57 protein-coding genes (1 of these 57 running past the window's edge) are annotated in these 55045 nt (G+C 60.7%); 32 read left to right on the plus strand and 25 right to left on the minus strand.

Going from position 1 to position 55045, the window contains the following annotated elements:
- The 3 genes from AC3WRD_RS05665 to AC3WRD_RS05675 all read left to right on the plus strand — a co-directional run.
- Positions 1-589, plus strand: partial view of an MFS transporter gene (locus AC3WRD_RS05665; protein ID WP_102619615.1) — the final stretch only. It extends 776 nt beyond the left edge of the window; the window shows 589 of its 1365 coding nt (coding positions 777-1365); its start codon lies beyond the left edge, outside the window; it ends in the stop codon at positions 587-589.
- Positions 590-600: 11 nt separating this feature from the next.
- Positions 601-2154, plus strand: coding sequence for a galactarate dehydratase (gene garD / locus AC3WRD_RS05670; protein WP_102619431.1), 1554 nt, complete (start codon positions 601-603; stop codon positions 2152-2154).
- 95 nt (positions 2155-2249) lie between these two features.
- Entirely contained in the window at positions 2250-3191 is a 942-nt protein-coding gene (locus AC3WRD_RS05675) for an AEC family transporter (RefSeq protein ID WP_096818922.1), read from the plus strand.
- A 10-nt stretch (positions 3192-3201) separates the two neighbouring features.
- On the opposite strand, the gene AC3WRD_RS05680 is transcribed toward AC3WRD_RS05675, so the two are convergent.
- From AC3WRD_RS05680 to gatC, 6 genes are all read right to left on the minus strand, one after another.
- Positions 3202-3582 (minus strand): carboxymuconolactone decarboxylase family protein, encoded by a 381-nt coding sequence (locus AC3WRD_RS05680; RefSeq protein WP_085685699.1) that lies wholly within the window; start codon positions 3580-3582, stop codon positions 3202-3204.
- Positions 3579-4640, minus strand: a complete 1062-nt coding sequence (locus AC3WRD_RS05685) for a calcium/sodium antiporter (RefSeq protein ID WP_096818926.1) — start codon at positions 4638-4640, stop codon at positions 3579-3581. The genes AC3WRD_RS05680 and AC3WRD_RS05685 overlap by 4 nt, the downstream gene beginning before the upstream one ends.
- Before the next feature lie 46 nt (positions 4641-4686).
- Entirely contained in the window at positions 4687-5061 is a 375-nt protein-coding gene (locus tag AC3WRD_RS05690; protein WP_102619432.1) for a septal ring lytic transglycosylase RlpA family protein, read from the minus strand.
- Between the two features lie 88 nt (positions 5062-5149).
- Positions 5150-6595, minus strand: a complete 1446-nt coding sequence (gene gatB, locus AC3WRD_RS05695) for an Asp-tRNA(Asn)/Glu-tRNA(Gln) amidotransferase subunit GatB (protein ID WP_102619433.1) — start codon at positions 6593-6595, stop codon at positions 5150-5152.
- 10 nt (positions 6596-6605) lie between these two features.
- The gene (gene gatA / locus AC3WRD_RS05700) at positions 6606-8057 is read right to left on the minus strand and encodes an Asp-tRNA(Asn)/Glu-tRNA(Gln) amidotransferase subunit GatA (protein WP_096818931.1); all 1452 of its coding nucleotides are present in this window, start codon (positions 8055-8057) and stop codon (positions 6606-6608) included.
- A 16-nt stretch (positions 8058-8073) separates the two neighbouring features.
- A complete protein-coding gene (gatC, locus tag AC3WRD_RS05705) occupies positions 8074-8361 on the minus strand; it encodes an Asp-tRNA(Asn)/Glu-tRNA(Gln) amidotransferase subunit GatC (RefSeq protein ID WP_096818932.1) in 288 nt (95 codons plus the stop codon).
- Between the two features lie 211 nt (positions 8362-8572).
- Here gatC and mreB point away from each other — a divergent pair, with 211 nt between their 5' ends.
- The 8 genes from mreB to tldD all read left to right on the plus strand — a co-directional run bounded on the left by mreB (position 8573) and on the right by tldD (position 19810).
- Complete coding sequence (mreB, locus tag AC3WRD_RS05710) at positions 8573-9610, plus strand: rod shape-determining protein MreB (protein WP_002555108.1); 1038 nt, start codon at positions 8573-8575, stop codon at positions 9608-9610.
- 141 nt (positions 9611-9751) lie between these two features.
- A complete protein-coding gene (gene mreC, locus AC3WRD_RS05715) occupies positions 9752-10897 on the plus strand; it encodes a rod shape-determining protein MreC (protein ID WP_096818934.1) in 1146 nt (381 codons plus the stop codon).
- Entirely contained in the window at positions 10897-11388 is a 492-nt protein-coding gene (gene mreD, locus AC3WRD_RS05720; protein WP_085711798.1) for a rod shape-determining protein MreD, read from the plus strand. The genes mreC and mreD overlap by 1 nt, the downstream gene beginning before the upstream one ends.
- A gap of 63 nt (positions 11389-11451) precedes the next feature.
- Positions 11452-12048, plus strand: a complete 597-nt coding sequence (locus AC3WRD_RS05725; RefSeq protein WP_102619434.1) for a Maf family protein — start codon at positions 11452-11454, stop codon at positions 12046-12048.
- 58 nt (positions 12049-12106) lie between these two features.
- The gene (rng, locus tag AC3WRD_RS05730) at positions 12107-13564 is read left to right on the plus strand and encodes a ribonuclease G (protein ID WP_096818937.1); all 1458 of its coding nucleotides are present in this window, start codon (positions 12107-12109) and stop codon (positions 13562-13564) included.
- A gap of 75 nt (positions 13565-13639) precedes the next feature.
- Positions 13640-17443: a YhdP family protein gene (locus AC3WRD_RS05735; RefSeq protein ID WP_102619435.1), complete on the plus strand. Its 3804-nt coding sequence runs from the start codon at positions 13640-13642 to the stop codon at positions 17441-17443.
- A gap of 58 nt (positions 17444-17501) precedes the next feature.
- Positions 17502-18362 carry a carbon-nitrogen hydrolase family protein gene (locus AC3WRD_RS05740; protein ID WP_102619436.1) on the plus strand — a complete coding sequence of 287 codons (861 nt, stop codon included), beginning with the start codon at positions 17502-17504 and terminating at the stop codon, positions 18360-18362.
- 5 nt (positions 18363-18367) lie between these two features.
- Entirely contained in the window at positions 18368-19810 is a 1443-nt protein-coding gene (tldD, locus tag AC3WRD_RS05745; RefSeq protein WP_085711794.1) for a metalloprotease TldD, read from the plus strand.
- Between the two features lie 51 nt (positions 19811-19861).
- Here the strand turns inward: tldD and yjgA are convergent, their stop codons facing one another.
- Positions 19862-20386 carry a ribosome biogenesis factor YjgA gene (gene yjgA, locus AC3WRD_RS05750; RefSeq protein ID WP_096818946.1) on the minus strand — a complete coding sequence of 175 codons (525 nt, stop codon included), beginning with the start codon at positions 20384-20386 and terminating at the stop codon, positions 19862-19864.
- 108 nt (positions 20387-20494) lie between these two features.
- Between yjgA and pmbA the strand changes: the two genes are divergently transcribed.
- The gene (gene pmbA, locus AC3WRD_RS05755; protein ID WP_102619437.1) at positions 20495-21841 is read left to right on the plus strand and encodes a metalloprotease PmbA; all 1347 of its coding nucleotides are present in this window, start codon (positions 20495-20497) and stop codon (positions 21839-21841) included.
- Between the two features lie 94 nt (positions 21842-21935).
- On the opposite strand, the gene AC3WRD_RS05760 is transcribed toward pmbA, so the two are convergent.
- Positions 21936-22193: a hypothetical protein gene (locus AC3WRD_RS05760; protein ID WP_102619438.1), complete on the minus strand. Its 258-nt coding sequence runs from the start codon at positions 22191-22193 to the stop codon at positions 21936-21938.
- Between the two features lie 117 nt (positions 22194-22310).
- Entirely contained in the window at positions 22311-22589 is a 279-nt protein-coding gene (locus AC3WRD_RS05765; protein ID WP_102619439.1) for a hypothetical protein, read from the minus strand.
- Positions 22590-22951: 362 nt separating this feature from the next.
- Here AC3WRD_RS05765 and AC3WRD_RS05770 point away from each other — a divergent pair, with 362 nt between their 5' ends.
- The 5 genes from AC3WRD_RS05770 to AC3WRD_RS05790 are packed head-to-tail and all read left to right on the plus strand — an operon-like array spanning position 22952 to position 26721.
- Positions 22952-23359, plus strand: coding sequence for a FagA protein (locus AC3WRD_RS05770; RefSeq protein WP_085608076.1), 408 nt, complete (start codon positions 22952-22954; stop codon positions 23357-23359).
- Positions 23340-24716, plus strand: coding sequence for a class II fumarate hydratase (locus tag AC3WRD_RS05775; protein ID WP_096818950.1), 1377 nt, complete (start codon positions 23340-23342; stop codon positions 24714-24716). The genes AC3WRD_RS05770 and AC3WRD_RS05775 overlap by 20 nt, the downstream gene beginning before the upstream one ends.
- Positions 24717-24743: 27 nt before the next feature.
- Positions 24744-25184 (plus strand): DUF2753 family protein, encoded by a 441-nt coding sequence (locus tag AC3WRD_RS05780; protein ID WP_096818952.1) that lies wholly within the window; start codon positions 24744-24746, stop codon positions 25182-25184.
- A gap of 1 nt (position 25185) precedes the next feature.
- Entirely contained in the window at positions 25186-25797 is a 612-nt protein-coding gene (locus tag AC3WRD_RS05785) for a superoxide dismutase (RefSeq protein WP_096818954.1), read from the plus strand.
- 30 nt (positions 25798-25827) lie between these two features.
- A complete protein-coding gene (locus tag AC3WRD_RS05790; protein ID WP_102619440.1) occupies positions 25828-26721 on the plus strand; it encodes a ZIP family metal transporter in 894 nt (297 codons plus the stop codon).
- A 40-nt stretch (positions 26722-26761) separates the two neighbouring features.
- On the opposite strand, the gene AC3WRD_RS05795 is transcribed toward AC3WRD_RS05790, so the two are convergent.
- The 10 genes from AC3WRD_RS05795 to AC3WRD_RS05840 all read right to left on the minus strand — a co-directional run bounded on the left by AC3WRD_RS05795 (position 26762) and on the right by AC3WRD_RS05840 (position 33788).
- Positions 26762-27037: an HPr family phosphocarrier protein gene (locus tag AC3WRD_RS05795; RefSeq protein ID WP_096818959.1), complete on the minus strand. Its 276-nt coding sequence runs from the start codon at positions 27035-27037 to the stop codon at positions 26762-26764.
- Positions 27038-27052: 15 nt separating this feature from the next.
- Positions 27053-27910: an RNase adapter RapZ gene (gene rapZ, locus AC3WRD_RS05800; RefSeq protein ID WP_096818961.1), complete on the minus strand. Its 858-nt coding sequence runs from the start codon at positions 27908-27910 to the stop codon at positions 27053-27055.
- A 2-nt stretch (positions 27911-27912) separates the two neighbouring features.
- Positions 27913-28377 (minus strand): PTS IIA-like nitrogen regulatory protein PtsN, encoded by a 465-nt coding sequence (gene ptsN, locus AC3WRD_RS05805; RefSeq protein WP_096818963.1) that lies wholly within the window; start codon positions 28375-28377, stop codon positions 27913-27915.
- 11 nt (positions 28378-28388) lie between these two features.
- Entirely contained in the window at positions 28389-28697 is a 309-nt protein-coding gene (gene hpf / locus AC3WRD_RS05810; RefSeq protein WP_007953578.1) for a ribosome hibernation-promoting factor, HPF/YfiA family, read from the minus strand.
- Between the two features lie 73 nt (positions 28698-28770).
- Complete coding sequence (locus tag AC3WRD_RS05815; RefSeq protein ID WP_011332472.1) at positions 28771-30264, minus strand: RNA polymerase factor sigma-54; 1494 nt, start codon at positions 30262-30264, stop codon at positions 28771-28773.
- A 186-nt stretch (positions 30265-30450) separates the two neighbouring features.
- Positions 30451-31176 carry an LPS export ABC transporter ATP-binding protein gene (gene lptB, locus AC3WRD_RS05820; protein ID WP_007953572.1) on the minus strand — a complete coding sequence of 242 codons (726 nt, stop codon included), beginning with the start codon at positions 31174-31176 and terminating at the stop codon, positions 30451-30453.
- Positions 31176-31721, minus strand: coding sequence for a lipopolysaccharide transport periplasmic protein LptA (gene lptA / locus AC3WRD_RS05825; RefSeq protein WP_096818965.1), 546 nt, complete (start codon positions 31719-31721; stop codon positions 31176-31178). The genes lptB and lptA overlap by 1 nt, the downstream gene beginning before the upstream one ends.
- Positions 31708-32280, minus strand: a complete 573-nt coding sequence (gene lptC / locus AC3WRD_RS05830; protein WP_085711782.1) for an LPS export ABC transporter periplasmic protein LptC — start codon at positions 32278-32280, stop codon at positions 31708-31710. Before lptC ends, lptA begins: the two co-directional genes overlap by 14 nt.
- Before the next feature lie 8 nt (positions 32281-32288).
- Positions 32289-32813: a KdsC family phosphatase gene (locus tag AC3WRD_RS05835; RefSeq protein WP_102619441.1), complete on the minus strand. Its 525-nt coding sequence runs from the start codon at positions 32811-32813 to the stop codon at positions 32289-32291.
- A complete protein-coding gene (locus tag AC3WRD_RS05840; protein WP_085729618.1) occupies positions 32814-33788 on the minus strand; it encodes a KpsF/GutQ family sugar-phosphate isomerase in 975 nt (324 codons plus the stop codon). It abuts the gene before it with no gap.
- A gap of 275 nt (positions 33789-34063) precedes the next feature.
- Here AC3WRD_RS05840 and AC3WRD_RS05845 point away from each other — a divergent pair, with 275 nt between their 5' ends.
- The 10 genes from AC3WRD_RS05845 (at position 34064) to hisC (ending at position 42013) form a co-directional block, all read left to right on the plus strand.
- Positions 34064-34873: an ATP-binding cassette domain-containing protein gene (locus AC3WRD_RS05845; protein WP_096818967.1), complete on the plus strand. Its 810-nt coding sequence runs from the start codon at positions 34064-34066 to the stop codon at positions 34871-34873.
- Positions 34873-35670 (plus strand): lipid asymmetry maintenance ABC transporter permease subunit MlaE, encoded by a 798-nt coding sequence (gene mlaE / locus AC3WRD_RS05850; RefSeq protein ID WP_096818969.1) that lies wholly within the window; start codon positions 34873-34875, stop codon positions 35668-35670. Before AC3WRD_RS05845 ends, mlaE begins: the two co-directional genes overlap by 1 nt.
- Complete coding sequence (mlaD, locus tag AC3WRD_RS05855) at positions 35670-36137, plus strand: outer membrane lipid asymmetry maintenance protein MlaD (protein WP_096818971.1); 468 nt, start codon at positions 35670-35672, stop codon at positions 36135-36137. Before mlaE ends, mlaD begins: the two co-directional genes overlap by 1 nt.
- A gap of 11 nt (positions 36138-36148) precedes the next feature.
- Positions 36149-36799, plus strand: coding sequence for an MlaC/ttg2D family ABC transporter substrate-binding protein (locus tag AC3WRD_RS05860; protein ID WP_096818974.1), 651 nt, complete (start codon positions 36149-36151; stop codon positions 36797-36799).
- Positions 36796-37101 carry an STAS domain-containing protein gene (locus tag AC3WRD_RS05865; RefSeq protein ID WP_096818976.1) on the plus strand — a complete coding sequence of 102 codons (306 nt, stop codon included), beginning with the start codon at positions 36796-36798 and terminating at the stop codon, positions 37099-37101. Before AC3WRD_RS05860 ends, AC3WRD_RS05865 begins: the two co-directional genes overlap by 4 nt.
- Before the next feature lie 115 nt (positions 37102-37216).
- A complete protein-coding gene (locus AC3WRD_RS05870) occupies positions 37217-37456 on the plus strand; it encodes a BolA family protein (RefSeq protein WP_096818978.1) in 240 nt (79 codons plus the stop codon).
- Between the two features lie 22 nt (positions 37457-37478).
- The gene (gene murA / locus AC3WRD_RS05875) at positions 37479-38744 is read left to right on the plus strand and encodes a UDP-N-acetylglucosamine 1-carboxyvinyltransferase (protein ID WP_085729622.1); all 1266 of its coding nucleotides are present in this window, start codon (positions 37479-37481) and stop codon (positions 38742-38744) included.
- 127 nt (positions 38745-38871) lie between these two features.
- A complete protein-coding gene (gene hisG / locus AC3WRD_RS05880) occupies positions 38872-39507 on the plus strand; it encodes an ATP phosphoribosyltransferase (protein WP_096818980.1) in 636 nt (211 codons plus the stop codon).
- A gap of 125 nt (positions 39508-39632) precedes the next feature.
- Complete coding sequence (gene hisD / locus AC3WRD_RS05885; protein ID WP_096818982.1) at positions 39633-40958, plus strand: histidinol dehydrogenase; 1326 nt, start codon at positions 39633-39635, stop codon at positions 40956-40958.
- A gap of 2 nt (positions 40959-40960) precedes the next feature.
- A complete protein-coding gene (gene hisC, locus AC3WRD_RS05890) occupies positions 40961-42013 on the plus strand; it encodes a histidinol-phosphate transaminase (protein ID WP_102619442.1) in 1053 nt (350 codons plus the stop codon).
- Between the two features lie 48 nt (positions 42014-42061).
- Here hisC and AC3WRD_RS05895 read toward each other — a convergent pair whose 3' ends face one another.
- From AC3WRD_RS05895 to algW, 3 genes are all read right to left on the minus strand, one after another.
- Complete coding sequence (locus tag AC3WRD_RS05895; RefSeq protein ID WP_102619443.1) at positions 42062-42781, minus strand: DUF4198 domain-containing protein; 720 nt, start codon at positions 42779-42781, stop codon at positions 42062-42064.
- A gap of 12 nt (positions 42782-42793) precedes the next feature.
- Complete coding sequence (locus tag AC3WRD_RS05900; protein ID WP_102619444.1) at positions 42794-44899, minus strand: TonB-dependent siderophore receptor; 2106 nt, start codon at positions 44897-44899, stop codon at positions 42794-42796.
- Between the two features lie 87 nt (positions 44900-44986).
- Complete coding sequence (algW, locus tag AC3WRD_RS05905) at positions 44987-46144, minus strand: Do family serine endopeptidase AlgW (protein WP_096818989.1); 1158 nt, start codon at positions 46142-46144, stop codon at positions 44987-44989.
- Between the two features lie 103 nt (positions 46145-46247).
- Between algW and AC3WRD_RS05910 the strand changes: the two genes are divergently transcribed.
- The 3 genes from AC3WRD_RS05910 (at position 46248) to cysN (ending at position 49981) form a co-directional block, all read left to right on the plus strand.
- On the plus strand, positions 46248-47006 hold the full coding sequence (locus AC3WRD_RS05910) for a Nif3-like dinuclear metal center hexameric protein (RefSeq protein WP_102619445.1): 759 nt from the start codon (positions 46248-46250) through the stop codon (positions 47004-47006).
- Between the two features lie 149 nt (positions 47007-47155).
- Positions 47156-48073: a sulfate adenylyltransferase subunit CysD gene (cysD, locus tag AC3WRD_RS05915; protein ID WP_096818994.1), complete on the plus strand. Its 918-nt coding sequence runs from the start codon at positions 47156-47158 to the stop codon at positions 48071-48073.
- A 9-nt stretch (positions 48074-48082) separates the two neighbouring features.
- The gene (cysN, locus tag AC3WRD_RS05920; RefSeq protein WP_096818996.1) at positions 48083-49981 is read left to right on the plus strand and encodes a sulfate adenylyltransferase subunit CysN; all 1899 of its coding nucleotides are present in this window, start codon (positions 48083-48085) and stop codon (positions 49979-49981) included.
- Between the two features lie 463 nt (positions 49982-50444).
- Here cysN and yihG read toward each other — a convergent pair whose 3' ends face one another.
- The 3 genes from yihG to AC3WRD_RS05935 all read right to left on the minus strand — a co-directional run bounded on the left by yihG (position 50445) and on the right by AC3WRD_RS05935 (position 53842).
- A complete protein-coding gene (gene yihG / locus AC3WRD_RS05925) occupies positions 50445-51350 on the minus strand; it encodes a 1-acylglycerol-3-phosphate O-acyltransferase, YihG family (protein ID WP_102619446.1) in 906 nt (301 codons plus the stop codon).
- 4 nt (positions 51351-51354) lie between these two features.
- Positions 51355-53454 carry a phosphate acetyltransferase gene (pta, locus tag AC3WRD_RS05930; protein WP_096819000.1) on the minus strand — a complete coding sequence of 700 codons (2100 nt, stop codon included), beginning with the start codon at positions 53452-53454 and terminating at the stop codon, positions 51355-51357.
- A 61-nt stretch (positions 53455-53515) separates the two neighbouring features.
- Positions 53516-53842 (minus strand): DUF3565 domain-containing protein, encoded by a 327-nt coding sequence (locus tag AC3WRD_RS05935; protein ID WP_102619447.1) that lies wholly within the window; start codon positions 53840-53842, stop codon positions 53516-53518.
- Between AC3WRD_RS05935 and AC3WRD_RS05940 the strand changes: the two genes are divergently transcribed.
- Positions 53811-54296, plus strand: a complete 486-nt coding sequence (locus tag AC3WRD_RS05940; RefSeq protein ID WP_096819004.1) for an FKBP-type peptidyl-prolyl cis-trans isomerase — start codon at positions 53811-53813, stop codon at positions 54294-54296. The genes AC3WRD_RS05935 and AC3WRD_RS05940 overlap by 32 nt on opposite strands.
- 122 nt (positions 54297-54418) lie before the next feature.
- On the plus strand, positions 54419-54901 hold the full coding sequence (locus AC3WRD_RS05945; protein WP_007959082.1) for a glutathione peroxidase: 483 nt from the start codon (positions 54419-54421) through the stop codon (positions 54899-54901).
- Positions 54902-55045 lie beyond the last annotated feature (144 nt).

Below are 55045 nucleotides of genomic sequence, written 5' to 3' on the forward strand. Positions count from 1 at the left end.
TTTCTTCCTGACCTGGTTCCCGGTGTACCTGGTGCAGGAACGCGGCATGACCATTCTCAAGGCCGGTTTCATCGCCTCGTTGCCGGCGATCTGCGGCTTTATCGGTGGCGTCCTCGGCGGGGTGATTTCCGATTACCTGCTGCGCAAGGGCCATTCGCTGACCTTCGCTCGCAAGGCGCCGATCATCGCCGGCCTGCTGGTCTCCAGCAGCATCGTCGCGTGCAACTATGTTGAAGTGGAATGGATGGTGGTCGGTTTCATGGCCCTGGCCTTCTTCGGCAAAGGCGTGGGCGCGCTGGGCTGGGCGGTGGTCTCCGACACCTCGCCGAAACAGATCGCCGGTCTGAGCGGTGGCCTGTTCAACACCTTCGGCAACATCGCGTCGATCACCACGCCGATCGTCATCGGCTACATCATCAGCTCCACCGGTTCGTTCAAATGGGCGCTGGTGTTCGTTGGCGCCAACGCACTGGTGGCGGTGTTCAGCTACCTGGTGATCGTCGGCCCGATCAAACGTGTGGTACTCAAAGAGCCGCCAGCCAATGGCGGTTCCGAAGCCACCGGTAAATTGTCTCAAGCGCATTCCTGAGGAGCGGCGTCATGCAGTTGATTGAACATTCCGACTCGCCGCGCTACATCCGCCTGCACGAGCGGGACAACGTAGTGGTCGTGGTCAACGACCAGGGCGTTCCGGCCGGCACCGCATTCGCCGATGGCCTTGAGACGGTGGATTTCGTGCCGCAGAGCCACAAGGTCACCCTCGAGGACATTCCCGAGGGCGGTCAGGTGATTCGCTACGGCCAGATCATCGGCTATGCGTTGCAGCCGATTCCCCGTGGCAGTTGGGTCAAGGAAGATCAACTGCGCATGCCGACCGCGCCACCGCTGGACAGCCTGCCGCTGTCCACCGAAGTGCCGGCCGCGCAGGCACCGCTGGAGGGTTACACCTTCGAGGGTTATCGCAATGCCGACGGCACCGTCGGCACGCGCAACATCCTCGGGATCACCACCACCGTGCAATGCGTCACCGGGGTGCTGGATCACGCGGTAAAGCGGATCAAGGATGAACTGTTGCCGAAGTACCCGCACGTCGATGACGTGGTGGCGCTGACCCACAGTTACGGTTGCGGCGTGGCCATCACGGCCACCGATGCCTACATCCCGATCCGTACCGTGCGCAATCTGGCGCGCAACCCGAACCTCGGTGGCGAGGCGCTGGTGATCAGTCTGGGTTGCGAGAAATTGCAGGCCGGGCAGGTGATGCACGAGGACGATGCGTCGGTGGACCTGAGCGAGCCGTGGCTGTATCGCTTGCAGGATTCCAGTCACGGCTTCACCGAAATGATCGAGCAGATCATGGAACTGGCCGAAGTTCGCCTGAAGAAACTCGACCAGCGCCGCCGGGAAACCGTGCCGGCGTCCGAGCTGATCCTCGGCATGCAGTGCGGTGGCAGCGATGCGTTTTCCGGGATCACCGCGAACCCCGCGCTGGGTTATGCCTCGGATTTGCTGCTGCGGGCGGGGGCGACGGTGATGTTTTCCGAAGTCACCGAAGTGCGTGACGCGATTTACCTGCTGACCTCACGGGCCCAGACCAAAACCGTTGCCGAGGAACTGGTGCGCGAGATGGACTGGTACGACCGTTACCTGGCCAAGGGCGAGGCGGATCGCAGCGCCAACACCACGCCGGGTAACAAGAAGGGCGGGTTGTCGAACATTGTCGAGAAGTCGCTGGGGTCGATCGTCAAATCCGGCAGCAGTGCGATCAACGGCGTGCTCGGCCCTGGGGAGCGCTTCAAGCAGAAAGGTTTGATCTTCTGCGCGACGCCGGCGAGTGATTTTGTCTGCGGCACGTTGCAACTGGCGGCGGGGATGAACCTGCATGTGTTCACCACCGGGCGAGGTACGCCTTATGGTCTGGCCATGGCGCCGGTGGTGAAGGTTTCGACCCGTACCGAACTGGCGCAGCGCTGGCCGGATCTGATCGACATTGATGCCGGGCGCATTGCCACTGGGCGCGCGACCATCGAGGAGTTGGGTTGGGAGTTGTTCCACTACTATCTGGATGTGGCGAGCGGCAAGCAGCAGACGTGGGCGGAGAAGCACAAGCTGCATAACGACATTACGTTGTTCAATCCGGCGCCGATTACTTGATGGTTGATCGTTCCCACGCTCTGCGTGGGAACGATCGGGGTGAAAGTGGCTTATCATTAGCCCCCTAACGACGCTCACCTCCAAGGCTCCCCGGCATGCTGGCAATCTTCCTCGAAACCCTGAACATCACCGCGCCGGTGTTTGCCATGCTGTTTCTGGGGGTGTTGCTCAAGCGCATCGACTGGATCAACGACAACTTCATCCACACGGCGTCGTCGCTGGTGTTCAACGTCACCATGCCGGCGCTGCTGTTTCTCGGCATCCTGCATGCCGACCTGCACGCCGCGCTGCAACCGGCGCTGCTGATCTACTTCGCCCTTGCCACGCTGGCCAGTTTTGCCCTGGCCTGGGGCTGGGCGATTTTCCGCTGCCCGCGTGAGGATCGCGGCATCTACACCCAAGGTGCGTTTCGCGGCAACAACGGGGTGATCGGTCTGGCGCTGGCGGCGAGCATGTATGGCGACTACGGGATTTCCCTCGGGGCGATTCTCGCGGCGCTGGTGATCCTCTTCTACAACACGCTGTCGACCATTGTGCTGGCGGTCTACAGCCCGGTGATCAAGTCCGATCCGTGGAGCATCTGCAAAAGCGTCATCAGCAATCCGCTGATCATCAGCGTGATCGCGGCGGCGCCGTTTGCCTGGTTCAAGATCGGGTTGCCGGGATGGCTGGAAACGTCGGGTCAGTACCTGGCGCAAACCACGCTGCCGCTGGCGCTGATCTGCATTGGCGGCACACTGTCGCTGGCGGCGTTGCGCAAGAGCGGCAGCCTGGCGCTGAGTTCCAGTCTGGTGAAGATGATCGGCCTGCCGGTGCTCGCGACGTTGGGTGCGTGGCTGTGGGGCTTTCGTGGGGCGGAGCTGGGGATTCTGTTTCTGTACTTCGGCAGCCCGACGGCGGCCGCGAGTTTTGTCATGGCCCGTGCAGCCCAGGGCAATCATGAACTGGCGGCGGCGATCATCGTGTTGACCACGTTGATGGCGGCGATCACCACCAACGTCGGGATCTTCTTCTTGCAGTGGGGCGGGTGGATCTGAGAACTGGCGGTTACTCAGGCTTCTGGTAACTGTCGATCACTTCCTGCGCCGCACGAAACGCATCGATCGCCGCCGGCACGCCGGCATACACCGCGCAATGCAGCAGCGCTTCACGGATCTCATCGACCGTGCAGCCATTGTTCAACGCACCGCGCACGTGGCCCTTCAACTCTTGCGGGCACTTCAACGCGGTCAGCGCGGCGAGGGTGATCAGGCTGCGGGTTTTCAGCGGCAAACCTTCGCGATTCCACACGCCGCCCCAGGCGTGTTCGTTGACGAAATCCTGCAGCGGTTGGGTGAATTCAGTGGCGTTGCCCAGCGCGCGGTCGACAAATGCATCGCCCATTACCTGGCGGCGGATTTCGACCCCGGATTTCTTCGATTCGGTCATGGCACATCCCTCTTGTGGTGTTGGCGGCGCCAGGCGCGCACCGACGTGATAAACAGAAACGTCAGCAGCGTCGGCAGGACATAAAACAGCATCAACCGTTCGAGCTTGCCGGCCAGCGGCATGCCGGTGGTGAAGGACACCACGTGCAGCCCGTACGCCAGGTACAAACCGAGCAGCAACAAGCCTTCGGCCCGGGTCACGCGGTAGCCGGAATAGAACACCGGCAGGCACAGCGCGGCGACGCCGAGCATCACCGGCAGGTCGAAATCCAGTGCATTCGGCGACACCGACAGTGGCGTCGGTGCGATCAATGCGGTGATGCCGAGGACCCCGAGCAGGTTGAACAGGTTGGCGCCGATCACGTTGCCCACGGCAATGTCCCGCTGACCGCGCAACGCGGCGATCAACGAAGTGGCGAGTTCCGGCAGCGAGGTGCCGACCGCGACCACGGTCAGGCCGATGACGCGCTCGGAGAACCCGAGATCGGTGGCCACCGCGACCGCTGCACCCAGCAGCAAATGCCCGGCGAACACCAGCATGGCCAGCCCGGCGACGATCATCAGCAGGCTGGTGAACCAGGGAGCCGGCTGAGTCTGAGGATGATCGGAATGCGGCCGGGCCGAGTGGCGCGACTGGCGCAGCAGCAAGCCGAGATACAGCCCCAACGCGCTCAGCAGCAGAACACCGTCGAAACGGCCGATCTCCTCATTCCAGGCCAGTACGAACACCAGCAGGCTGGCGCCGATCATCAGCGGGATGTCCAGGCGCACCAGTTGTCGCGAAACCCGCAGCGGAATGATCAGCGCCGACAGGCCGAGGGTCACAAGGATGTTGAAAATGCTGCTGCCGATCACGCTGCCGACGGCGATGTCGGGGTTGTGCGTCAGGGTCGCTTGCAGGCTGACCGCCATTTGCGGGGCACTGCTGCCGAGGGCGACGATGGTCAGGCCGATGATCAGCGGCCGCACATGCAGGCGCGCAGCCAGGCGCACGGCGGCGCGCACCATCAGTTCGGCACCGGCGATCAGCAGGAACAGCCCACAGAGCAGTTCGATCACGTTGATCAGCGGTAAATCGGTCAGTCCGAAAATGGCGGGCGCTCCATCAGTCGTCGAGGGCCTGCACGCGAACCCGTGCCGTGCCGCTGCCAATCATGCCGAGACGTTCGGCGGCTTCGCGTGAAACATCGATGATGCGCCCACGGGTGTGCGGCCCGCGGTCATTGATGCGCACCACGCAGGATTTGTCGTTTTTCAGGTTGGTGACCTTCACCCGTGTGCCGAATGGCAACTGGCGATGGGCGGCGGTCAGGGAATTCTGGTTGAACGCTTCGCCGCTGGCGGTGCGTTTACCGTGGTGTTTGGCTCCGTAATAGGAGGCGACGCCGGTCTGGTCGTAACCGTGCGGGTCGATGGTGTCGGTGCTGGCGCAACCGGCCAGCAGAGAGAGCAGGGCGCAGCTGATGAATAGACGCTTCATTCAAAGGTTTCCCGAAAACAGATGTGGGAGCCAGCCTGCCGGCTCCCACAGGGAATGGAGCCAGGCGTTGGAACTGGCCCCATTTTCATCAGCCATCGAGCTTGCTTTTCAGCAGTTCGTTCACTTGCTGCGGGTTGGCCTTGCCTTTGGAGGCTTTCATGGCCTGACCGACGAAGAAGCCGAACATCTTGCCGCGCTTGGCTTCGTCTGCCGCACGGTATTGCTCGACCTGCTCGGCGTTGGCCGCGAGCATTTCGTCCAGCACTGCCGAGATCGCGCCAGTGTCGGTGACCTGCTTCAGGCCGCGCTTTTCGATGATCTCGTCCGCGCTGCCTTCGCCGTTGGCCATCGCTTCGAACACCACTTTGGCGATCTTGCCGGAGATGGTGTTGTCCTTGATGCGCTGCAGCATGCCGCCCAGTTGCTCGGCCGAAACCGGCGAATCCTCGATGTCCAGGTTCTGCTTGTTGAGCAGGCTGCCCAACTCGACCATCACCCAGTTCGCCGCCAGTTTGGCGTCGCCGCCGATGCTTGCGACCTTCTCGAAGTAGTCCGCCTGCTCACGGCTGGTGGCCAGCACGTTGGCGTCGTAGGCCGACAGACCGAACGCACTCTGGAAGCGCTCGCGTTTTTGCGGTGGCAGTTCCGGCAGGGTGCCGCGTACGTCGTTGAGGAACGAGTCCTCGATGACCACCGGCAGCAGGTCCGGATCGGGGAAGTAACGGTAGTCGTTGGCTTCCTCCTTGCTGCGCATCGGACGGGTTTCGTCCTTGTTCGGATCATACAGACGGGTCTGCTGGATCACTTTGCCGCCGTCTTCGATCAGGTCGATCTGACGCTGGATCTCGGAGTTGATCGCCTTCTCGATGAAACGGAACGAGTTGACGTTCTTGATCTCGCAGCGCGTGCCGAATTCAACCTGGCCTTTCGGACGGATCGACACGTTGCAGTCGCAACGCAGCGAGCCTTCGGCCATGTTGCCGTCGCAGATGCCCAGGTAGCGCACCAGCGCGTGGATCGCCTTGACGTAGGCCACGGCTTCCTTGGCACTGCGCATGTCAGGTTCGGAAACGATTTCCAGCAGCGGTGTGCCGGCACGGTTCAGGTCGATGCCGGTGGCACCGCTGAATTCTTCGTGCAGGCTCTTGCCGGCGTCTTCTTCCAGGTGCGCACGAGTGATGCCTACGCGTTTGACGGTGCCGTCTTCCAGGGCGATGTCCAGGTGGCCCTTGCCGACGATCGGCAATTCCATCTGGCTGATCTGGTAGCCCTTCGGCAGATCCGGGTAGAAGTAGTTCTTGCGGGCGAACACGTTGTGCTGACCGATCTCGGCGTCAATCGCCAGACCGAACATCACCGCCATGCGCACGGCTTCCTGGTTGAGCACCGGCAGCACGCCGGGCATGCCCAGGTCGATCAGGCTGGCCTGGGTGTTCGGCTCGGAACCGAATGTGGTGGAACTACCGGAAAAGATTTTCGACCGGGTGGTGAGCTGGGTGTGAATCTCCAGCCCGATCACGACTTCCCATTGCATGTGTGTCTCCTCAGAAGCCGGTTGGGGTGCGGGTGTGCCAGTCAGTGTTCAACTGATACTGGTGGGCAACGTTCAACAGGCGACCTTCCTGGAAATACGGAGCGAGCAGTTGCACGCCGACCGGCAGGCCGTCGACGAAACCGGCCGGCATCGACAGGCCCGGCAGGCCCGCGAGGTTGGCGGTGATGGTGTAGACGTCTTCCAGGTAGGCAGCGACCGGGTCGCTGTTCTTGGCGCCGAGTTTCCAGGCCGGGTTTGGCGTGGTCGGGCCGAGGATGATGTCGACTTCATTAAAGGCCGTCATGAAGTCGTTCTTCACCAGGCGACGGATCTTCTGCGCTTTCAGGTAGTAGGCGTCGTAGTAACCGGCGGACAGCGCGTAGGCACCGACCATGATCCGGCGCTGCACTTCGGCACCAAAGCCTTCGCCGCGGGAGCGTTTGTACAGGTCTTCCAGGTTCTTCGGGTCTGCGCAGCGGTGGCCGAAGCGCACGCCGTCGAAACGCGACAGGTTGGACGAGGCTTCCGCCGGTGCGATCACGTAGTACGCAGGAATCGCGTGCTGCATGTTCGGCAGGCTGATTTCCTTGATCACGGCACCGAGCTTCTGCAGCTCTTTGATGCTGTTCTGGATCAGCTCGGCGATACGCGGGTCGAGACCGGCACCGAAGTATTCCTTCGGCACGCCGATGCGCAGGCCTTGCAGCGAGCCATTCAGACCGGCGGCGTAGTCCGGCACCGGTTCATCGATGCTGGTGGAGTCGTTCGGATCGAAGCCAGCCATGCCTTGCAACAAAATCGCGCAGTCTTCGGCCGTGCGAGCCAGAGGCCCGCCCTGATCGAGGCTGGAGGCGTAGGCGATCATGCCCCAACGCGAAACACGACCGTAGGTCGGTTTCAGGCCGGTGAGGTTGGTGAACGCGGCCGGCTGACGGATCGAGCCGCCAGTGTCGGTCGCGGTAGCCGCCGGCAACAGACGAGCAGCAACGGCCGCCGCCGAACCACCGGACGAGCCGCCCGGTACGTGTTCCAGGTTCCACGGGTTTTTCACCGCGCCGTACCAGCTCGACTCGTTGGCCGAACCCATGGCGAATTCGTCCATGTTGGTCTTGCCCAGAGTCACGGTGCCGGCGGCGGCCAGTTTGGCAACCACGGTGGCGTCGTACGGCGCCTTGAAGTTGTCGAGCATCTTCGAGCCGCAGCTGGTGCGGATGCCTTGGGTGCAGAACAGGTCTTTGTGGGCGATCGGCGCACCAAGCAGCGCGCCGCTCTCACCGTTGGCCCGGCGCACGTCGGCGGCTTTCGCCTGCTCGAGGGCCAGCTCTTCGGTGAGGCTGATGAAACTGTTGAGCTGCGGGTCGAGCTGGGTAATGCGCGCCAGCAGGACTTTGGTCAGCTCTTCGGAAGAAAACTTTTTATCGGCGAGACCGCGGGCGATCTCGGCCAGAGTCATTTGATGCATTGCAGGCTCTTTCCCTTTAGTCGATGACTTTCGGAACCAGATACAGGCCGTTTTCGACCGCTGGTGCGATGGACTGATAGGCCTCGCGGTTATTCGTCTCGGTCACGACGTCGGCGCGCAGGCGCTGACTGGCTTCCAGCGGGTGGGCCAGCGGCTCGATACCATCGGTATTGACCGCCTGCATTTCGTCGACCAGCCCGAGAATGCTGTTGAGGGCCGAAGTGATTTGTGGAAGATCGGCATCATTAAGGCCAAGGCTGGCCAGATGAGCGATTTTTTCCACGTCGGAGCGTTCTAGCGCCATCGGGTTTCTCCAGTGGAAAACAGGACGGACGGCGTCCGTGTGTTAGATTGTCGGAACACTACCGCACTTCTACGGTCATAAGGCCGCGATTGTGGGGCTTGGTGCACAGAAAAGCGGCCAATTTAACATATTGGCGCCTTGCCCAAAATCCCTGTCGTTGTTAGAGTTTGCCGCACTTTTTTACCCACGCGTTGCCTAGGGTCCCTTTCCCATGTTCAAGAAACTGCGTGGCATGTTTTCCAGCGATCTTTCCATTGACCTGGGCACTGCCAACACCCTTATTTACGTGCGCGAGCGCGGTATCGTCCTGAATGAGCCATCGGTTGTGGCCATTCGGACACACGGTAACCAGAAAAGTGTCGTTGCTGTCGGCACCGAGGCCAAGCGCATGCTCGGCCGTACGCCGGGCAACATTGCTGCCATTCGTCCGATGAAGGACGGTGTCATTGCCGACTTCAGCGTCTGCGAAAAGATGCTGCAATACTTTATCAACAAGGTTCACGAAAACAGCTTCCTGCAGCCTAGCCCTCGTGTGCTGATCTGCGTTCCATGCAAGTCCACCCAGGTTGAGCGTCGTGCCATCCGTGAATCGGCCCTTGGTGCCGGTGCGCGTGAAGTGTTCCTGATCGAAGAGCCGATGGCTGCTGCGATCGGTGCCGGCCTGCCGGTTGAAGAAGCACGCGGCTCGATGGTCGTGGATATCGGTGGTGGTACTACCGAAATCGCGCTGATCTCCCTGAACGGTGTGGTCTACGCCGAATCCGTCCGCGTTGGCGGCGACCGCTTCGACGAAGCGATCATCACTTACGTGCGTCGCAACTACGGCAGCCTGATCGGCGAATCCACCGCCGAGCGCATCAAGCAGGAAATCGGTACGGCCTACCCGGGCGGCGAAGTTCGCGAAGTCGACGTTCGCGGTCGCAACCTGGCCGAAGGCGTTCCACGCGCATTCACCCTGAACTCCAATGAAGTGCTGGAAGCTCTGCAAGAGTCCCTGGCAACTATCGTTCAGGCCGTGAAAAGCGCCTTGGAGCAATCGCCGCCGGAACTGGCTTCCGACATCGCCGAGCGTGGCCTGGTGCTGACCGGTGGTGGCGCGCTGCTGCGTGACCTCGACAAGTTGCTGGCCCAGGAAACCGGTCTGCCGGTGATCGTTGCCGAAGACCCGCTGACCTGTGTTGCTCGCGGCGGTGGCCGTGCATTGGAAATGATGGACAAGCACACCATGGACCTGCTCTCCAGCGAATAAGTCGCGGATTGCATTACATGGGTGAGCGCGCAGGCAGCACTTTGCAGTGCTGCCTGTTGGCGTTTATCTTCTGTCAGTCTTCATCCAGGCCGGTTTGATGCCGTATGAATAAACAGAACATTTGCCTGGGAGGAGCGGCCTATTAAACCGCTTTTCGCCAAGGGCCCCTCACTGGGCGTGCGCTTGTTGGTGCTGGCCGTGCTGTCGGTCGCGCTGATGGTGGTCGATGCCCGTTTCAGCCTGCTCAAGCCTGCCCGCAGCCAGATGTCGCTGGTGCTGATGGATGCTTACTGGATCACTGACCTGCCCGGCAGGCTGTGGGAAGGTGTCGCCAGTCAGTTCGGCAGCCGCACTGAGCTGGTCGCCGAAAACGAAAAACTCAAGACCGAGAACCTGCTGTTGCAGGGCCGCATGCAAAAGCTTGCCGCCCTCACCGAGCAGAACGTCCGTCTGCGCGAGTTGCTCAATTCCTCCGCGCTGGTCAACGAGAAGGTCGAAGTGGCCGAGCTGATCGGCATGGACCCGAATCCCTTCACCCATCGCATCATCATCAATAAAGGTGAGCGCGACGGCGTGGTGCTCGGTCAGCCGGTGCTTGATGCACGCGGCCTGATGGGGCAGGTGGTCGAACTGATGCCGTACACCTCCCGTGTCTTGCTGCTGACCGACTCGACCCACAGCATTCCTGTGCAGGTGAACCGTAACGGTCTGCGGGCGATTGCCAGCGGCACCGGTAACCCTGAGCGTCTGGAACTGCGCCATGTGGCCGATACGGCCGATGTCAAAGAAGGCGATCTGCTGGTCAGCTCCGGCCTGGGCCAGCGCTTCCCGGCCGGCTACCCGGTGGCGACGGTCAAGGAAGTGATCCACGATTCCGGCCAGCCATTCGCCATTGTCCGCGCCGTACCGACGGCTGCGCTGAACCGCAGCCGCTACCTGTTGCTGGTGTTCAGCGACAACCGTACGGCTGAAGAGCGTGCCAACGATGCGGCGCAGGCTCAGGAAAACCTTGATGCGTTTGGTGGTGGCCCGATCATTCCAGCCACTGTGCCGAAAACGGTGAATACACCGGCTCAGGCTCAAGCACCTGCTGCGGCCAGCACACCTGCTGCACCCGCTGCTGCTACGCCAGCCAAACCCGCCGCGAGCAAACCGCCAGCGACGCCGGCCAAACCACCCGCAGCGACGCCGGCAGCCAGCAAGCCGCCAGCCGCTCAGCCTGCCAGCGCACGGCCGGCCGCCAAACCGCCTGTCACTGCGCCGGCTACCACTGGGGGACGAGAATAATGGTCGGTGTCAAAGCCTCCCGAAACGGCTGGATCGTCTGGCTGACGTTTCTGATCGGCATGCTGCTCAGCGTGTCGCCGCTGCCGCAATTCATGGAAATCCTGCGCCCGCTCTGGCTGGCCCTGCTCCTGGCATTCTGGGCCTTGGCCCTGCCGCAGAAGGTCGGCATGGTCACCGCATTTTGCCTCGGGCTTGCTGAAGACGTGCTGTACGGCACGCTGCTGGGACAGAACGCGTTGATCCTGACGCTGATCACGTTCCTGGTGCTGTCGTTGCAGCAACGCCTGCGGATGTTCCCGATGTGGCAGCAGTGCCTGGTCATCCTGGTGATCTTCGGTCTCGCGCAGCTTGTGCAATTGTGGCTCAGTGCCCTGACCGGCAATCGCCAGCCGACCCTGGCGCTGGTGCTGCCGGCACTGGTCAGCGCCTTGCTCTGGCCGTGGGTCAGCTTCGCTTTGCGTGGATTGCGCCGACGCTACAAAATCAACTGATTCGGTCAGGCATGGGCCCGTACCGGTGCCATGAGGCAGGGCACTCAACAGGGAGATGTTTGGATGAAGTCGCTTTACCTCGCCTCTGGATCGCCGCGTCGGCGTGAGCTGCTCACGCAGATCGGCGTTCCGTTCACCGCCATCAGTGCGGACATCGATGAAACCCCTTTAGCCAATGAATCCCCAACGGCCTATGTCGAGCGCCTGGCGCGCGGCAAGGCCGAGGCTGGGCGGTGCTCTGTCGTCTGCGACACGCCATTTTGCGTGCTGGGCGCCGACACTGCCGTGGTGCTGGACGGCAAAATTCTCGGCAAACCGGTGGACGAAGCCGATGCATGCGCCATGCTGATGATGTTGTCCGGCAAGGAGCACGAAGTCCTGACCGCCATCGCCGTGCTCGATGGTGAGCGCTGCGAGTCGCAAGTGGTACGCAGTCTGGTACGGTTCCGGGCGATCAGTCGCGTAGAAGCCGCCGCCTACTGGGCCAGCGGCGAACCTCGGGACAAGGCCGGCGGTTACGGTATTCAGGGGCTGGGCGCAGTGTTTGTCGCCGGTCTCAACGGCAGTTATTCGGCTGTCGTGGGATTGCCGGTGTGCGAAAGCGCAGAACTGCTCGGCCATTTCGGCATACCCTGTTGGCAAAACCTGAGTGCGCAGTAAGCGTCGAACGGAACAAGATGCGGCCATTATCGTGAACATGCCTGAACGAGACCCTGCCATGAGTGAAGAGATTCTGATCAACATCACGCCGATGGAATCGCGCGTGGCGGTGGTCGAAAACGGTGTGCTGCAAGAAGTGCATGTCGAGCGCACGCAAAAACGCGGGATCGTCGGCAACATCTATAAAGGCAAGGTAGTACGGGTATTGCCGGGCATGCAGGCGGCATTCGTCGACATCGGCCTGGACCGTGCGGCGTTCATTCACGCCTCGGAAATCTCCCTGCGCGAAGGCCCGGCAGTGGAAAGCATCAGTGCCCTGGTGCATGAAGGTCAGAGCCTGGTGGTGCAAGTCACCAAGGATCCGATCGGTTCCAAGGGCGCGCGGTTGACCACGCAACTGTCGATCCCGTCGCGCTATCTGGTGTACATGCCGCGCACCGCCCACGTCGGCATCTCCCTGAAGATCGAAGATGAAGCCGAGCGCGAACGCCTGAAACAGGTGGTCAGCGATTGTGTGGCCAAAGAAGGTATCAAGGAGGCCGGTGGTTTTATTCTGCGCACCGCCGCCGAAGGTGCCGGGGCCGATGAGATCCTGATGGACATCCGCTACCTGCGACGCCTGTGGGATCAGATCAGCGAACAGATCAAGACCATCGGCGCGCCGAGCGTGATCTATGAAGACCTCGGTCTGGCATTGCGCACCTTGCGTGATCTGGTCAGCCCGAAAATCGAGAAGATCCGCATCGACTCCCGGGAAACCTTCCAGAAAACCACGCAGTTCGTCGCCGAACTGATGCCGGAAATTGCCGATCGTCTGGAACACTATCCGGGTGAACGGCCGATTTTCGACCTGTACGGCGTCGAAGACGAAATCCAGAAAGCCCTTGAACGCAAGGTGCCGCTGAAGTCCGGCGGTTATCTGGTGGTGGATCCGGCTGAAGCCATGACCACCATCGACGTCAACACCGGTGCGTTCGTCGGGCATCGCAACCTCGAAGAGACCATCTTCAAGACCAACCTCGAAGCGGCCACCGCGATTGCCCGGCAGATGCGCCTGCGCAATCTGGGCGGGATCATCATCATCGACTTCATCGACATGGAAGATGAAGAGCACCAGCGCCAGGTACTGCGTACCCTGGAAAAACAGCTGGAGCGCGATCACGCCAAGACCAACATCATCGGTATCACCGAGCTGGGTCTGGTGCAGATGACTCGCAAGCGTACCCGCGAAAGTCTGGAGCAAGTGCTGTGCGAGCCTTGCAGCAGTTGTCAGGGGCGGGGCAAGCTGAAGACGCCGGAAACCATTTGCTACGAGATTTTCCGGGAGATCCTGCGCGAGGCCCGGGCCTATCAGGCCGAGGGTTATCGTGTGCTGGCGAACCAGAAAGTCGTCGACCGGCTGCTCGATGAAGAGTCCGGTAACGTCGCCGAGCTTGAAGGGTTTATCGGGCGCACCATACGCTTCCAGGTGGAAACCATGTATTCCCAGGAACAATATGACGTGGTGCTGCTCTGATCCCCTGCGTCACCTATTTCCTGAAACGGCTGGCCTCAGCTTTTTGCAGTATTTTTGCCATGGGAGCCAACTGACATGGAACGTCTGACACGCATTCTGGCCGCACTGACTCGTTGGGGTCTGGGCCTGTGCGCGTTGGTTCTGGTGTTGATGGCGTTGTACGTCAGCCTCGGCCGGGAACTCACGCCACTGGTGGCCGAATACCGTACCGACATCGAAGACAAGGCCAGCGCAGCCTTGGGCATGCCGTTGCAGATCGGTGAGCTGGAAGGCAACTGGAGCGGATTTGCGCCGATCCTGCTGGCCCACGACGTGATGGTCGGCGACGGTGCCAATGCGCTGCGCCTGGATCGGGTGCGTGCCGTGCCGGATCTGTGGGCCAGTCTGCTGGCTCGCGAAGTGCGTATCGCGCACCTTGAACTCAATGGTCTGAAGATCAGCCTCAAGGAAGGCGAAGACGGCCAGTGGGCGCTGGAAGGGTTGCCGGTGCAGCAGGATCAGCCCATGGATCCCGAGCAACTGTTCAACCGTATGCAAATGGTCCAGCAACTGTCGGTGCTCGACAGCCAGGTGACCTTGCAACCGCGGGAGCAGGCGCCGCTGACGTTCACTTATGTCGGGCTCAATCTCAAGACCGGTCTCAATCGCCAGCGCCTCGACGCGCGACTGACCTTGCCCGACGGGCAACCCGTTGCACTGAGCCTGCGTACGCGGATTCGTGCCAGCCAGTTGCAGGACAGCGCGGTCGAGGGCTACGTCAGCCTGCCGCAAAGCGACTGGGCCAAATGGCTGCCCGAGCGCCTGACCCAGCAGTGGAATTTCTCCGAGATCAAGGCCGGCGGCGAGTTGTGGGTCAACTGGAGCGAGGGCGCGTTGCAAAGCGCCGCCATTCGCCTCAACGCTCCGCAACTGACTGGTGCCTACGCCGAGCGCAAGCCGATCCAGATCAACAATCTGGCCCTCAACGGTTATTTCCAGCGCAGCGCCGAGGGAGCCATCGTCACCCTTGATTCGCTGGCGATGAATTTTGGCGAGACCCGCTGGGAGTCCCGTGTTCAGGTCAAGCAGACCGCCGCCACCGACAAGGTCGATGAGCTCTGGCATCTGCAGGCCGATCGCCTCGATCTGACGCCGATCACTCCGTTGCTCAATGCATTGGGCCCTCTGCCGCAGGGCTTTGCCACCGTGGTCGAGCATCTGAAAGTAACAGGTGGCTTGCGCAATGTGCTGCTGGATTTCCGGCCCAACGCCACCGACGACAGCAAATTCAGTTTCGCCGCCAACCTCGATCAGGTCGGCTTCGACGCCTATCACGGTGCGCCGGCCGCGCGGAATGTCAGCGGCAGCCTGACCGGCAACCTCGGCGGCGGTGAGTTGCGCATGGACAGCAAGGACTTTGTCCTGCACCTCGATCCGATTTTTGCCAAGCCATGGCAATACATCCAGGCCAATGCCCGACTGACCTGGAAGCTCGATAGCGAAGGTTTCACGCTGATCGCACCGTACCTGAAGGTGCTCGGCGAGGAAGGCAAGATCGCCGGCGACTTCCTGATCCGCCTGCATTTCGACCACACCCAGGAAGACTACATGGACCTGCGGGTCGGGCTGGTGGAAGGCGACGGTCGCTACACCGCCAAGTACTTGCCCGAGGTACTGAGCCCGTCTCTGGACGAATGGCTGCGCACGGCGATTCTCAAAGGGGCGGTGGATCAGGGGTTCTTCCAGTACCAGGGTTCCCTGAACAAAGGCGCCGCAGATGCGGATCGCAGCATCAGCCTGTTTTTCAAGGTGCACGATGCCGAACTCGCATTCCAGCCTGGCTGGCCGCACGTGAGCAAGGTCAGCGGTGATGTGTTCATCGAGGATAGCGGTGTGCGGATCGTCGCCAGCAAAGGCCAGTTGCTCGACACTCAGGTCAGCGACGTCTTCGTCAATATCCCCCACGTGCCGAGCGGCGAGCACAGCCATATGTACCTCGACGGCGGGTTTGCCGGCGGACTGGGCGACGGCTTGAAAATTCTCCAGGAGGCGCCGATCGGCACCGCCGACACCTTCGCCGGCTGGGAAGGCGAGGGCGACCTGCAAGGCAAACTCAAACTGGATGTGCCGTTGGCCAAGGGCGATCAGCCGAAGATCCTCGTGGACTTCAAGACTGCCAATGCGCGACTGAAACTGGCTGAGCCGAAACTGGAGTTGAGCCAGCTCAAGGGTGACTTTCGCTTCGACAGCGCCAAGGGTCTGAGCGGGCAGAACATCAGTGCCCGGGCCTTCGACAAACCGGTCACCGCGCAGATCTTCGCCGATGGCGGCCCCGGCAAGCTCAAGACCCGGGTAGCGGCGTCGGGGCAGGTCGAAGTCAAGAAACTCACCGACTGGCTCAGTGTGACTCAGCCGTTGCCGGTGTCCGGGACGATTCCCTATCAACTGCAAGTGAACCTGGACGGTGCCGACAGCCAATTGATGGTCAGCTCCAACCTGAAGGGTGTGGCGGTGAATCTGCCCGCGCCGTTCGGCATGACCGCCGATGTCGGGCGTGACACGGTGTTCCGCATGACGCTGCAAGGTCAGGAGCGGCGTTACTGGGTCAATTACGATCAACTGGCCAACTTCACCTTCGCCGCGCCACCGAGCAATTTCGCCGATGGCCGTGGCGAGTTGTTCCTGGGTACTGGTGAAGCCGTGTTGCCGGGCAACAAAGGCTTGCGCATACGCGGTGTGCTGTCGGAGCTGGACGTCAAACCCTGGCAGGATCTGGTGGACAAGTACGCCGGTCAGGATCCGGGCGGCAGCGCCAAGCAACTGCTCAGCAGCGCAGATTTCAAGATCGGCAAACTCACCGCCTTCGGCACCACGCTGGATCAGGCGGCGGTGCAACTGGATCGCAAGCCCGGCGCCTGGGCGCTGGCCCTCGACAGTCAACAGGCCAAAGGCACGGTCGGCATTCCCGACGCCAAAAGCGCGCCGATTGTGGTGAACCTTCAATACGTGCGTTTGCCGGCACCGGACCCGACGGTGCAGGCCGACGATAACGCACCTGACCCTCTGGCCTCGGTCGATCCAACCAAGATCCCGGCGCTGGACATCACCATCAATCAGCTGTTCCAGGGACAGGACCTGGTCGGTGGCTGGTCGCTGAAAGTCCGTCCGACCGCCAAGGGTATCGCCCTGAACAACCTCGATCTGGGCCTCAAGGGCATTCTGTTGCAGGGCAGCGGTGGCTGGGAGGGGACGCCCGGTGCCACCAGCAGTTGGTACAAGGGCCGGATTGGCGGCAAGAATCTCGCCGACGTGCTCAAGGGCTGGGGCTTTGCGCCGAGCGTGACCAGCGAAGAATTCCACATGGATGTCGACGGCCGCTGGCCGGGTTCACCGGCGTGGCTGGCGACCAAGCGCTTCTCCGGCACGCTCGATGCGTCGCTGAACAAGGGGCAGTTCGTCGAAGTCGAGGGCGGTGCTCAGGCGCTGCGAGTGTTCGGTCTGCTCAACTTCAACTCCATCGGCCGGCGTCTGCGCCTCGATTTCTCCGACCTGTTCGGCAAAGGTTTGAGCTATGACCGGGTCAAGGGATTACTGGTGGCGAACAACGGTGTCTACGTGACGCAGGAGCCGATCAAATTGACCGGGCCGTCGAGCAATCTTGAGCTCAACGGCACGCTGGATCTGGTCGGCGATCAGGTCGATGCCCGGTTGCTGGTGACCTTGCCGGTGACCAACAACCTGCCGATTGCCGCGTTGATTGTCGGTGCACCGGCGGTCGGCGGGGCGCTGTTCCTGATCGACAAACTGATCGGTGATCGCGTAGCGCGGTTCGCCAGCGTCAAATACACCGTCAAAGGCCCGTGGAAAGAGCCGAAAATCACCTTCGACAAGCCTTTTTGATCAGCCAGGCCGCAAACCGATGGAGTAGCATGGCTGCCTACCTCTTGCGGAGTTCGCCATGTCTTTAGCGGTGATTCAAATGGTCAGCCAGAGCGACGTGCTGGCCAATCTGCGCGATGCCCGACGTTTGCTCGAACAAGCGGCCAACGCTGGCGCGAAGCTGGCGGTGCTGCCGGAAAACTTCGCGGCCATGGGGCGTCGCGACATCGCTGATATCGGCCGTGCCGAAGCACTTGGCGAAGGCCCGATCCTGCCGTGGTTGAAACAGACCGCTCGCGACCTCAAGTTATGGATAGTGGCCGGCACCTTGCCGTTGCCGCCTGTGGGGCAACCCGAGGCGAAGTCCCATGCCTGCTCGTTGTTGGTGGACGATCAGGGCGAAATCGTTGCTCGCTATGACAAGTTGCATCTGTTTGATGTGGATGTTGCGGACAATCGCGGCCGTTACCGCGAATCCGATGACTATGCTTATGGCAGTGGCGTGGTGGTTGCGGACACACCGGTCGGCCGAATCGGCCTGACGGTGTGTTACGACCTGCGATTCCCGGAGCTGTACAGCGAGTTGCGCGCGGCGGGAGCTGAACTGATTACCGCACCGTCGGCCTTCACCGCGGTGACCGGTGCGGCGCACTGGGACGTGTTGATCCGTGCACGGGCGATTGAAACCCAGTGCTACGTGCTGGCGGCGGCCCAGGGCGGGACGCATCCGGGGCCGCGGGAAACCTTTGGCCATGCGGCGATTATCGATCCGTGGGGCCGCGTGCTGGCGCAGCAGGAACAAGGCGAAGCCGTGTTGCTGGCCGAGCGCGACAGTGACGAACAGGCGTCCATCCGGGCGCGAATGCCGGTGACGGGTCATCGGCGGTTTTTTTCGCAGGGCGCACAGCGACCTGCTTCAGAACACGAATTTAAGGCGTAAAACCTATGAGCGAGTTGTTGTCCTCAGTCAGTGATCACCTGTTGGCGCCTGGCGGCGTGACGATCGAGAGCCTGCAAGGCGTGCTCGGTGATCTGGCGGGTCCAGGCATCGATGCGGCCGACCTGTATTTCCAGGGGCAGATTTCCGAGTCCTGGTCGCTGGAAGACGGCATCGTCAAGGAAGGCAGTTTCAACCTCGATCAGGGGGTTGGTGTGCGTGCGCAGTCCGGCGAAAAAACCGGTTTTGCCTACAGCAACGCGATCACCCTCGAAGCCCTTGGCGCGGCGGCCCGTGCGGCCCGTTCGATTTCCCGTGCCGGGCAGAACGGCACGGTGCAGGCGTTCAGCACGCAAGACGTCGCCCAGTTGTACGCGCCGGACAACCCGCTGGAAGTGCTGAGCCGCGCCGAAAAAGTTGAACTGCTCAAACGCATCGATGTTGCCACTCGCGCCCTCGATCCGCGTATCCAGCAGGTCAGCGTGAGCATGGCCGGGGTCTGGGAGCGGATTCTGGTGGCCTCGACCGACGGTGGCCTGGCTGCCGACGTGCGTCCTTTGGTGCGATTCAACGTCAGTGTGATCGTCGAGCAGAACGGTCGTCGCGAACGGGGCGGCCATGGCGGCGGCGGGCGTACCGACTACCGTTATTTCCTCGCCGAAGACCGCGCCATGGGTTACGCCCGTGAAGCGTTGCGTCAGGCGCTGGTGAATCTGGAAGCGATTCCGGCACCGGCCGGCACCTTGCCGGTTGTTCTGGGTTCGGGTTGGTCCGGCGTGCTGCTTCACGAAGCGGTCGGCCACGGTCTGGAAGGCGATTTCAACCGCAAGGGCAGTTCTGCCTACAGCGGGCGCATGGGTGAGATGGTTGCTTCGAAGCTCTGCACCATCGTCGATGACGGCACATTGGCCGGTCGTCGCGGTTCCCTGAGCGTCGATGATGAAGGCACGCCGACCGAGTGCACCACGCTGATCGAAAACGGCGTGCTCAAGGGCTACATGCAGGACAAGCTCAATGCGCGCCTGATGGGCGTGGCCCGCACCGGCAACGGTCGTCGCGAGTCCTACGCGCACTTGCCGATGCCGCGGATGACCAACACTTACATGCTCGGCGGCCAGAGCGATCCGGCGGAAATCATCGCGTCGGTGAAGAAGGGCATCTACTGCGCCAACCTCGGTGGCGGTCAGGTCGACATCACCAGCGGCAAGTTCGTGTTCTCCACCAGCGAGGCTTACCTGATCGAGGACGGCAAGATCACCGCGCCGGTCAAAGGCGCGACGTTGATCGGCAACGGTCCGGAAGCGATGAGTCGGGTGTCGATGGTCGGTAACGATCTGGCGCTGGACAGCGGTGTAGGGACTTGCGGCAAGGATGGGCAATCGGTGCCGGTGGGCGTGGGTCAGCCGACGCTGAAGATCGATGCGATCACCGTGGGTGGCACGGGCGCATAAGAAAGGATGGAGCTTCGGGTGGCGCGCAGTGCGGCCACCCGGTGGCGAATATCAACGCAGACCGCGTTGAGTCTCGTCCAGCTCACGGATGTACTTGAAGATCTTGCGGCTCGAGGCAGGAGGTTTGTTTTGCGCAACCTCATGCTGGGCCTGACGGATCAGGGAACGCAGTTGCTGGCGGTCGGCGTCCGGGTACTCGACGACGAATTTCTCCAGCACGGCATCGTCACCGCCGATCAGGCGGTCACGCCAGCGTTCGAGGTTGTGGAAACGCTCGTTGTACTGACGGGTAGAGGCATCGAGTTGATCGAGCAAGGTGAGAATGGCGTCAGTGTCCTGATCGCGCATCAGTTTGCCGATGAACTGCAAGTGCCGTTTACGCGCGATGTTCGCGGTGTGCTTGGGCGCATCGGCCAGGGCCCGGCGCAAGGCGTCGGTCAATGGCAGTTTCGCCTGCAAGTCGGGCTTGAGCGTTGTAAGGCGCTCGCCAAGGTCAACCAGAGCATGCAGCTCGCGTTTGACCTGGGATTTGCTTTTTTCTCCCGTATCGAGGGAGTCGTCGTAAGAATCAACCATGGTGGCAGTCCGCAAAGAAACGCCGCCATGATAACCAGTCGGGGGCCGCTTGTCCGGCCCGGTCGCTCGAAGGCCCCAGCCGAAAGCAGAATTTGAGTGGAGATGAGCATGAGTGCAGTTGATAGCGTCGGCCCACAGGCATTGCCGGCACTGCAGGAACAGGTCGAGCAGATCATCGCCGAAGCCAAGCGTCAGGGTGCCAGTGCCTGCGAAGTAGCGGTGTCGCTGGAGCAGGGCCTGTCGACGTCGGTGCGTCAACGTGAAGTCGAAACGGTCGAGTTCAACCGCGATCAGGGCTTTGGCATCACCTTGTATGTCGGCCAGCGCAAGGGCTCGGCCAGCACGTCCGCTACCGGGCCGGATGCGATTCGCGAGACCGTCGCTGCGGCGCTGGCGATTGCCAAGCACACCTCCGAAGACGAAGCTTCGGGGCTGGCCGATGCCGCGCTGATGGCCAGGGATATTCAGGATTTCGACCTGTTCCACCAATGGGACATCACCCCGGAACAAGCCATCGAGAAGGCGCTGCTCTGTGAAGCCGCTGCGTTCGACACCGATGCACGGATCAAGAATGCCGATGGCACCACCCTCAGCACTCATCAGGGTTGCCGCGTGTATGGCAACAGCCACGGTTTCATCGGTGGTTACGCCTCGACTCGACACAGCCTGAGCTGCGTGATGATCGCCGAGGCCGATGGCCAGATGCAGCGTGATTACTGGTACGACGTGAACCGCCAAGGCAGTTTGCTGGCTGACCCGGTGAGCATCGGTCAGCGCGCTGCACAGCGAGCGGCGAGCCGACTGGGCGCGCGCCCGGTACCGACTTGCGAAGTGCCGGTGCTGTTTTCCGCCGAGCTGGCGGGTGGGTTGTTTGGCAGTTTCCTGTCGGCGATTTCCGGCGGCAGCCTGTATCGCAAATCGTCCTTCCTTGAAGGGACGCTGGGGCAGAAGCTGTTTCCGGAGTGGCTGACCATCGACGAGCGCCCGCACCTGATGCGCGCCATGGGCAGTGCATCGTACGACGGTGACGGTCTGGCGACCTATGCCAAACCGTTCGTCGAAAAGGGCGAACTGGTGTCGTACATCCTCGGCACTTATTCCGGTCGAAAGCTCGGCATGCCAAGCACCGCCAACGCAGGCGGTGTGCACAACCTGTTCGTCACCCATGGCGATGAAGACCAGGCAGCACTGTTGCGACGTATGGGCCGTGGGTTGCTGGTCACCGAGCTGATGGGCCATGGCCTGAACATGGTCACCGGCGATTACTCGCGTGGTGCGGCAGGTTTCTGGGTTGAAAACGGTGAAATCCAGTTCGCGGTGCAGGAAGTGACCATCGCCGGCAACATGCGCGACATGTTCAAGCAGATCGTCGCGGTCGGTAACGATCTGGAGCTGCGCAGCAACATCCGCACCGGTTCGGTATTGATCGAGAAGATGACCGTCGCGGGCAGTTGAGTAAAAAAGCGCTTAACAGTGTTTGTTCACTGTTAAGCGCTGATTGAATATGCGTAGTTTTCAGTTTTGAAATCTGTCGTCTAAATAAGGAAGTTTAATTTTTGTTTTTTGTGGGGCTTAGAAACGTCACGTTTCGCTCCACTATACCTAATGTTTGAAGTGTGTCGTTGATGGCGTCGAGAACACCAATGTCGGCTGGTGACGCCTTGTTGTTCAGGGTGCGACGAAGAGAAAGATAAAATCCGATCTTGGCGTGAGCAATTTCGTCGCTGATTTCTTTTTTATCGATGATTTTCTGGGCTAGCGTATTTAACTCTGATTCAATAAATGCTGCCAATTCGAGTTGCTTCATGATTACCTCAAATAGTCTTATGGATGTGTGTTATCCAGCGACTTTGAAAATTCCTGGATAAACTGAGCCTTGCGAATCACAAGCGGCGCTTGGCGTTTTCGGCGCCTGAAACGCTGGTTACGCCTCTGGTAAAGGGTGTTCCGGGTTGTCGTTGAAGTAAGCAAGAATGTCCATCGAAGGGGTGAGAATCTTCATTTCTTTAAACGTGCCTTCAATCGTATTCAGCAAGCCAATGTCCGAAGGCTGTGGATTGCCGCGCATCACACGTTGTAGAGCAAGATGAAAGCCGAGTTGAACGTAGGAAACTTCGTCGGCCGCAGGCCCCTTGTCGATAATGCGCTGTGACAATCTGTTTATTTCATTTTCGATGTAAGTATGAATTGGCTTCCGAGGCATTTCCTATCCCTAAGTATTTTTGAATTAAAAGTCCGTTTCACGCGCGGAGTAGCTTAAGGGGTTCTGAGTGATGAGTTAGCGCAGGACTGTTTCAAGTCGTTGTGCAATGTTTCAAAAGTTTTAATCAGGCGATCTGATTGGCAGAGTTGTGATCTTCACTGCCCCCGGAATGTCTGAAATCAGGCGTGGCAACCGTTGGTTGGCGCGCCTTTTTTTTTGTTCACGCGACGGATCCATTGGCAGGAGGCTGTCGGGGGGGGGGCGCAGATTCTGCGCTGCTGAAAGGCCGGGCAATCCGCGATCTTGCGTTGCGTATCATTATCATCTAATAATAAATCTCATTATCGGATGAGCCCAGGATCATGAGTTCTGCCTTGCACGAGCAGCCGTACCTCGAAAGCTGGCGCTGGATGAGTCGCCAGATCCGTTGCGCCATGGATCCCGACGAACCGCGTCTGATCGAACACTACCTGGCCGAAGGCCGGTATCTGGCCTGCTGCACGGCGACCTCGCCCTGGACTGTCGCTGAAACTTCTTTCCGTCTGCTGCTCGACACGGCCACCGACATCGCGTTGCCGTGGCACTGGCGCAGCCTCTGTCTCGATCAAGCCTGGCGTCCATTGCGTGAAATGGAGCGCCTGTCCCTGTGCAAATGCCGGCTCAAACGCTGGCAAAGCTACACCTGGCAGCTCGCCACTTGCGAGTTGCAACCCTCGATTCCTCTCATTGAATTAGTCCAAGGATTTACCGATGACCAAGACACGTATTGAGCGCGACAGCATGGGCGAACTGCAGGTGCCGGTGGACGCTCTCTACGGCGCGCAAACCCAGCGCGCAGTGGACAATTTCCCGATCAGCGGCAAGCCGATGCCGACCCAGTTCATTCGCGCCCTGATTCTGGCCAAGGCCGCTGCAGCCCGGGCCAACGTCGAACTCAACCAGATCAGCGCTGCGCAAGGCAAAGCCATCAGCGACGCGGCCCAGGGTCTGCTTGAAGGCGACTTCATGCAGCATTTTCCGGTGGATATCTTCCAGACCGGTTCCGGCACCAGCTCCAACATGAACGCCAACGAAGTGATCGCCACGCTGGCCAGCCGCCTGCTCGACGAGCCGGTGAACGCCAACGATCACGTCAACTGCGGGCAAAGCAGCAACGACATCATCCCGACCACCATCCACGTCAGCGCCGCGCTGGCCCTGCATGAACAACTGCTGCCGGCGCTGCTGCACCTGGTGCAAGTGATCGAACGCAAGTCTGAACAAGTCCACCACCACGTCAAAACCGGTCGCACCCACCTGATGGACGCCATGCCGGTGCGCATGAGTCAGGTGCTCAATGGCTGGGCGCAGCAGCTCAAGGCCAACATCGGTCACCTGCAGGACTTGTTGCCAAGCCTGCAATCCCTGGCTCAGGGTGGCACGGCGGTCGGCACGGGGATCAATGCACATCCGGAATTCGCCGCGCGATTCAGCCGCCAGTTGAGTCAATTGACCAACGTGCAATTCACCCCCGGCAAGGATCTGTTCGCGCTGATCGGCTCGCAGGACACCGCCGTGGCCGTGTCGGGTCAGCTCAAGGCCACCGCCGTGTCGCTGATGAAAATCGCCAATGACCTGCGCTGGATGAACTCCGGCCCGCTCGCCGGCCTCGGAGAAATCGAGCTGGAAGGCCTACAGCCGGGCTCATCGATCATGCCAGGCAAGGTCAACCCGGTGATTCCGGAAGCCACCGCCATGGTTGCCGCGCAAGTGATCGGCAACGACTCGGTGATCACCATCGCCGGTCAGTCGGGCAATTTCGAACTGAACGTGATGCTGCCGATCATCGCCCAGAACCTGTTGAGCAGCATCGAGTTGCTGGCCAACTCCAGCCGTCTGCTGGGTGACAAGGCGATTGCCAGCTTCAAGGTCAACGAGTCGCGCCTCAAGGAAGCGCTGTCGCGCAACCCGATTCTGGTCACCGCACTCAACCCGATCATCGGTTACCAGAAGGCTGCCGAAATCGCCAAGCAGGCCTACAAACAGGGCCGTCCGGTGATTGACGTTGCGCTGGAACACACCGACCTGTCGCGCAGCCAACTGGAAGAGTTGCTCAATCCCGAGAAACTCACCGCCGGCGGCGTGTAAACACCGCAACCGCTTTGGAGACTCATCATGGAGCACTGGAAACGCACGATCGAACGGGCCAATCGCTGCTTCATGCTGGGCGAGCTGATCGACGCCCGCGAGGCCTATCTGCAAGCGCTGGCCCTGGCTCAAGTGCTGTTCGAGCGCTGGGCCGATGCCGACGAAGCGGTGGCGGCCTGCGTCATCTCCCATCACAACCTGGCCGACCTGCATCTGCGCCTGAACCAGCCGGAGGAGAGCGCCGAATATCTGTGCGCGATCCACCAGCGCCTGTTGCAGACCATGCAGAACGAGCGCCTGCGCCCGGCCCTGCGTGAGGCGGCGTTGCGCCAGAGCAGCAAGACCTATGTCGAACTGCTCAATTTCATCAGCGAACACGGCGAATACCCGCGCACCCAGCGTCTGCTGCACCCGGATACCGGCAATGCGCGTCGCGTGCCTGCCCAACATCACCATGGAGTCCACTGAAATGGCTTTTACCCTGCCAGCCTTGCCTTACGCCTACGATGCACTGGAACCGCACATCGATGCGCAGACCATGGAGATCCACTACACCAAGCATCACCAGACCTATATCAACAACCTGAACGCCGCGGTCGAGGGCACGGAGTACGCCGAATGGCCGGTGGAAAAACTGGTGGCCAGCGTCCAGCAACTGCCTGAAAAACTGCGCGCGGCGGTAATCAATCAGGGCGGCGGTCACGCCAACCATTCGCTGTTCTGGGAAGTGATGGTGCCAGGCGGTGGCGGCAAGCCGGACGGCGCGCTGGCCAGGGCGATCGATGAGCAACTGGGCGGCCTCGACAGCTTCAAGGATGCTTTCACCAAAGCCGCGCTGACCCGTTTCGGCAGCGGCTGGGCCTGGCTCAGCGTGACCCCGGACAAAAAACTGGTGGTGGAAAGCAGCGGCAACCAGGACAGCCCGCTGATGGGCGGCAATACGCCGATTCTCGGACTCGATGTGTGGGAACACGCCTACTACCTGCGTTATCAGAACCGCCGCCCGGAATACATCAGCGCGTTCTACAACGTGATCAATTGGCCTGAAGTCGCTGCGCGTTATCAGGCTGCACTGGTTTAAGTCTCCTATAAAAACAATCCAAGGCTGACTATGGGCACTGAAACACTGGCGATCGGAAGTGGGCGTATGTTTCGTTACGCATTCGGGTCGCTGCTGCTGTTGGCGGGTATGACCTTGCTGGTGGCTCACGGACTCGAATGGCTGGACCTGGAGCCGAAACTGTCCCGGGCATTGCAGGGCGGTGCAATCTGCGCGCTCGGCACGGCACTCGGGGCGGTTCCGGTGCTGGTGATCCGCAACATGCCTCAGGCATTGGGCGACACGCTGCTGGGGTTTGGTGCCGGCGTGATGCTGGCGGCGACCGCGTTTTCGCTGATCGTGCCGGGTATTGCCGCCGCCGAAAGCCTGGGGCTGAGCCCTTGGGGCGCCAGTGGCTTGATCTGTTTCGGCATCATGCTCGGTGCTTTCGGTCTGTATCTGGTGGACCGCAAGGTGTCCGGCGCTTCACCGGAAATGCTCATCGGCACCGTCGAGCACCCGGTGATTCCCCCGCGGATCTGGCTGTTCGTGTTTGCCATCATTGCCCATAACATCCCGGAAGGCATGGCCGTCGGCGTCTCCGCGGGCGGCGGCATGCCGGACGCTGACAGCCTGGCGATGGGCATCGCCTTGCAGGATGTGCCGGAAGGGTTGGTGATTGCGCTGGTGCTGGCCGGAGCAGGGATGTCGCGGGTCAAGGCGTTTCTGATCGGGGCGGCATCGGGGCTGGTCGAACCGGTGTTTGCACTGCTCTGTGCATGGCTGGTCAGCCTGGCGGAGTTGCTGTTGCCCCTCGGATTGGCGCTGGCGGCCGGGGCGATGTTGCTGGTGGTAACCCACGAAGTAATCCCGGAGTCGCGACGCAATGGTCACGACAAACTGGCGAGCCTGGGATTGTTGATCGGGTTCTGTCTGATGATGGTGATGGACACGGCGTTGGGATGAGAGGGGGGAGGGAAGCTTGCTCCCTCGCCACCAAAGGCTTTCAACCGCCTTCGTCGAAGTAGTTGTTGATCAGTGCCACCAAGGCATCCAGGGCTTCCTGTTCCTGATGCCCCTCGGTGCTCAGGAAGATTTTGGTGCCCTTGCCGGCAGCGAGCATCATCATCGCCATGATGCTTTTGCCATCTACCGTGGTTTCCGGGGTGCGACCCACTCTGATCGTGCAGTCGGGATACTGCCCCGCCACGCCAACGAACTTTGCCGACGCCCGGGCATGCAGGCCCAGCTTGTTGATGATTTCGATTTCCAGAGCAGGCATCGCGGTGTGAATCCTTTAGCTGAGGTCGCGGTGGCGAACCTGGACGTTCTTCAGGGTTTTCTGCAGGGCCTGACCCAGGCGTTCGGTCAGGTAGACGGAACGGTGATGTCCGCCGGTGCAGCCAATGGCAATGGTGACGTAGGCGCGATTGCTTGCAGCGAAGCGCGGCAGCCATTTGAACAGATACGCATAGATGTCCTGGAACATCTCTTCGACTTCCGGCTGTGCCGCCAGGTACTCGGCTACCGGCTCATCGAGCCCCGATTGCGCGCGTAGTTCCGGTTTCCAGTACGGGTTGGGCAGGCAGCGTACATCGAACACCAGATCCGCATCCACCGGCATGCCGCGTTTGAAACCGAACGACTCCACCAGAAACGCCGTGCCCGGCTCCGGCTGGTTCAGCAGCCGCAGCTTGATGGTGTCGCGCAACTGGTACAGGTTCAGATTGGTGGTGTTGACCTTCAGGTCGGCCAGATCGGCGATCGGGCCCAGCAGGGCCGTTTCATCGTTGATGGCTTCTGCCAGCGAACGATTGGCGCTGCTCAGCGGGTGGCGACGACGGGTTTCCGAAAAGCGCTTGAGCAGGGTTTCTTCATCGGCGTCCAGATACAGGACGTCGCACTGGATGTGCCGGCTGCGGACCTCTTCAAGCAACTCCGGAAAGCGCGAGAGATGACTGGGCAGATTGCGCGCATCGATCGATACCGCGACCAGTGGCTGAGACAGTTCCGTATGAATCAGTGCGCGCTCCGCCAGTTCCGGGAGCAGGCCGGCCGGCAAATTGTCGATGCAGTAGTAGCCGTTGTCCTCGAGGACATCCAGAGCGGTACTTTTGCCCGAGCCGGAGCGGCCACTGACGATGATCAAGCGCATGTTTAGTGCCCGTTTTGCTCGTCCAGGACAACCTGATACAAGGCTTCGTTGGTGGTGGCGCGACGCAATTTTTCGCGTACGTCCTTGCGGTCGAGCATGCTGGCGATCTGGCGCAGCAGTTCCAGGTGCGCATCGGTGGCGGCTTCCGGGACCAGCAGCACGAACAGCAGGTCGACCGGTGCACCATCGATGGCGTCGAAATCGATGGGCGCTTCAAGGTGCATCAAGGCGCTGATGGGGGATTCGCAACCCTTGAGGCGGCAATGGGGAATGGCGATGCCGTTGCCAAAACCGGTCGAGCCGAGTTTTTCACGGGCAATCAGTGCCTCGAAGACATCTTGCATCTCCAGATCCGGTACTTCCCGGGCGATCAGGTTGGCAATTTGTTCGAGGGCTTTCTTTTTGCTGCCGCCCGGCACGTTCACGAGGGAACGGCCGGGGGTCAGGATGCTTTCAAGTCGGATCATGGGGGTGGGGGTTATCGACCGGTAGCGCCCTGAAGCAGGCTCTGGGTCTTTTCCTTATGCTTTTTGAGTTGTTTATCAAGCTTGTCGGTCAGCGCGTCGATCGCTGCGTACATATCGGTATGTTCCGCGTTTGCGACGACCTCGTTACCGGGAATATGCAGCGTGGCTTCGATTTTCTGCTTCAGCTTCTCGACGCACATCGTGACTTGCACGTTGGTGATCTTGTCGAAATGCCCCTCAAGCCTCTTGAGCTTTTGCTCAACGTACTCACGGAGAGGTTGGGTAACTTCCAGTTGGTGTCCACTGATGTTGACTTGCATACAGCTTCTCCTTCGTTGCCAGTGCATAAAGCGGCAGGCCGAAGAGCCTGCCACTGGAACGCTGTAACGTGGCTTACATCAACCGCTTGCGTTCGCTCGAAGGCGCGATCCCGAGGGATTCGCGGTACTTGGCGACGGTGCGGCGAGCCACCTGAATGCCTTGTGCCTCCAGTAAACCAGCGATCTTGCTGTCACTCAACGGCTTTTTCTGATTTTCCGCGGCAACCAGTTTCTTGATGATCGCGCGGATCGCCGTGGACGAGCATTCGCCGCCTTCGGAGGTGCTGACGTGGCTGGAGAAAAAGTATTTCAGTTCATAAATGCCCCGGGGGGTATGCATGAATTTTTGCGTGGTCACCCGGGAAATCGTCGACTCGTGCATGCCCACCGCTTCGGCGATGTCATGCAGCACGAGAGGCTTCATGGCTTCGTCGCCGTATTCAAGAAAGCCGCGCTGATGCTCGACGATCTGGGTGGCCACTTTCATCAGGGTTTCGTTGCGGCTCTGCAGGCTCTTGATGAACCAGCGGGCTTCCTGCAACTGATTGCGCATGAAGGTGTTGTCGGCGCTGGTGTCGGCGCGGCGCACGAAACCGGCGTACTGGGCGTTGACCCGCAGGCGCGGCACCGATTCCTGGTTCAGTTCGACCAGCCAGCGCTCGTTGTCCTTGCGCACGATGACGTCAGGCACCACGTACTCGGCTTCGGTGGACTCGATCTGCGAACCGGGGCGCGGGTTGAGGCTCTGCACCAGTTCGATGACCTGGCGCAGTTCATCTTCCTTGAGCTTCATGCGGCGCATCAGCTGGCTGTAGTCGCGGCTGCCGAGCAGGTCGATGTAATCGGTGACCAGACGCTTGGCTTCCGCCAGCCAAGGAGTCTTGGCCGACAGCTGGCGCAATTGCAGCAGCAGGCATTCGCCCAGGTTGCGTGCGCCGATGCCGGCAGGTTCGAATTGCTGGATGCGGTGCAGGACGGCTTCGATCTCGTCCAGCTCGATGTCGAGCTCCGGATCGAAGGCGTCGAGAATTTCTTCGAGGGTTTCGTCGAGGTAGCCCTGATTGTTGATGCAGTCGATCAGGGTGACGGCGATCAGGCGATCGGTGTCGGACATCGGCGCCAGGTTCAGTTGCCACAGCAGGTGGCTTTGCAGGCTCTCGCCGGCGGAGGTACGGGTGGTGAAGTCCCACTCGTCGTCATCGCTGCTCGGCAGGCTGCTGGCACTGGTCTGGTAGACGTCTTCCCAGGCGGTGTCGACGGGGAGTTCGTTGGGGATTCGCTCGTTCCATTCGCCATCCTCTAGATTGTCGACCGTCGGTGCGGTCTCCTGATAGGAGGGTTCCTGGATCTCGGTGTTGGGCTTCTGTTCGGCGTTGTCGGCCATGGGATCGGAGTTGTCGAAGTCGTCGCCGTCTTCCTGGCGTTCGAGCATCGGATTGGATTCCAGAGCCTCCTGGATTTCCTGTTGCAGATCCAGGGTCGACAATTGGAGCAGGCGGATGGCCTGTTGCAGCTGCGGTGTCATCGTCAGCTGCTGGCCCATTCTCAAGACTAGCGATGGTTTCATGGCAGGGGCTTAACACCTTATTCGCCGGCGCTATGCGCCATCCACTACAGGGCGCCGAAGCGCCAAACTTAAGCAAATTATATGCCTGAAACTGTCGTGTTTGCCTAGAGCGCTGTAACAATAAAAGCGTATAAAAGTGCGCTTCAACGTTACAGCACCCGGACGGCTGGTCGAATGCTGTCGCGCTTACAGGCGGAACTCGTGACCCAGATACACTTCCTTCACCAGATCGTTGGCGAGGATGGTCGCGGAGTCGCCTTCGGCGATCAGTTGGCCGTCATTGACGATGTAGGCCGTTTCGCAGATATCCAGCGTCTCGCGGACGTTGTGGTCGGTGATCAGTACACCGATGCCCTTGGCCTTGAGGTGGTGAATGATCTGCTTGATGTCACCCACGGAGATCGGGTCGACACCGGCGAACGGTTCGTCGAGCAGAATGAACTTCGGTGCAGTGGCCAGTGCGCGGGCGATTTCCACCCGGCGACGCTCACCACCGGACAGGCTCATGCCGAGGTTGTCGCGGATGTGGCTGATGTGGAACTCCTGCAGCAGGCTTTCCAGCTCCTTGCGACGACCGGCCTTGTCGAGCTCCTGACGGGTCTCGAGGATGGCCATGATGTTGTCGGCCACCGAAAGTTTGCGAAAGATCGACGCTTCCTGTGGCAGATAGCCGATACCGGCCTTGGCGCGACCGTGCATCGGCTGGTGGCTGACATCCAGGTCGTCGATCAGCACGCGACCCTGATCGGCCTGCACCAGGCCGACGATCATGTAGAAGCAGGTGGTCTTGCCGGCGCCGTTGGGGCCGAGCAGGCCGACGATCTGACCGCTGTCGATCGACAGGCTGACATCGCGCACGACCTGGCGGCTTTTATAGGCCTTGGCCAGGTGCTGAGCTTTCAGAGTTGCCATTACTGGGATTTCTCGTCGGTTTTCTTCTTCGGCTGGATCACCATGTCAATGCGCGGACGCGCTTCGGTGACCTTGTTGCCGGTGGCACGACCCGCGCTGGCCAGCTTTTTCACCGTGTCATAGACGATTTTCTCGCCCTGAGTGGTGTTGTTGTCCTTGTCGACGACTTTCGCCTTGTCGATCAGCACAACGCGGTTTTGCGCGGCGTGGTACTGGATGGTCACGCCCCAGCCCTGTACAGGCTTGGTGTCGCCAGCCGTCTGCAACTGCTCGAAGTAGGCAAGGTTGCCCACCGAGGTCACGACGTCGATATCGCCGGTCGGGGTGCGGGTGATGGTCACGGTGTTGCCTTTGACGATCATCGAACCCTGAGTGATGATCACGTCACCTTTATAGGTGGCAACGCCATTCTTGTCGTCCAGCTGGGCATCGTCGGCCTGAATGCGGATTGGCTGCTCTTGATCGTTCGGCAGAGCCCAGGCGCTCACGCTTCCCAGTGCTGCGCCCAGACTGAGCAAAATAGGGAGGGTTTTAACGAGCCTCATACTGTCCTCTTACGTTCGATAGCAGGTGTATCCTGCTTTCCTTCAAATACGCTTTCATTCCCACGCCGGTCGATACACCGCCAGCGCCGTCGATTCTAACGGGTTGCTGGGTCTGCGCATATTGTTGCTGCGGGAACACTGTCATGCGAGTGGAGGTGATCAGGGTGTCGCGGTTCTTTTCATCGGTGCGCTTGACGCGAACCGAGTCGATCAGCTCGACCTCGGTGCCACCGGAATTCACTTCACCGCGCTCGCTGGTCACGTGCCACGGGAAGTCGGTGCCGCGATACATGTTCAGGTCGGGCTTGGTGACCAGTGTAATGTCGGTCGCCTTGACGTGCTCGGCCTTGTCGGAAGTCATTTCGTACTGCACCTTGCCGTCTTCCAGGTATTGCAAGGTGTGGGTGTTGGTCGCATACCAGTCGATCGGGCTCTCTTCTGCCGAGACAGGAGGCTTGTCGAGGAAGCGTTCCGGGCTGATGTTCCAGTAGCCGACCGCGCCGAAAATGGCCGCGATGCAACCGAACAGCAGTATGTTGCGAAACTTTTTGCTAAACATGGTTTGACTCACAAATACGCGTTATTGGCGGCATCGAGGCTGCCCTGGGCGCGCAGGATCAGTTCGCAGAATTCGCGGGCGGCACCCTCGCCACCACGGGCCTGAGTGACGCCATGGGCGTGCTCGCGCACAAAAGCGGCAGCGTTGGCCACCGCCATCCCCAGCCCCACCCGGCGAATCACCGGCAGGTCGGGCAGATCGTCGCCGAGATAGGCGACCTGTTCATAGCTTAGGCCCAGTTGATCGAGAAGGCCGTCGAGGACGACGAGTTTGTCTTCACGACCCTGAAACAGGTGCGGAATGCCCAGGTTTTTCGCCCGGCGTTCGACCACCGGGGTCTTGCGACCACTGATGATGGCCGTTTGCACGCCGGCGTTCATCAACATCTTGATGCCCTGGCCGTCGAGCGTATTGAAGGTCTTGAACTCGCTGCCGTCTTCAAGGAAGTACAGGCGCCCGTCGGTGAGGACGCCGTCGACGTCGAAAACCGCCAGTTTGATGGCTTTGCCGCGTTGCAGCAGATCGGTGCTCATTTACATCACTCCTGCGCGCAGCAGGTCGGAGAGGTTGAAGGCGCCGATCGGGCGATCGTCCTCATCCACGACGACAAGCGCGTTGATTCGATGGTCTTCCATGATTTTCAGGGCCTCGGCGGCGAGCATTTCGGCGCGGGCGGTCTTGCCGTGCACGGTCATCACCTGGTCGATGGTGGCGCTGCGTATATCAATGCTTCGATCCAGCGTACGGCGCAAGTCGCCGTCGGTGAAGATCCCGGCAAGCTTGCCGTCGGCTTCAAGAATCACGGTCATGCCCAGACCCTTGCGGGTCATTTCCATCAGTGCGTCCTTGAGCAGCGTGCCGCGTTGTACCTGCGGCAGCTCCTGGCCGGCGTGCATGACGTTTTCCACTTTCAGCAGCAGGCGTCGGCCCAGTGCGCCACCCGGGTGGGAAAAGGCGAAATCTTCGGCGGTGAAGCCGCGGGCTTCCAGCAGCGCCACGGCCAGGGCATCGCCCATGACCAGTGCGGCGGTGGTCGAGGAGGTCGGTGCCAGGTTCAGCGGGCAGGCTTCGTGCTCGACGTGAACGTTGAGATTGACCTCGGCCGCTTTTGCCAGAGGCGATTGCGGGTTGCCGGTCACGCTGATCAGCTGGATGCCCAGGCGCTTGATCAGCGGCAGCAGGGTGACGATTTCGTTGGTGGAGCCGGAGTTCGACAGGGCCAGGATCACGTCGTCACGGGTGATCATGCCCATGTCGCCATGGCTGGCTTCGGCCGGGTGCACGAAAAATGCCGGGGTGCCGGTGCTGGCCAGGGTCGCGGCAATCTTGTTGCCGATGTGCCCGGACTTGCCCATGCCGACCACGACGACACGGCCCTTGCTGGCCAGAATCATCTCGCAAGCGCGTACGAAATCGGCGTCGATATGGGGCAACAAGCCTTGTACGGCTTCCACTTCGAGGCGGATGGTGCGTTGTGCCGATTGAATCAGGTCGCTGGTTTGGCTCATGTCAGAAATCGTATAGCCCGATGAAAAGGCGGCGATTATAGCGGTTATGTTGAAAAGCCTCACGCAAGTTCGTCGTGCTTTGTCATTCCTCGTTACCAAAACCCTCTAACAGAAGCATCGGGCCTGTCATATCGCTGAACGTGGCCGGGGAGAGGCCTTGGGCGCTAGGCCTTTGCAGTGATATAGTTCGCCGCCAGTTCGGCCTGCCCGGGATGTAGGGGCTTTCTTCAGAAAGCCAGGCGTCCGAGTGAGAGGCTGCATCGCAAGGAGTTTAGATGAGTGCCGATAACGCCTACGCGGTCGAGCTGAAGGGAGTCTCCTTCAAGCGCGGTGCGCGGAGCATTTTCAATAACGTCGATATCCGCATCCCGCGCGGCAAGGTCACCGGCATCATGGGGCCTTCCGGGTGTGGCAAGACCACGCTGTTGCGCTTGATGGGCGCCCAGTTGCGGCCTTCGCAGGGTGAGGTCTGGGTCAACGGCCAGAACCTGCCGAAGCTGTCGCGCAGCGATCTGTTCGATGCACGCAAGCACATGGGTGTGCTGTTTCAGAGCGGCGCGCTGTTCACCGATCTCGACGTGTTCGAGAACGTCGCCTTTCCCCTGCGCGTTCACACCGAATTGCCGGACGAGATGATCCGCGACATCGTTCTGCTCAAATTGCAGGCAGTCGGCCTGCGCGGCGCCATCGAATTGATGCCCGACGAGCTGTCCGGCGGCATGAAACGTCGTGTGGCGCTGGCCCGGGCGATTGCGCTGGATCCGCAGATTCTCATGTACGACGAACCGTTCGTCGGCCAGGACCCGATCGCCATGGGCGTTCTGGTGCGCCTGATCCGTCTGCTCAACGACGCGCTGGGGATCACCAGCATCGTGGTTTCCCACGATCTGGCGGAAACCGCGAGCATCGCCGACTACATCTATGTCGTAGGTGATGGCCAGGTGCTGGGGCAGGGTACGCCGGACGAGTTGATGAACTCGGACGAGCCGCGTATCCGTCAGTTCATGACCGGCAACCCCGATGGCCCGGTTCCGTATCACTTTCCAGCGACGGATTACCGCGCAGATCTTCTGGGGAAGCGCTGATGCGCAGAATTTCATTAATAGAACGCGTGCGTCGATTCGGCGAGTCAGCCATCGACGCTGTCGCGGTATTCGGTCGGGCGACCCTGTTCCTGTTCCATGCCCTGCTGGGCCGGGGCGGCATCAGCGGTGGTTTCGGCCTGCTGGTCAAGCAATTGCATTCAGTCGGCGTCATGTCGCTGGTGATCATCGTGGTGTCCGGGATCTTCATCGGCATGGTGCTGGCGCTGCAAGGCTTCAGTATTCTGTCGAGCTATGGTTCGGAGCAGGCGGTGGGGCAGATGGTTGCATTGACCCTGCTGCGTGAACTGGGTCCGGTGGTGACGGCGCTGCTGTTCGCCGGTCGTGCCGGTTCGGCGCTGACGGCGGAAATCGGCAACATGAAGTCCACCGAGCAGTTGTCCAGCCTGGAAATGATCGGTGTGGACCCGCTCAAGTACATCATTGCCCCGCGTCTGTGGGCCGGTTTCATTTCCCTGCCGGTGCTGGCGATGATCTTCAGCGTGGTCGGCATCTGGGGCGGTTCCTGGGTCGCGGTCGACTGGCTGGGCGTCTATGAAGGCTCCTACTGGGCGAACATGCAGAACAGCGTGAACTTCTCCAGCGATGTGCTCAATGGCGTGATCAAAAGTATCGTTTTCGCCTTTGTCGTGACCTGGATCGCCGTATTCCAAGGCTATGACTGTGAGCCCACTTCCGAGGGGATCAGTCGTGCCACCACCAAGACCGTAGTGTTTGCCTCGCTGGCAGTGCTCGGCCTGGACTTTATTCTGACCGCTTTGATGTTTGGAGATTTCTGATGCAAAACCGCACCCTGGAAATCGGTGTCGGCCTGTTCCTGCTGGCAGGGATCCTGGCCTTGTTGCTGCTGGCCCTGCGGGTCAGTGGCCTGTCTCCGACGTCCACCACCGACAGCTATAAACTTTACGCGTACTTCGACAATATCGCCGGTTTGACGGTCAGAGCCAAAGTGACCATGGCCGGTGTGACCATCGGCAAGGTCACGGCGATCGATCTGGACCGCGACAGTTTCACCGGTCGGGTAACGTTGCTGGTGGACAAGAAGGTCGACAACCTGCCGACTGACTCCACAGCGTCTATCCTCACCGCTGGCCTGTTGGGCGAGAAGTACATCGGTATCAGCGTGGGCGGAGAAGAAACCCGCCTCAAGGATGGTGGAACCATCCACGACACGCAGTCGTCACTGGTACTGGAAGACCTGATCGGTAAATTCCTGCTCAATACCGTTAGCAAAGACGCCAAATGAGGAGCTTTTGAATGATCTCTACCTTGCGACGTGGCCTGTTGGTGTTGCTGGCGGCACTGCCGCTGGTGGCTAACGCCGTGGCGGCGCCTTCGGCGCACGACCTGGTTCAGGACACCACCAAACGGATGTTGGCCGATCTGGCCGCCAATAAAGAGAAGTACAAGCAGGACCCGAATGACTTCTACGCGGCGCTGAACAGCATCGTCGGACCGGTCGTGGATGCCGAGGGCATTTCCAAGAGCATCATGACGGTCAAGTATTCGCGCAAGGCAACACCGGCGCAGATGAAGACTTTCGAGGAAAACTTCAAGAAAGGCCTGTTCCAGTTCTATGGCAACGCCTTGCTCGAATACAACAACCAGGGCATCACCGTTGATCCGGCCAAGGACGAGTCGGGCGATCGCACCAGCGTCGGCATGACCGTCAAGGGCAGCAACGGCGCGATCTACCCGGTGTCGTACACGCTCGAGAAGATCAATGGCGAGTGGAAACTGCGCAACGTGATCATCAACGGCATCAACATCGGCAAGCTGTTCCGCGATCAGTTCGCCGATGCAATGCAGCGCAACGGCAACGACCTGGACAAGACCATCAACGGTTGGGCCGGGGAAGTGGCCAAGGCCAAGCAGTCGGCTGAACAGAACGGAAAGCCTGCCCAATGACCGAGTCGGCCATTCGTCTGGACGCCGCCAGTGAGCTGCAACTCACTGGCGTGCTGGATTACCGCACCGGTCCCGGCCTTCGGGAGCAGGGCCGGGCGCTGATCAAATCGTGCAATGCCCCGGCATTGGTGATCGATTGCTCGGCGGTGGAAAAGTCCAGCAGCGTCGGCCTGTCGTTGCTGCTGTGCTTCATTCGTGATGCGAAAGCCGCCGGCAAGGCCGTCAGCATCCGCGGGATGCCCGAAGACATGCGTGAAATTGCTCAGGTCAGCGAGCTGACCGAGCTGTTGGCGCAACCCTGAACCCGCATCTGTAAAGAAGCCCCCCGTCAGAGTCCTGCGCAGCGGGGTTCGCAGGCGCGGGGCTTTTTTGTATGATGTCCGACCCGTGCGCACAGGGCGCCGATTGAGGTTGAGCATGCAGGCCGTAGAAGTGAAGAGCTTCCTTGAAGCAAATCTGCCCGGAACCCGGGTGGAAGTTGAAGGCGAAGGCTGCAACTTTCAGCTGAACGTGATTAGCGATGAACTGGCGGCGTTGAGCCCGGTCAAGCGTCAGCAAAGCATCTATGCCCATTTGAACCCATGGATCGCCGATGGCAGCATCCACGCGGTCACTATGAAATTTTTCAGCAGCGCGGCCTGGGCCGAGCGCACCTGAGCCCTAGGGCGTCGAGATTGTTATGGATAAATTGATTATTACCGGTGGCGCTCGTCTTGATGGCGAGATCCGCATTTCCGGGGCGAAGAACTCCGCCCTGCCGATCCTGGCTGCCACCTTGCTGTGCGATGGCCCGGTCACCGTCGGCAACCTGCCGCACCTGCACGACATCACCACCATGATCGAGCTGTTCGGTCGCATGGGCATCGAGCCTGTGATCGACGAGAAGCTCAGCGTCGAAATCGACCCGCGCACCATCAAGACCCTGATCGCCCCGTACGAACTGGTGAAAACCATGCGTGCGTCGATCCTGGTGCTGGGCCCGATGGTTGCCCGTTTCGGTGAAGCCGAAGTGGCTCTGCCTGGCGGTTGCGCGATTGGTTCGCGTCCGGTCGATCTGCACATCCGTGGCCTGGAAGCCATGGGTGCGATCATCGACGTCGAAGGCGGCTACATCAAGGCCAAGGCCCCTGAAGGCGGCCTGCGCGGTGCACACTTCTTCTTCGATACCGTCAGTGTGACCGGTACCGAGAACATCATGATGGCCGCTGCTCTGGCCAAGGGCCGCAGCGTGCTGCAGAACGCCGCCCGCGAGCCTGAAGTGGTCGACCTGGCGAACTTCCTGAACGCCATGGGCGCCAAGGTTTCCGGCGCTGGCACCGACACCATCACCATCGATGGCGTCGAGCGTCTGGGTTCTGCCTTCTACAAGGTCATGCCTGACCGTATCGAAACCGGTACCTACCTGGTGGCCGCCGCGGTTACCGGTGGCCGCGTGAAGGTCAAGGACACCGATCCGACCATTCTCGAAGCCGTTCTGGAAAAACTTCGCGAAGCCGGTGCAGAAGTCACCACCGGTGAAGACTGGATCGAGCTGAACATGCACGGCAAGCGCCCGAAAGCGGTCAACGTGCGCACTGCGCCGTACCCGGCGTTCCCGACCGACATGCAGGCGCAGTTCATCTCGCTCAACGCCATTGCCGAAGGCACTGGTGCCGTGATCGAGACGATCTTCGAAAACCGTTTCATGCACGTGTACGAGCTGCACCGCATGGGCGCCAAGATCCAGGTCGAAGGCAACACGGCGATCGTGACCGGCACTGAAATCCTCAAGGGCGCGCCAGTGATGGCAACCGACCTGCGAGCGTCGGCCAGCCTGGTGATCTCGGCCCTGATGGCCGAAGGCGATACCCTGATCGACCGCATCTACCACATCGACCGTGGTTACGAGTGCATCGAGGAAAAACTGCAGATGCTGGGCGCCAAGATCCGTCGCGTTCCGGGCTAGTCGCTGCATCTGGACACAGGGAAGTGTCCGTTGAATTCGTTTTGATCGGGGGTGGTAACGCCCTCGATGTATGTCCGGCGCCGATTGCGACCGGACATGAGTACCTTGATAAGGACTGACGTTTCCCATGTTGACCATCGCACTGTCCAAGGGCCGCATCCTTGACGACACCCTGCCGCTTCTCGCCGAAGCGGGCATCGTGCCGACCGAGAATCCGGACAAGAGCCGCAAGCTGATCATTCCCACGACTCAGGAAGACGTACGCCTGTTGATCGTGCGCGCCACCGACGTGCCGACCTATGTCGAGCATGGCGCGGCCGACCTCGGCGTTGCCGGTAAAGACGTGCTGATGGAATACACCGGGCAAGGCCTGTACGAGCCGCTGGACCTGCAGATCGCCCAGTGCAAGCTGATGACCGCCGGCAAGATCGGTGCTGTCGAGCCCAAGGGCCGTCTGCGCGTTGCGACCAAGTTCGTCAACGTTGCCAAGCGTTACTACGCCGAGCAGGGCCGTCAGGTCGACATCATCAAGCTGTATGGCTCGATGGAGCTGGCACCGCTGATCGGTCTGGCCGACAAGATCATCGACGTGGTCGACACCGGCAACACTCTGCGTGCCAACGGTCTGGAACCCCAGGAACTGATCGCCACGATCAGCTCGCGTCTGGTGGTCAATAAAGCTTCGATGAAAATGCAACACGCCCGAATCCAGGCGTTGATCGACACCCTGCGCAAGGCAGTGGAGTCTCGACACCGCGGCTGATGTACCTGCGCGACCTTGAGTCGCGCCCGTCTATCCGCCTCATAGCCAGAATCTCAGGTGCCCAAGCGGAAACGACTGCTAAGTTAGGGCGCCTGAGTTTTTGCCATTCCTATGAGGCTCTCGCTATGACCGCACCGACTGCAATTCGCCGACTCAACGCTGCTGACCCGGATTTCGCGCATCATCTGGATCATCTGCTGAGCTGGGAAAGTGTGTCTGACGACTCGGTCAATCAGCGGGTGCTGGACATCATCAAGGCTGTGCGCGAGCGCGGTGACGCGGCGCTGGTCGAGTTCACCCAGAAGTTTGACGGCCTCGAAGTCGCCTCGATGGCGGACCTGATCCTGCCGCGCGAGCGCCTGGAACTGGCCCTGACGCGCATCACCGCACCGCAACGCGAAGCGTTGGAGAAAGCCGCCGCCCGCGTTCGCAGCTATCACGAAAAACAGAAGCAGGATTCCTGGAGCTACACCGAAGCCGACGGCACGGTGCTGGGCCAGAAAGTCACGCCACTGGATCGCGCTGGTCTGTACGTGCCGGGCGGCAAGGCGTCGTATCCGTCGTCGGTATTGATGAACGCGATTCCGGCCAAGGTTGCCGGCGTGACCGAAGTGGTCATGGTGGTGCCGACCCCGCGTGGCGAGGTCAACGAGCTAGTGCTGGCGGCAGCGTGCATCGCCGGCGTCGACCGGGTGTTCACCATCGGCGGCGCACAAGCCGTTGCGGCGCTGGCCTACGGTACTGAAAGCGTGCCGCAGGTGGACAAGGTCGTCGGCCCGGGCAACATCTATGTGGCCACCGCCAAGCGTCACGTATTCGGTCAGGTCGGCATCGACATGATCGCCGGCCCGTCGGAAATCCTTGTGGTGTGCGACGGCCAGACCGATCCGGACTGGATCGCCATGGACCTGTTTTCCCAGGCCGAGCACGACGAAGACGCCCAGGCGATTCTGGTCAGCCCGGACGCCGAGTTCCTCGACAAGGTGGCGGCCAGCATCGACAAACTGCTGCCGACCATGGATCGCGCCACCATCATCGAAACTTCGATCAATGGTCGCGGTGCACTGATCCACGTGCGCGACATGGCCCAGGCCATTGAAGTCGCCAACCGCATCGCCCCGGAACACCTTGAACTGTCGGTCGCCGACCCGCAGGCCTGGCTGCCGCAGATTCGCCACGCTGGCGCGATCTTCATGGGCCGCCACACCTCCGAAGCGCTGGGCGACTACTGCGCAGGTCCGAACCACGTGTTGCCGACCTCCGGTACCGCACGTTTCTCTTCGCCGCTGGGTGTGTACGACTTCCAGAAACGCTCGTCGATCATCTTTTGCTCCGAGGCCGGTGCTTCGGAACTGGGCAAGACTGCATCGATCCTGGCCCGTGGCGAATCGCTGAGCGCCCACGCTCGCAGCGCCGAGTACCGCATCAAAGACGAAGTGAAGGGGAACTGAACATGAGTAAATTCTGGAGCCCGTTCGTCAAGGATCTGGTGCCATATGTGCCGGGCGAGCAGCCGAAGCTGACCCGCCTGGTCAAACTCAACACCAACGAAAACCCGTACGGCCCGTCGCCAAAAGCCCTGGCGGCGATGCAGACCGAACTCAACGACAACCTGCGCCTGTACCCGGATCCGAACAGCGACCTGCTGAAAAACGCCGTCGCCAAATACTACGGCGTGCAGAGCAATCAGGTGTTCCTCGGCAACGGTTCGGACGAAGTGCTGGCGCACATCTTCCACGGTTTGCTGCAACACGATCAGCCGCTGCTGTTCCCGGACATCAGCTACAGCTTCTATCCGGTCTACTGCGGCCTTTACGGCATCATGTTCGATGCAGTGGCGCTGGACGCGCAGTTCCGGATCAACCCGGCCGACTACGCCAAACCGAACGGCGGGATCATCTTCCCCAACCCGAACGCGCCGACCGGTTGCCTGCTGGCACTGGAAGCGGTCGAGCAGATCCTCAAGGCCAGCCCGGATTCAGTGGTGGTGGTCGATGAGGCCTACATCGACTTCGGCGGCGAAACCGCGATCAGTCTGGTGGACCGTTATCCGAACCTGCTGGTGACTCAGACCTTGTCCAAGTCCCGTTCGCTGGCAGGCCTGCGGGTCGGTCTGGCGGTCGGGCATCCGGACCTGATCGAGGCGCTGGAGCGGATCAAGAACAGCTTCAACTCCTACCCGATCGATCGCATGGCGAATGTCGGCGCGGCGGCAGCGTTCGAGGATCGCGAATACTTCGACAAGACCTGTGCACTGGTCATCGAAAGTCGCGAATGGGTGGTTGCCCAGTTGCAGGCCAAAGGCTTTGAAGTGCTGCCGTCAGCGGCAAACTTCATCTTCGCCCGGCATCCGCAACACGATGCGGCGGGGCTGGCGGCCAAACTGCGAGAGCAGGGTGTGATCGTGCGCCACTTCAAGCAGGAACGGATTGCCCAGTTCCTGCGGATCTCGATCGGCACGCCGGAGCAGAATCAGGCGTTGATCGACGGTCTCGGCGAGCTCTGAAACGACGCTGATCCCTGTGGGTTCCGTCCCGCAGGGATCAGCGTTGATTCATTCGTGATGCGGTTCACCCAGGAACGTCAACGAACTGAACAACCCCCGACTGCTCACCTCTGCACAGCCCTTCACCGGCACTTCCACCTGCGCCGCAATCACATTCAATCCCTCATTACGCACCAGTACCTGTGCGCGACCGTCCTTGTCGGTTTCGGAGCTCAAGGTATTCGGTGCGCTGCGGTAGTCACCGATCAACTTCACGCCCGCTGCCGGTTTGCCATCCAGCAACACCCGCACCGGCAATGATTTCCCCGGCCCTACGGTCAGTGGATCGACCTCCGGCAAAATCAGCAATTTGATCTGGTCCAGTTTGGGCAGCTTCGCTCCCGACTGATAAATCGCCAGGCTGTACTTGAGGGTCTCGGTCGACTCGATGGCTCCCGGGACTTTGCTGCGCCCCTCGTTGATCCATTTCTTGTCGGCGGTTTGCGACCACATGCCGTTGTTCAGCGCCACGGCCAACACCGCTGGCGGTTTCAACGGTTGCAGGCGGGCGTGATCTGCAAGGCGCTGCACACTGACGGGAATCATCTTGCCGCCCGCGTCAAAGGCCCACGCCCCGCTGACTTTCTGCGGTTTGAACGCATTGTCTTCGGCACCGTGGCCGTAGATGACTTCGATATTGCCGCGCCGTTGTTCGGTCCATAAACCATGGGCCGAAGCGTGAGTGGCGAACAGCGCGGCGATGAGCAGCAGGGATTTGCCGTATTGCATGGTGACGTCCTTTTACAGGTTAAGTGTCAGGCTGATCGTGAAATTGCGCGGCTCGCCGGGGTTGACCCAGTAATTGCTGTACGAGCGCTCGTAGTACTTTTCGTCGAACAGGTTGTTCAGGTTCAGGCCGACGGTGATGTTGTCGCTGGCCTTGTAATGGGCCAGCAGGTCGATGGTGTGATAGGCCGGCAGTTCGAAATCGCTGCCGGACTCACCCGAGCGGTCACCGACGTAGGTGAACGCCGCGCCGAAATCCGAGCCGCGCAAGCGGCCGTCCTGAAACTCGTAAACTCCCAACAGACTGCCGCTGCGTTTGGCCACCCCGAGGATGCGGCTACCAGCAGGAATCGCGGCATCACCCTTGGTGACTTCGGCGTCAATCCAGGCGAAGGCGCCGATCACCTTGACGGCGTCGGTCACTTGCCCGGTGACTTGCAGATCGAAACCCCGACTGCGGGCCTTGCCCATGGCGCGGCTGGTGTCGGTGTCCGGGTCGAGGGCGAGGACGTTTTCCTTGTCGATATGGAAGAAGGCGAGGGTGCTGCTTAAACGTTCGTCGAACAGCTCGTTCTTGATGCCGATTTCGTAACCCACGCCTTCTTCCGGATCGAAGGGTTTGCCAGCCGCATCGAGGCCGTTGTTCGGTTTGAATGAGGTCGAGGCGTTGGCGAACAGGCCGGTGTCCGGGGTCAGTTGATAGAGCAGGCCTGCACGTTGAGTGAGCGCGTCGTGGGTCTGGCGGCTGGTGGTGTTGCGGCTGTGGTCATCGATGTTTTGCTCAAAGTGCTCGAATCGCACACCGAGCATCCCGCGCAGTTTTTCGTTGAAGACGATTTGATCCTGCAGGTTCAGCGCATGGCTTTCGACGTGTTCGAAGAAGTCTGTGCCGGAGCGTGCACCGTCGGGCTTGGGCTGGCCGTACACAGGGTTATAGATATCGATGGCGTAGGGGCCGCCGGCGATGGTGGTGACGCGTTCGTTCTTGCGGAAGTTCTCGTATTCGCTGCCGATCAGGAGTTCGTGTTGCCAACTGCCGAGGTCGAACAGGCCGCGCAGTTCCAGTTGGGTGATGCTGTCGTGCCAGTTGGTATCGCGTTCGCGATAGCGGCGGTTGACGGTGTGGCCATCGGCGTTCAGCGGGCGGTTTTCGGAGGCGAACCCCCAGAGTTTGCCTTCCTTGTAATGGCTGGCCAGGCGCAGTTTCCAGGCATCGTTGAGGTGGCGTTCAAGCGTGGTTTGCAGCTTGTTGTTGTGGTTGTCGATGTTGCCGTCGTTGGGCTCGCCGAGGAACGTTGAGCGCGAAACACCGCTCCATTTATTGTTTGGCGCAACGATGCCGCGATCGAAGGTCGAGCTATGGCGCACGAACTCGCTCTCCACCAGCAGACTGGTGTCCGGGCTCAGTTGCCAGCTGAAGGAGGGGGCGACGAAGACGCGTTTGCTGTCGACGTGGTCGCGAAAACTGTTGTTGTCCTCGACCGCGAGGTTGATTCGCGACAGAACGTTACCCTGCTCATCGAGTGGTGTGTTGACGTCCAGTGCCGTGCGGTAGCGATCCCGACTGCCGGCGCTGGTTTGCAGGGTGGTGAAGGCCTCGGGCTGCGGTTTTTTGGTGACGATGTTCACCGTGCCACCCGGATCGCCTCGGCCGTACAGGCTGGCGGCCGGTCCCTTGAGCACTTCGATGCGCTCGATGTTGGCGGTGTCCGGTGTGCTCGGGTAACCACGGTTGGCGCTGAAACCGTCCTGGTAAAACTCGGAGGTGGTGAAACCGCGCACGCTGTATTCGTAAAGCGTCAGGCCACCGAAGTTGTTTTGCTTCGACACGCCACCGGCGAAATCCAGCGCACGTTCGACGCTGGTGCTGCCCAGATCCTTGAGCACGTTGGCGGGCACCACACTGATGGCCTGCGGGATATCGCGGATCGCGGTATCGGTTTTGGTGGCGCTGGACGAGCGGGTGGCGCGATAGCCCTTGACCGGCCCGGTAGGGGATTCGTAGTCAGAAGTGACGCTGATGGCGTCGAGTTCGAGCGTTTGCGGTTCATCGGCAAACGCGGGATCGCCCAGCAGCCCAAGGGTCAGGCCGAGGAGGGAGGCCTTTTTTCGAGACGACATGTTATGTTGTTCCAATGCATTAATTGAAACAATATAACATGCCTGTTGAGAATGTCTGTTATTCGCGCCATTGGCGCGAACAAAGTCTTACTCTTCTTTTTCCTGCACCGGCGCGGGTGGCGGACGCAGACCAATTTCAGCGGTCAGCTTCAACTCCTTGCCATTGCGCATCACCTGAATCGTGACCTTGTCGGTCGGTTTGATCCGCGCCACCTGGTTCATCGACTTGCGGCCATCGCCCGCAGGCTCGCCATCAATGCTCAGAATCACGTCACCCAGTTGCAGGCCGGCCTTCTGCGCCGGGCCGTCGCGGAAAATCCCCGCCACCACAATCCCTGGACGCCCCGACAGACCGAACGACTCCGCCAGTTCCTGAGTCAGCGGCTGTACTTCGATCCCCAGCCAGCCACGAATCACCTGACCGTGCTCGATGATCGACTTCATCACTTCCATCGCCAGCTTCACCGGGATCGCAAAACCGATGCCTTGCGAGCCGCCGGACTTGGAGAAAATCGCGGTGTTGATGCCGGTGAGGTTGCCGTTGGCATCCACCAGTGCGCCGCCGGAGTTGCCCGGGTTGATCGCCGCGTCGGTCTGGATGAAGTCTTCGTAGTTGTTCAGGCCGAGCTGGTTACGGCCGGTGGCACTGATGATGCCCATGGTCACGGTCTGGCCGACGCCGAACGGGTTGCCGATGGCGAGGGCGACGTCGCCGATGCGGATGTTGTCGGAACGGCCAACGGTGATCGACGGCAGGGTTTTCAGGTCGATCTTCAAGACGGCGAGGTCGGTTTCCGGGTCGCTGCCGATCACGCGGGCCAGGGTTTCACGACCGTCCTTGAGCGCCACGACAATCTGGTCGGCGCCGGTGGTGACGTGGTTGTTGGTCAGGATGTAGCCTTCCGGGCTCATGATCACGCCGGAACCGAGGCTCGACTCCATGCGTTTCTGCTTCGGCGAGTTGTCCCCGAAGAAACGACGGAACTGCGGGTCTTCGAACAGCGGATGGCTCGGCTTGTTGATGACTTTGGTGGTGTAGAGGTTGACCACCGACGGCGCGGCGATGACCACGGCGTCGGCATAGGACACCGGCCCCTGCTGCGTGCTGGTGGTCTGCGGGGCTTGGTGCAGGTTGACGTCGAGGCTCGGAAGCCCGACCCACTGCGGGTAACGCTGAATAATCAACAGAGCGATAAGCACGCCGGCCAACAGCGGCCAGCCGAAAAAACGCAGCGCCTTGAGCATTAAGCACGTCCTGGAAAAGTTGCAGGCGGGGTCAGACCGCCCATAATGTCGCGCATTATACGAGGCCGCGCGTGCCTCTGAACGGGATATTTAGGAGTCTTTCATGGCCGTCGCCCTGAGCACCCTGGTCGAAGAAGCCGACCGTTACCTCGGCAGTGCGAAAATTGCCGATTATTGCCCCAACGGCCTGCAGGTCGAGGGTCGCCCGCAAGTGATGCGCATCGTCAGCGGCGTCACGGCCAGCCAGGCGCTGCTCGATGCCGCCGTCGAAGCCGAGGCTGATCTGGTGCTGGTGCATCATGGTTACTTCTGGAAGGGCGAGAACCCGTGCGTCACCGGCATGAAGCAGCGGCGCCTGAAAACCTTGCTCAAACACGACATCAGTCTGCTGGCGTATCACCTGCCGCTGGATCTGCACCCGGACGTCGGCAACAACGTGCAACTGGCCCGGCAGCTCGACATTACCGTCGAAGGGCCGCTGGATCCGGACAACCTGAAGATCGTCGGCCTGGTCGGTTCGCTGGACGAACCGGTGACCGCCCGCGACTTCGCCCGTCGTGTACAGGAACGCATGGGCCGTGAGCCGTTGCTGGTCGAGGGCAGCGCGATGATCCGTCGGGTCGGCTGGTGCACCGGCGGCGGTCAGGGCTACATCGACAACGCCATCGCTGCCGGCGTCGATCTGTTCCTCAGCGGTGAAGCCTCCGAGCAGACGTTCCACAGCGCCCGGGAAAACGACATCAGCTTCATCGCCGCCGGCCACCACGCCACCGAACGCTACGGCGTGCAGGCGCTGGGCGACTATCTGGCGAAGCGGTTTGCCCTGGAACACATCTTCATCGACTGCCCGAATCCGATCTGACTTTTCCCTGAAAAGCACCCGAACGAGCGGGCATATTCATATGCCCTTTCGATCTAGTTGGCGTCCTGATTAGAAGGGGTCGCTGTGCTAGGATTCCCCGCTCGAACACGGCCCGCTGGCCGTTCATAAGAAAGCTTTCGTGAGTAGCCATGGTCGACAAACTGACGCATCTGAAACAGCTGGAGGCGGAAAGCATCCACATCATCCGCGAGGTGGCCGCCGAGTTCGACAACCCGGTGATGCTGTACTCCATCGGTAAAGACTCCGCCGTGATGCTGCATCTGGCACGCAAGGCGTTCTTCCCGGGCAAACTGCCGTTTCCGGTGATGCACGTCGACACGCAGTGGAAATTCCAGGAAATGTACAAGTTTCGCGACAAGATGGTCGAAGAGCTTGGCCTGGACCTGATCACCCACGTCAACCCGGATGGCGTTGCGCAGGGCATCAACCCGTTCACCCACGGCAGCGCCAAACACACCGACATCATGAAGACCGAGGGCCTGAAGCAGGCACTCGACAAGCATGGTTTCGACGCCGCCTTCGGCGGTGCCCGTCGCGATGAAGAGAAGTCCCGCGCCAAGGAGCGCGTCTACTCGTTCCGCGACAGCAAACACCGCTGGGACCCGAAGAACCAGCGTCCGGAGCTGTGGAACGTCTACAACGGCAAGGTCAACAAGGGCGAATCCATTCGTGTGTTCCCGCTGTCGAACTGGACCGAGCTGGACATCTGGCAGTACATCTATCTCGAAGGCATCCCGATCGTTCCGCTGTACTTCGCCGCCGAGCGCGAAGTGATCGAGAAGAATGGCACGCTGATCATGATCGATGACGAGCGCATCCTCGAACACCTGTCCGATGAGGACAAGGCGCGCATCGTCAAAAAGAAAGTGCGTTTCCGTACCCTTGGCTGCTACCCGTTGACGGGCGCGGTGGAGTCCGAGGCCGAAAGCCTGACGGACATCATTCAGGAAATGCTCCTGACGCGAACTTCCGAGCGCCAGGGCCGGGTCATCGACCACGATGGCGCAGGCTCGATGGAAGATAAAAAACGTCAGGGTTATTTCTAAGGGGTTGTCATGTCTCACCAGTCTGATTTGATCAGCGAGGACATCCTCGCCTACCTGGGCCAGCACGAACGTAAAGAGCTGCTGCGCTTTTTGACCTGCGGTAACGTCGACGACGGCAAGAGCACCCTGATCGGGCGCCTGCTGCACGACTCGAAGATGATCTACGAAGATCACCTCGAAGCCATCACCCGCGATTCGAAGAAAGTCGGCACCACCGGTGACGACATCGACCTGGCATTGCTGGTCGACGGCCTGCAGGCCGAGCGCGAGCAGGGCATCACCATCGATGTCGCGTACCGCTATTTCTCCACCGCCAAGCGCAAATTCATCATCGCCGACACCCCCGGCCATGAGCAGTACACCCGCAACATGGCCACCGGTGCATCCACCTGTGACCTGGCGATCATTCTGGTCGACGCCCGTTACGGCGTGCAGACCCAGACCCGTCGCCACAGCTTCATCGCATCCCTGCTGGGCATCAAGCACATCGTTGTCGCCATCAACAAGATGGACCTCAAAGGCTTCGATCAGGGCGTGTTCGAGTCGATCAAGGCCGACTACCTGAAGTTCGCCGAAGGCTTGAAGATGAAGCCGACGAGCATGCACTTCGTGCCGATGTCCGCTCTGAAGGGCGACAACGTGGTGAACAAGTCCGAGCGCTCGCCGTGGTATACCGGCCAGTCGTTGATGGAAATCCTCGAGACCGTGGAAGTGGCGGGCGACCGCAACTTCACCGATCTGCGTTTCCCGGTGCAGTACGTCAACCGTCCGAACCTGAACTTCCGCGGTTTCGCCGGCACCCTGGCCAGCGGCATCGTCAAGAAGGGCGACGAAGTCGTGGTCCTGCCGTCGGGCAAGAGCAGCCGCGTGAAATCCATCGTCACCTTCGAAGGTGAACTGGAACACGCAGGTCCTGGCCAGGCCGTGACGCTGACCATGGAAGACGAAATCGACATCTCCCGTGGCGACCTGCTGGTACACGCCGACAACGTACCGCCGGTGACCGACAGCTTCGAAGCGATGCTGGTGTGGATGGCTGAAGAGCCGATGCTGCCGGGCAAGAAATACGACATCAAGCGCGCCACCAGTTACGTGCCGGGCTCCATCGCCAGCATCGTCAACAAGGTCGACGTCAACACCCTCGAAGAAGGCCCGGCGAGCGCGTTGCAGCTCAACGAAATCGGCAAGGTCAGGATCGCGCTCGATGCGCCGATCGCCCTCGACGGTTACGACAGCAACCGCACCACCGGCGCGTTCATCATCATTGACCGTTTGACCAACGGCACCGTTGGCGCCGGCATGATCGTCGCGCAGCCGGTGACTCATGGCACGGCTACGCACCACGGCAAGCTGGCTCATGTAGCGACCGAAGAGCGCGCTCAGCGTTTCGGTCAACAACCGGCGACCGTGCTGTTCAGCGGCCTGTCCGGCGCGGGCAAGAGCACTTTGGCGTACGCGGTCGAGCGCAAACTGTTCGACCTCGGTCGTGCGGTGTTTGTGCTGGACGGCCAGAACCTGCGTCACGACCTCAACAAAGGTCTGCCGCAGGATCGCGCCGGTCGTACCGAGAACTGGCGTCGTGCCGCTCACGTGGCGCGTCAGTTCAACGAAGCGGGTCTGCTGACGCTTGCTGCGTTCGTGGCGCCGAGTGCTGAAGGTCGTGAACAAGCGAAAGATCTGATCGGCAAGGAGCGTTTGCTGACGGTCTATGTCCAGGCTTCGCCGACTGTTTGCGCAGAGCGTGATCCGCAAGGGTTGTACGCTGCGGGTGGCGATAATATTCCGGGTGAGTCTTTCCCGTATGACGTGCCGTTGGATGCTGATCTGGTGATCGATACTCAGTCGTTGTCGCTGGATGAAAGTGTGAAGCAGGTGTTGGATCTGTTGCGTAAGCGTGGCGCGATTTAAGCGTTAGCTGCTGATAAAAAGCCCGCCGGTGAGTGATTATCGGTGGGCTTTTTTTTGGCTTTTTTGGGGTGAATATCCGTTTTTGCGGGTGCTGCGGCTGGCGGTTTCGCCCTTACGGCGAGTCCCTTTTGCAAACGCCCAAAAGGAACCAAAACGCTGGGCCCCGGCGTTCGGCACCTCGCTTTGGCTCGGTGTTCCTTCGTTCCGGGATTCATCCGGGGGCATCGCCTACGGTTTGCTTCGCTGCACCTCCTCTCGATGTGTTTGGCTTCGCCAAACGGCGCTGCGCGCCCACCCCCGGATGAATCCCTCCACTCAGCCTTCCGATGGGGCCGGCACGTCAAAAGCCTTACTCGAGCTAACGCTCATCGTGTTGAGTGGTGGGAAGCGAGAAGCGAATTGCTTTCCTGTGGGAGCCAGCCTGACGGCCGGCCTGTTTCTGTCGGGGGCTCCCTCAGGGGGATCAGCGTTGGTTCGGATATTCGCGATGCATCTGCTCCAGCAGCGCATCCTTGTCTTGCCACAGCTGGTTGATCCAGCCCTGGAATTGCAGGCGGTATTCGCCGTCCTGGTCGTAGTTCTTGCCGATGAACTGCGCAGGGATTTTCAGTTCTTCAAAGTGCACCACTACATCCCGCACGTTGCCGCACAGCAGGTCCCAGAAGCCTGGACGCCCGCCCGGGTAGTGGATGGTCACGTTGACGATCGATTCCAGCTGTTCGCCCATTGCATCCAGCACGAACGCAATGCCGCCGGCCTTGGGTTTGAGCAGGTATTTGAACGGTGACTGTTGCTGCACGTGCTTGCCTTCGGTGAACCGTGTGCCTTCGACGAAGTTGAAGATGCCCACCGGGTTGTCGCGAAATTTCGCGCAGGTCTTGCGGGTGGTTTCCAGGTCTTTGCCTTTCTTTTCCGGGTGCTTTTCCAGGTACGCTTTCGAGTAGCGTTTCATGAACGGAAAGCCCAGCGTCCACCACGCCAGACCGATCACCGGCACCCAGATCAGTTCCTGCTTGAGGAAGAACTTCAGCGGCTGGATGCGTCGGTTGAGCACGTATTGCAGCACCAGGATGTCGACCCAGCTCTGGTGGTTACTGGTGATCAGGTACGAATGCTGGTAGTCCAGGCCTTGCAGGCCGCTGAGGTGCCAGCGGGTGCGGCGGACCAGATTCATCCAGCCTTTGTTGTTACTGATCCAGGCTTCGTGGGTGTGGCTCATCAGCCAGCGCGAGGCACGGCGTGCGAGGTCGAACGGCAGCACTTTGATCAGCGCCACGAGAAACAGGAACGAGCACAGCAGGATCGTGTTCAGCGCCAGCAGCAGCGCGGCGATCACGCCGCGCAGGGTGGCAGGGAGAAAAGCCAGCATCGGGTCAGATATCCAAGGGTCGGTTGGCAGCTTGAATCGCGGTCAGGGCGATGGTGTAGACGATGTCGTCGACCTGCGCGCCGCGCGGCAGGTCGTTCACCGGTTTGCGCAGGCCTTGCAGCATCGGGCCGAGGCTGACGCAATCGGCGCTGCGCTGCACGGCTTTGTGCGTGGTGTTGCCGGTGTTCAGGTCGGGGAACACGAATACCGTGGCGCGACCGGCCACCTGGCTGTTCGGCGCCAGTTGCCGGGCCACGGTTTCGTTGGCGGCGGCGTCGTACTGCAACGGCCCGTCGATCAGCAGCGAGTGCTGTTGTTCGTGGGCGAGCAGGGTGGCTTCGCGGACTTTCTCGACGTCCTCGCCAGTGGCCGATTCGCCGCTGGAGTAGCTGATCATCGCCACGCGCGGGGTGATGCCGAATGCGGCGGCCGAGTCGGCGCTTTGCAGGGCGATCTCGGCCAGTTCGCTGGCGCTCGGGTGCGGGTTCATCACGCAGTCGCCGTAGACCAGCACTTCTTCGGGGAACAGCATGAAGAACACCGACGACACCAGCGTGCAGCCCGGAGCCGTCTTGATCAGTTGCAAGGCCGGGCGGATGGTGTTGGCGGTGGTGTTGATGATGCCGGAGACCAGTCCGTCGACTTCATCCAGCGCCAGCATCATGGTGCCGATCACCACCGTGTCTTCGAGTTGCTGCTCGGCCATCGGCGCGTTGAGGCTTTTGCTCTTGCGCAGGGCGACCATCGGTTCGACGTAGCGCTCGCGGATCAGGTCCGGATCGAGAATTTCCAGCCCCGGCGGCAACACGATGCCCTGGGCCCGGGCCACGGCTTCGACGTCTGCCGGTTTGGCCAGCAACACACAGCGGGCAATCCCGCGTTCCTGACAGATCGCCGCCGCTTGCACGGTGAACGGCTCGCTGCCTTCGGGCAGCACGATGCGCTTGTTGGCGGCCTGTGCGCGTTGAATCAATTGATAGCGGAACACCGCCGGTGACAGGCGCATTTCTCGCGGCGTGCCGCAGCGCTGGTGCAGCCAGTTGGCATCCAGATGACTGGCGACGAAATCGGTGATGATCTCCGCGCGCTCGCGGTCGTCGACGGGGATTTCCTTGTTCAGGCCGTTGAGCAGGTTGGCGGTGTCGTAGGAACCAGTGCTCACCGACAACACCGGCAAGCCAGCCTGCAACGCGCCACGGCACAGGTCCATGATGCGCGGGTCCGGCAGGGTGTCGCTGGTCAGCAGCAGGCCGGCCAGCGGTACGCCGTTGATGGCGGCGAGGCTGACGGCGAGGATGATGTCGTCGCGATCGCCGGGGGTCACTACCAATACGCCGGGCTTGAGCAGGTCCACGGTGTTGCGCATGGTGCGTGCACAAATGATGGTCTTGGTCATGCGCCGGGTTTCGTAGTCGCCGGCGTTGAGCACCTGGGCGCCCATCAGGTCGGCGACGTCGCGGGTGCGCGGGGCATTGAGTTCGGGCTGGAACGGAATGCAGCCGAGCAGGCGGAAATCACCACTGCGCAGCAACGGCGAATGCTCTTTCAGACGCGCGGCGAAGGCGTCCATGCTTTCGTCGGTCTTGACCTTGTTGAGGATCACGCCGAGGACTTTCGGGTCTTTCGGGCCGCCGAACAGTTGCGCCTGCAACTCGACGCGGCCGGAGAGTTCGGTCAGCACTTCGTTTTCCGGCGCCGAAACCAGAATCACCTCGGCGTCCAGGCTCTTGGCCAGGTGCAGGTTGACCCGTGCGGCATAGCTGGCGCTGCGGGTCGGCACCATGCCTTCGACGACCAGCACGTCTTTGCCGATGGCCGCCTGCTGGTAGAGAGCGATGATTTCTTCAAGCAGCTCGTCGAGCTGACCGTCGCCGAGCATCCGCTCGACGTGGGCCAGGCCCAGTGGCTGCGGCGGCTTCAGGCCGTGGGTGCGGGCCACCAGCTCGGTGGAGCGCTCAGGGCCGGTGTCGCCCGGATGCGGCTGGGCAATCGGTTTGAAAAAGCCGACTTTCAGCCCGGCCCGTTCCAGCGTACGCACCAGCCCGAGGCTGATGGAGGTCAGACCCACACCAAAATCGGTGGGTGCGATAAAAAAAGTTTGCATGCGGATTCTCTAAGGGTGCATGGCAAGGGCGTCGGCCTATGGCTGGCCTTCCACCGGTTTTTCAGGCGTCAAGGTTAGCGCTAACCGAGTCTTGAGCGCACCAACCGCAAGCAAAGGGTTGGCCTATTTTTTCAATACGTTGCGTTGCGTCCAGCACCCATGCCCGTGACTGCCACGGCGGCTGGTGACGCAGGTGCTGGGTATGGCCGCAGGAAAGTTCGGCCACCCAGTGACCGTCCTCGTCCTGATGGAAGCCTGTGATCGTCGAATCCCGTTTGTCAGGGTTGTGTTCGCTTTCGAGCGATTGCTTCGCTAAACTTGGCCTTTCTATATTCTTATGCAAAAGGTCTCGCCCCATGCTGATCGCCGCCAATAAGGCTGTCTCCATCGACTATACCCTGACCAACGACGCTGGTGAGGTCATCGACAGCTCCGCCGGCGGCGCTCCGCTGGTTTACCTGCATGGCGCAGGCAACATCATCCCGGGCCTGGAAAAAGCCCTGGAAGGTAAAACCGTTGGTGACGACCTGCAAGTTGCAGTCGAGCCGGAAGATGCCTACGGCGAATACGCTGCCGAACTGGTCAGCACCCTGAGCCGCAGCATGTTCGAAGGCGTTGACGAGCTGGAAGTCGGCATGCAGTTCCACGCTTCGGCGCCGGACGGCCAGATGCAGATCGTCACCATTCGTGACCTGGACGGCGACGACGTCACCGTCGACGGCAACCACCCGCTGGCCGGTCAGCGCCTGAACTTCAAAGTGAAGGTCGTTGCCATCCGTGACGCCAGCCAGGAAGAAATCGCTCATGGTCACGTCCATGGCGAAGGTGGCCATCACCACTGATTTTCTGCGCTAAGCTCAGAGAACTGGAGAGGCGCCCGAGGGCGCCTTTTTAGTCCGCGGCTGTCCTTGGTGGCCTCGCCAAGTGGCTGTTTCGAGTAGAAAACGGGAATCTGGAGTTCGTCATGAGTGCTTTTCACGACCTTAAGTTGACAGCCCTGGATGGTCAGGAGCTACCGCTGGCACCCTTCAAGGGCCAAGTCGTGCTGGTGGTCAACGTCGCCTCCAAATGCGGCTTGACCCCACAGTACGCGGCGCTGGAAAACCTCTATCAGCAATACAAAGGCAAAGGCTTCAGTGTGCTGGGCCTGCCGTGCAACCAGTTTGCCGGTCAGGAACCGGGCAGCGAGCAGGAGATTCAGGAATTCTGCAGCCTCAACTATGGCGTGAGTTTTCCGTTGTCGAAAAAGCTCGAAGTCAACGGTCACGATCGCCATCAGCTGTACCGCCTGCTGGCGGGCGAGGGTGCCGAATTTCCCGGTGACATCACCTGGAATTTCGAGAAATTCCTGCTCGGCAAGGATGGTCGTGTACTGGCCCGCTTCTCGCCGCGCACGGCGCCGGATGATCCTTCGGTGATTACGGCGATTGAAAAAGCCCTGAGCTGAAACGCGAAAATCGCAGCCATCGAGCTGCGATTTTTTTTTGCCTGTCTTTTGACCCTTAATCATTCAGATCAATAATGCTTTCGGCTGGTTGAAACTCCGCATATTATCGCTGTCATATTAATCACCTGCCCGTCGATGACCTTT

The sequence above is a fragment of the Pseudomonas sp. FW215-R2 genome, assembly GCF_058789255.1.

Excerpts from the sequence above, each read along its gene's own strand:
- garD (WP_102619431.1), top strand. The coding sequence starts at position 601 with ATGCAGTTGATTGAACATTCCGACTCGCCGCGCTACATCCGCCTGCAC.
- AC3WRD_RS05675 (WP_096818922.1), top strand. The coding sequence starts at position 2,250 with ATGCTGGCAATCTTCCTCGAAACCCTGAACATCACCGCGCCGGTGTTT.
- AC3WRD_RS05680 (WP_085685699.1), bottom strand. The coding sequence starts at position 3,582 with ATGACCGAATCGAAGAAATCCGGGGTCGAAATCCGCCGCCAGGTAATG.
- AC3WRD_RS05690 (WP_102619432.1), bottom strand. The coding sequence starts at position 5,061 with ATGAAGCGTCTATTCATCAGCTGCGCCCTGCTCTCTCTGCTGGCCGGT.
- gatB (WP_102619433.1), bottom strand. The coding sequence starts at position 6,595 with ATGCAATGGGAAGTCGTGATCGGGCTGGAGATTCACACCCAGCTCACC.
- gatA (WP_096818931.1), bottom strand. The coding sequence starts at position 8,057 with ATGCATCAAATGACTCTGGCCGAGATCGCCCGCGGTCTCGCCGATAAA.
- gatC (WP_096818932.1), bottom strand. The coding sequence starts at position 8,361 with ATGGCGCTAGAACGCTCCGACGTGGAAAAAATCGCTCATCTGGCCAGC.
- mreB (WP_002555108.1), top strand. The coding sequence starts at position 8,573 with ATGTTCAAGAAACTGCGTGGCATGTTTTCCAGCGATCTTTCCATTGAC.
- mreD (WP_085711798.1), top strand. The coding sequence starts at position 10,897 with ATGGTCGGTGTCAAAGCCTCCCGAAACGGCTGGATCGTCTGGCTGACG.
- AC3WRD_RS05725 (WP_102619434.1), top strand. The coding sequence starts at position 11,452 with ATGAAGTCGCTTTACCTCGCCTCTGGATCGCCGCGTCGGCGTGAGCTG.
- rng (WP_096818937.1), top strand. The coding sequence starts at position 12,107 with ATGAGTGAAGAGATTCTGATCAACATCACGCCGATGGAATCGCGCGTG.
- AC3WRD_RS05735 (WP_102619435.1), top strand. The coding sequence starts at position 13,640 with ATGGAACGTCTGACACGCATTCTGGCCGCACTGACTCGTTGGGGTCTG.
- AC3WRD_RS05740 (WP_102619436.1), top strand. The coding sequence starts at position 17,502 with ATGTCTTTAGCGGTGATTCAAATGGTCAGCCAGAGCGACGTGCTGGCC.
- tldD (WP_085711794.1), top strand. The coding sequence starts at position 18,368 with ATGAGCGAGTTGTTGTCCTCAGTCAGTGATCACCTGTTGGCGCCTGGC.
- yjgA (WP_096818946.1), bottom strand. The coding sequence starts at position 20,386 with ATGGTTGATTCTTACGACGACTCCCTCGATACGGGAGAAAAAAGCAAA.
- pmbA (WP_102619437.1), top strand. The coding sequence starts at position 20,495 with ATGAGTGCAGTTGATAGCGTCGGCCCACAGGCATTGCCGGCACTGCAG.
- AC3WRD_RS05760 (WP_102619438.1), bottom strand. The coding sequence starts at position 22,193 with ATGAAGCAACTCGAATTGGCAGCATTTATTGAATCAGAGTTAAATACG.
- AC3WRD_RS05765 (WP_102619439.1), bottom strand. The coding sequence starts at position 22,589 with ATGCCTCGGAAGCCAATTCATACTTACATCGAAAATGAAATAAACAGA.
- AC3WRD_RS05770 (WP_085608076.1), top strand. The coding sequence starts at position 22,952 with ATGAGTTCTGCCTTGCACGAGCAGCCGTACCTCGAAAGCTGGCGCTGG.
- AC3WRD_RS05775 (WP_096818950.1), top strand. The coding sequence starts at position 23,340 with ATGACCAAGACACGTATTGAGCGCGACAGCATGGGCGAACTGCAGGTG.
- AC3WRD_RS05780 (WP_096818952.1), top strand. The coding sequence starts at position 24,744 with ATGGAGCACTGGAAACGCACGATCGAACGGGCCAATCGCTGCTTCATG.
- AC3WRD_RS05785 (WP_096818954.1), top strand. The coding sequence starts at position 25,186 with ATGGCTTTTACCCTGCCAGCCTTGCCTTACGCCTACGATGCACTGGAA.
- AC3WRD_RS05790 (WP_102619440.1), top strand. The coding sequence starts at position 25,828 with ATGGGCACTGAAACACTGGCGATCGGAAGTGGGCGTATGTTTCGTTAC.
- AC3WRD_RS05795 (WP_096818959.1), bottom strand. The coding sequence starts at position 27,037 with ATGCCTGCTCTGGAAATCGAAATCATCAACAAGCTGGGCCTGCATGCC.
- rapZ (WP_096818961.1), bottom strand. The coding sequence starts at position 27,910 with ATGCGCTTGATCATCGTCAGTGGCCGCTCCGGCTCGGGCAAAAGTACC.
- ptsN (WP_096818963.1), bottom strand. The coding sequence starts at position 28,377 with ATGATCCGACTTGAAAGCATCCTGACCCCCGGCCGTTCCCTCGTGAAC.
- hpf (WP_007953578.1), bottom strand. The coding sequence starts at position 28,697 with ATGCAAGTCAACATCAGTGGACACCAACTGGAAGTTACCCAACCTCTC.
- AC3WRD_RS05815 (WP_011332472.1), bottom strand. The coding sequence starts at position 30,264 with ATGAAACCATCGCTAGTCTTGAGAATGGGCCAGCAGCTGACGATGACA.
- lptB (WP_007953572.1), bottom strand. The coding sequence starts at position 31,176 with ATGGCAACTCTGAAAGCTCAGCACCTGGCCAAGGCCTATAAAAGCCGC.
- lptA (WP_096818965.1), bottom strand. The coding sequence starts at position 31,721 with ATGAGGCTCGTTAAAACCCTCCCTATTTTGCTCAGTCTGGGCGCAGCA.
- lptC (WP_085711782.1), bottom strand. The coding sequence starts at position 32,280 with ATGTTTAGCAAAAAGTTTCGCAACATACTGCTGTTCGGTTGCATCGCG.
- AC3WRD_RS05835 (WP_102619441.1), bottom strand. The coding sequence starts at position 32,813 with ATGAGCACCGATCTGCTGCAACGCGGCAAAGCCATCAAACTGGCGGTT.
- AC3WRD_RS05840 (WP_085729618.1), bottom strand. The coding sequence starts at position 33,788 with ATGAGCCAAACCAGCGACCTGATTCAATCGGCACAACGCACCATCCGC.
- AC3WRD_RS05845 (WP_096818967.1), top strand. The coding sequence starts at position 34,064 with ATGAGTGCCGATAACGCCTACGCGGTCGAGCTGAAGGGAGTCTCCTTC.
- mlaE (WP_096818969.1), top strand. The coding sequence starts at position 34,873 with ATGCGCAGAATTTCATTAATAGAACGCGTGCGTCGATTCGGCGAGTCA.
- mlaD (WP_096818971.1), top strand. The coding sequence starts at position 35,670 with ATGCAAAACCGCACCCTGGAAATCGGTGTCGGCCTGTTCCTGCTGGCA.
- AC3WRD_RS05860 (WP_096818974.1), top strand. The coding sequence starts at position 36,149 with ATGATCTCTACCTTGCGACGTGGCCTGTTGGTGTTGCTGGCGGCACTG.
- AC3WRD_RS05865 (WP_096818976.1), top strand. The coding sequence starts at position 36,796 with ATGACCGAGTCGGCCATTCGTCTGGACGCCGCCAGTGAGCTGCAACTC.
- AC3WRD_RS05870 (WP_096818978.1), top strand. The coding sequence starts at position 37,217 with ATGCAGGCCGTAGAAGTGAAGAGCTTCCTTGAAGCAAATCTGCCCGGA.
- murA (WP_085729622.1), top strand. The coding sequence starts at position 37,479 with ATGGATAAATTGATTATTACCGGTGGCGCTCGTCTTGATGGCGAGATC.
- hisG (WP_096818980.1), top strand. The coding sequence starts at position 38,872 with ATGTTGACCATCGCACTGTCCAAGGGCCGCATCCTTGACGACACCCTG.
- hisD (WP_096818982.1), top strand. The coding sequence starts at position 39,633 with ATGACCGCACCGACTGCAATTCGCCGACTCAACGCTGCTGACCCGGAT.
- hisC (WP_102619442.1), top strand. The coding sequence starts at position 40,961 with ATGAGTAAATTCTGGAGCCCGTTCGTCAAGGATCTGGTGCCATATGTG.
- AC3WRD_RS05895 (WP_102619443.1), bottom strand. The coding sequence starts at position 42,781 with ATGCAATACGGCAAATCCCTGCTGCTCATCGCCGCGCTGTTCGCCACT.
- AC3WRD_RS05900 (WP_102619444.1), bottom strand. The coding sequence starts at position 44,899 with ATGTCGTCTCGAAAAAAGGCCTCCCTCCTCGGCCTGACCCTTGGGCTG.
- algW (WP_096818989.1), bottom strand. The coding sequence starts at position 46,144 with ATGCTCAAGGCGCTGCGTTTTTTCGGCTGGCCGCTGTTGGCCGGCGTG.
- AC3WRD_RS05910 (WP_102619445.1), top strand. The coding sequence starts at position 46,248 with ATGGCCGTCGCCCTGAGCACCCTGGTCGAAGAAGCCGACCGTTACCTC.
- cysD (WP_096818994.1), top strand. The coding sequence starts at position 47,156 with ATGGTCGACAAACTGACGCATCTGAAACAGCTGGAGGCGGAAAGCATC.
- cysN (WP_096818996.1), top strand. The coding sequence starts at position 48,083 with ATGTCTCACCAGTCTGATTTGATCAGCGAGGACATCCTCGCCTACCTG.
- yihG (WP_102619446.1), bottom strand. The coding sequence starts at position 51,350 with ATGCTGGCTTTTCTCCCTGCCACCCTGCGCGGCGTGATCGCCGCGCTG.
- pta (WP_096819000.1), bottom strand. The coding sequence starts at position 53,454 with ATGCAAACTTTTTTTATCGCACCCACCGATTTTGGTGTGGGTCTGACC.
- AC3WRD_RS05940 (WP_096819004.1), top strand. The coding sequence starts at position 53,811 with ATGCTGATCGCCGCCAATAAGGCTGTCTCCATCGACTATACCCTGACC.
- AC3WRD_RS05935 (WP_102619447.1), bottom strand. The coding sequence starts at position 53,842 with ATGGAGACAGCCTTATTGGCGGCGATCAGCATGGGGCGAGACCTTTTG.
- AC3WRD_RS05945 (WP_007959082.1), top strand. The coding sequence starts at position 54,419 with ATGAGTGCTTTTCACGACCTTAAGTTGACAGCCCTGGATGGTCAGGAG.